This is a genomic window from Shewanella aegiceratis (genome assembly GCF_019457495.1).
In the GTDB taxonomy this organism is placed as follows: domain Bacteria; phylum Pseudomonadota; class Gammaproteobacteria; order Enterobacterales; family Shewanellaceae; genus Shewanella; species Shewanella loihica.
This window is the reverse complement of sequence record NZ_CP080416.1, coordinates 3803696-3861366: the sequence shown is the minus strand read 5'-3', so window position 1 is coordinate 3861366 and position 57671 is coordinate 3803696. Positions and strand designations below refer to the sequence as shown.

Genomic DNA, 57671 nt, shown 5'->3' with positions numbered 1-57671 from the left:
TTGTTCCTAGCCGTATCACTGGTACAAACGCTAAATACCAACGTCAACTGGCTCGCGCTATCAAGCGTGCTCGTTATCTTTCTCTACTGCCTTACACTGATCTACATCAGTAATAGCGCATCAATTTAGAGGAATTAATAATGAACGTTATTCTACTTGATAAAATCGCTAACCTAGGCAACCTGGGTGACCAAGTGTCAGTTAAAGCTGGTTATGCTCGTAACTTCCTTTTACCTCAAGGTAAAGCGGTAGTTGCTAACGCTGCTAACACTGAAGTATTCGAAGCACGTCGTGCTGAACTAGAAGCTAAGCTAGCTGCTGAACTAGCAACTGCTACTGAGCGCGCTGAGAAGCTGGCTGCTCTTGAAGCTGTTGTTATCGCTTCTAAAGCGGGCGACGAAGGCAAGCTGTTCGGTTCAATCGGTAACCGTGACATCGCTGATGCAGTAACTGCTGCTGGCGTTGAACTGGCTAAGAGCGAAGTTCGTCTTCCACTAGGTGCTATCCGCGCTACTGGTGAATTCGAAATCGACGTTCAGCTTCACGCTGAAGTTAAGGCTGTTGTTAAGCTTTCTGTTGTTGCAGAAGACTAATACACAGTTTTAAACGATTAAAAAAACACCGCGCTAATCTGATTAGTGCGGTGTTTTTTTATGTCTCGAATATGCCGCTAGGCGCTCTCGCCGCTATTCGGCTTGGTTTGATTTGTCCTGTGCAAATTGTGTGGCCATTAGCGTTAGTCGATAGTGAGGGTTGCCTGCAACCAGGCTGGTAACGGCTTCATTCAGGCTTAGATAGAGTTCTTGCGTGCCCACATGGCGAGGTTCATCTGCAGTGCATAGATAGATGTCACTCACTACTTTCAGCAGCCCCGTCGGGGTGAAGTTTGCACAAAGCCGGATAGTCACAGTTTCATTGGCAAGTTCACTCACGCCAGATTCTAGGGTGAGGCTCTGGGCGATAAGCGGTTGGTCGTCGCCTGTGAGGGTGAAGTTGAGGCGGCACTTAGGTGTGCTGCGCTGGCGCTGCAGGGCCTGCATTCTTCGTTGTTGGGCCGCGAGATAAAATCCGCCTAAGGGGCTGCTCATCCTATGCCTCATATTCATTGCCATTCTAATAACCTATGCCACTGACGAGTTAGCGACAAGTAAAAAAATACCCGGCGAGGCCGGGTATTTGTCGATTGGGTAAACGCTCTGACTTAAGACTAGTTTCTGACTAGTTTCTGACTAGTTTCTGACTAGGTCCAGCTCGCCCATCAGGTTGTCGGCGTGATCCACCTCATCCATCATCCACAGAATGTAGCGGAAATCCACATGCACCGCGCGGGTGATGGTCGGGTTGAAGAACCAGTCCTTGGTGATGGCTTCATAGGTAGAGTCGAAGTTTAGCCCCACCAGTTCGCCCTTGCCGTTAAACACAGGAGAGCCCGAGTTACCACCTGTAGTGTCGACACTTGAGAGGAAGTTCACCGGCACTGAGCCGAAGCTTTCCGGCTTATCCAGGCAAGAGAAGAGGCGGCACAGCCAAGAGGCTGGGTCTTGATAGACAGACTCGACCTTGTGGCTGCCGTAACGCTTGGCCTTGATGGCATCCAGCACCTTTTTAGGTGCATCGAACGGCTCGACGCCCGTGTGCTTGGCGACTATGCCTTCCAGGCGAGTGAAGGGCTGCTTGTAGAGGGCATCTTTCGACTGGTAACCATCTACCATGCCGTAGGTGATACGCAGGGTGCCGTTGGCATCCGGGTATACCGGCCAGTTGTTGGCCTTGTAGTAGGCGATAACGGCTTCCATGTAGCCAGGACGTGCCTTAGACAGCTTACCGGCCAGGGTCTTCTTGGCTTTTTCCTGGGCCAGGTTGGTGTCGTACAGGGCAACGGCGATGCGGATGAAAGGATCGGCGCTGGTTTCAAACGCCTTCACATCGGCGTCCATCCAGGCCAGACGCTCATCCTGATTGGTGAGGCCGGTTAGCGAGTAGAGGCCATCCAACTTATCGCTCAGGCTCACCTCTGCATCGTCCGATTTCAGCATGGCATCCAGCTCGGGTACGCGGTTGTCCTGTGCGAGATAGGCGTCGAGATCCTGTAGCCATAGGGTCTTGTCGACGCTGATGGCGAAGCTTGAGTCGATACGCTTGAGGCGCGCCTTGAACATCTTCATGTCGCGCTCCTGGTAGCCCTCTTCACGTTCGGCATCAGGCTTGGTCTTCTCCTTGGCCAGACGGTAGAGGCGGTTGGCCGCAGAGAGCAGGTCGCTCGATTGGGCGTTCTCGAAGAAGTAGCGGGTCTGCTGCGCCTGGCGCTGCTCAACTAACAGAGTCTCTAGCTGGTCGAACTTGGCCTGATAGCTCTGGTATTGAGTGTCAGTGGTGAGCCACTTGCGGAAGTCGTCTTCACGACCCTGCTTGATGCCAGCGATGTCGGTGGCCTTGAAGCCGTCGAGCAGACCGTTATATTTCTTCATGCGGTTGGCCATGGAGGCCAGTGTGCCTGCGTACTTGATCTTAACGCCTGCGTCCTGTGCGCCCATGGCTTCTATGGTGTCGATACGCTGCTGATAACGCTTGGCCAGGGTAGGGTAGAGCCAGTCGCTGGCAAACTTCAGCTCGCTGGTGAGGCGATAGCGGCTGGTCGAGCCCGGGTAACCGGCCACGAATACACCGTCGCCCGCCTTGACGCCATCGGCGTTGATCTTCAGGTAGCTCTTAGGCTTGAAGGGTACGTTGTCAGGCGAGTAGGCCGCCGGCTTGCCATCCTTGCCCACATAGGCGCGCAGGAAGGTGAAGTCGCCCGAGTGGCGTGGGTATTCGTAGTTGTCGATGTCGCCGCCGAAGGAGCCGACGCTCTTAGGTGGCGCGTACACCAAGCGCACGTCGCGAATGATCAGTTGCTTGATCAGGTAGTATTCCAGGCCGTTGTGGAAGCTGCGCACCGAGCAGCGGTAGTTGTCGTCGCTCTCACACTCTTTGATCAGTGCCTTACGGTTGGCCTGGATCTCTTCGTAGCGTTTCAGCGGGTCGTCGCTGAGCTCTTTGGTGACCTGGTCGCTCACGTTGGTGACCGCTTCTGTGATGTAGAGACGTTCGTTAGGGCCGGCAGAAGGTTCGTCCGCTTGTTTGCGCGCCAGGAAGCCATCGGCGATGTAGTTGTGCTCTTTCTTGCTGTTGTATTGAATCGCGCGGTAGGCGCAGTGGTGATTCGTCACAACTAACCCTTGGGGGGACACGAAACTGGCGGTACAATACCCCAGTCCGACAACTGCATTCATCGGATATTGGGTCAGATCGGCGAGTTGTTTTGCTGGAATTTGGATACCGCGTTCGCTCAGCTTGTCGGCGATCGAAGGCATTTGATACGGTTGCCATTGCCCTTCATCGGCAATCACTACGCCAGATGACAGCATTAAGGCTGCAACCAATGCTTTGCGCATGTTTATTCCTTAATTATTATGTGTAAGTTTGTAGGACGAACAGGTAAGAGGCCTGTTTCTGCTTGACCCGGGTTTTATATCATATTTTGCCTAATCGTTGGAAATTTGGAGAGTTAATGTCACAGCAAGGTGGATTTCAGGCTAAGAAAAAGCCTAGAGATATACAGATCGATGCATTGAAGATGCCGCCCCATTCGATTGAGGCCGAGCAGTCTGTGCTCGGTGGCTTGATGTTGGATTCAGATGCCTGGGATAAGGTGGCCGAGGCCGTGGTGAAGGATGACTTCTACTCCCGCTCCCACAAGATGATCTTTACCGCCATGGAGGCCCTGGTGGCCGCGGGTCAGCCCATAGATCTGATCACCGTCTCCGAACAGCTGGAGCTGGAAGATAACTTAGAAGATGCCGGTGGTTTCGCCTATTTGGGCGAGATCGCCAAGAACACCCCGAGCGCGGGTAACATTCTCTCCTACGCCGCCATCGTGCGTGAACGCGCCGTGGTGCGCGAGATGATCAAGGTCGCCAACGAGATCGCCGATGCCGGCTTTAACCCCGAGGGGCGTAACTCCAGCGAGCTTCTGGATCTGGCCGAGAGCAAGGTATTTAAGATCGCCGAGCAGCGCGCCAACGCCAACGAGGGCCCCGAGGGGATCAAGACCATCCTCGAGAAGACGGTAGACAAGATCGAGGAGCTGTACAACAACCCTCACAACGGTGTGACCGGGGTGTCCAGCGGCTTCAACGATCTCGACCGCATGACCGCGGGTTTCCAGTCGGGCGATTTGATCATCGTCGCGGCGCGTCCCTCTATGGGTAAGACCACCTTCGCCATGAACCTGTGTGAGCAGGCTGCGCTGCATGAAGACAAGCCTGTGCTCATCTTCAGCTTGGAGATGCCCTCTGAGCAGATCATGATGCGTATGCTGGCCTCTCTTGGCCGGGTGGATCAGACCAAGATACGTACGGGTCAGCTCGACGATGACGATTGGGCGCGCGTCTCCTCCACCATGGGGATCATGCTGGAGCAGGGCAAGATGTATATCGACGATGGCTCAGGCCTGACGCCGACCGAGGTGCGCAGCCGCGCCAGACGTATCGCCCGCGAATATGGCGGCCTGTCGATGATCATGATCGATTACCTTCAGCTGATGCAGGTGCCCGCACTGTCCGACAACCGTACCCTGGAGATCGCCGAGATCTCCCGCTCGCTCAAGGCGCTGGCTAAGGAACTCGAGATCCCTGTGATCGCCCTGTCGCAGCTTAACCGCTCTCTGGAGCAACGCGCCGACAAGCGCCCGGTAAACTCCGACTTGCGTGAATCAGGCTCTATTGAGCAGGATGCGGATTTGATCATGTTTATTTATCGTGATGAGGTGTATAACGACGACTCCGAAGATAAGGGCACCGCGGAGATCATCATAGGTAAGCAGCGTAACGGCCCCATCGGCCGGGTACGTTTGACCTTCCAGGGCCAGTTCTCCCGTTTCGATAACTACGCCGGTCCGCAGTTCGAAGAAGATTAATCCGACTAAGCTCATAGGGTGAGATTAAACTTGGTTTAATTAGCCCTATGGGTCGCTATTTTGCGTTACCCTCATCGAGTCTCGACGCCATTAACATTAAGGTTATTGTTTGAAACCCTTTCCCCGAGCAGAGATCAGCGGCGATGCGCTGAAAGCTAACCTAAAGCGATTACGCCAGCTGGCACCCCAGAGTAAGGTGATGGCCGTGGTGAAGGCCAACGGCTATGGTCACGGCTTATTAAATGTGGCCCACTGCCTGGCCAGTGCCGACGGTTTCGGCCTGGCGCGCCTCGAAGAGGCGCTGGAACTCAGAGCCGGAGGGGTGAGTGCCAAGCTGCTTCTGCTGGAAGGCTTCTTTCGCCCAAGCGATGTGGCAACCCTGGTCGAGCATGATATCGATACCGTGGTGCACCACGAGTCGCAGCTCGAGATGCTGGAGGCCGCCAGCCTGGCCAAGCCGGTGACCGTGTGGATGAAGATAGATACCGGCATGCATCGTCTGGGCTTTAACCTGGATCAGTTTGAGGCCATCTATCAGCGTCTGCAGGCCTGCCCCAACGTGGCCAAGCCCATCAATCTGATGACACATTTTGCCTGCGCCGATGAGCCGGATAATCCGGCGACCGCCGAGCAGGCGCGCCGCTTCGAGCAGATGACGGCAGACCTTCCTGGCGATCGCACCCTGGCCAACTCGGCCGCGACCCTCTACTGGCAGGCGACTCAGGCGGACTGGATCCGCCCGGGGATAGCGCTTTATGGCGTTTCGCCTGTGGTCGGTGACCTCGGTCGCAATCATGGTCTTGAGCCCGCCATGGAGCTGGTGTCTCAGCTGATTGCGGTGCGGGATCATAAGGCCGGCGATCCCGTCGGCTATGGCAGCTACTGGCGCGCCAAGCAAGATACCAAGCTAGGCGTGGTGGCCATAGGTTATGGCGATGGTTATCCCCGTAACGCCCCGGAAGGCACCCCTGTCTGGGTCAATGGCCGCCTGGTGCCCGTGGTGGGACGTGTCTCCATGGATATGCTGACGGTGGATCTCGGCCTGGACGCCACAGACAAGGTGGGCGATACCGCCGTGCTCTGGGGCAAGGCGCTGCCGGTCGAAGAGGTGGCCGAGCATATCGGCACTATCGCCTATGAGCTGGTGACTAAGCTGACTCCCCGCGTCGCCGTCTGCCTCGAATGATCAAATGACTAGTTTGTTGATGGCGAAAATATCTCTCACGCGGCTAGCTTCTCGGGCTAGCCGTCTGTTTTTTACAGGCTTGCTCGCCTTAGCTACCCAGCAGGCATTGGCCAGTGATGACCTGGCGCCTCAGGTTCAGATAAGCAGCGATGATGGCACCGAGGCTGAGTATGTGGCCGTGCCCTTCATCTTCGCCACCGAGAGCCTGAGTACCTCTGTAGGCGCCGCTGGTGTGGTCAAGCATGCGGGGCAGCGTCAGGCCTCCCTGTTTGCCCTGGGGCTGGGCACAGCCAACGACTCCTGGGTCACCTATCTTGGCGCCAACGACTATCAGCTGCCGGGGGTGGATAGCTGGTTGTTTTCCGGTGAGTATTACCGCGCCCGCTACACAGAAGGGATCTTCTACATTCCCGGGCAAGAGGTGGGACGCGCCGCCGATGCCCCCGAGCGTGTGGTGACTCAAGGAGATGAATCCTTTGCCAGGCTGCACCTTAAATATGTGCTGCCCTGGGGGCGAGGCGCCAAGGGCGCGGCCGCTAGTTTGCGCAGCGCACCCGTAGGCAGTCACGAATGGAACCCGCTCACCTCTGGGGTGAGCAGCATAGAGTTGACCCCTTTCTATACCGAGCAACGCCTGGAGGGATATGAGTCGCTGCCTCAATCGGCCCGCGGTTTGGAGCTAGAGCTTGCCTGGGATAACCGCGACGATCGCGAGAACAGCAAGCAGGGCGGGCGCACCAGCCTGACCCTAACCCGCGACTGGGGCAGCAGCCAGCGTCAGAGCTGGACCACCTGGGAGTTTGAGCAGAGCCTCTACTTCTCCCTTGGGCAGTCTGGCTGGTTCGACAGCCGGGTATTGGCCTTTAACTTTTATCTCGCAGACACCCCTACCTGGAACGACTATGACCCGAACAGTCAGACCAACGGGCGTCCGCCTGGATTTGCCGGGGTGGGCCTGGGGGGCTTTAAGCGCCTGCGTGGTTACAGCGGCGATCAGTTCACCGGCCGCAGCGCCTTGCTCTATGCCGCCGAATATCGGCTAGAGCCCAAGTGGCAGCCATTGCAGAGCCTGCCGGTGTTTCGCTGGTTCGATATTCCCTGGTGGCAATGGACGGCATTTGTCGAGGCGGGCAAGGTGAGCGATGCGTTTGCCTTAGATAGCCTGCACAGCCAGATGAAAACCAGCTTCGGCGCCGGTATTCGTTTCGAGGTGGAAGGTGTGGTGGTGCGTACCGATCTCGCCATCGGCGAGGAGGAAAGCCAGTTCTGGGTCATGGTGAACCAGCCTTTCTAATCATTACTTGAGGATTGCTGCGCTGGTTAGCCTTCGAAGCAGATCTCTATGTAGGCGGTACCGTAGATGCTGCTGAAGGGCATGATGATCTTCTGCCCGTCCGACTTATGGGCTATGGTGTGGTTCTTACCCGACACCACTATGGGGGTCGCCATATCGAACTCGTAGCCCTTATCGCTCAGCAGATTCTTGGCGCCGCCGGTCACCATGTTGGTCAGCTCACCCACCAGATCCGTCACCTCTTCGTCTATGCTCTCCGGCTTCTCTCCCAACATCTTGTTCATGATCTCTAAGATCAAGGTTTCTTCGAAGGTGATGGATAGCGAGCCCTTGGTCTGAGGGCCGACCATGCCGATCAGGCCAGATACATCGCCCTTGGCCAGGTTATCTTTTTTCAGGTTAGGTTTGCCGGGTTTGAGCTCCATGTTAGCCATGGTCTTGAGCACATTGAGCAGGGAATCGAGAAAAGGATTGATAAAGTCTACATTCATCGCAGGTGCAGCCCCTTCTGGTGATAACAGATCGCAGCATATCGGACTTTAAGCTTAGGTGATAAATGGGCGTAAAGCCTGCTGGCACTTTAACACCATAACATAAAGCTCTGGCGGGGCGACAAATCTTTTATATCTAACTTACTAATGGTAAAGATATTTGTGAGCTGCTGTTTGATTTTGTCGCCCAAGGCGCCTAAGGATGACGGCTAAGGCTTGCCCAATTCACCCATTTCGCGCTAGCCTCGACAGCATTAACGCCCGCTAATGTTAGGAGCCGCCATGTCAATGCTTCCCACACACTATACCCATGTGCAATTTAACGCCCCAGGAGGGCCCGAGGTGCTGGAGCTGGCGCAGAGTCCCTTGCCTGCCATAGCGCTGGATCAGTTGCTGATCAAGGTGGAATACGCCGGGGTGAATGGTCCGGATGTCGCCCAGCGCCGTGGCCTCTATCCACCGCCGCCCGGTGCCAGTGAGATCTTGGGGTTGGAGGTATCGGGCACAGTGGTTGCTATAGGCGAGCAGGTGACCGGCTGGCAGTTGGGGGACAGGGTGTGCGCCCTGGTGCCCGGCGGTGGCTATGGCGAGTATGTGGCGACCTGGGGCGTGCACTGCCTGCCTATTCCCACAGGAGTGACCATGGCCCAGGCGGCGGCCCTGCCCGAGACTTTCTTCACCGTGTGGGGACACATGTTCATGCGCGGCGGCCTCAAGGCGGGTGAGACTGTGCTTATTCATGGCGGCTCTGGCGGTATCGGCTCGGCGGCGGTCACCTTAGCGAAACAATTCGCTGTTAAGGTGCTGGTCACTTGCGGCAGTCAGGAGAAGATTGACTACTGCCTCGCCCTGGGGGCCGACCACGGCTTTAACTACCACGATGAGGATCTGCTGGCTCAGATAAAGGCGGTGGCGCCTCAAGGGGTGGATCTGGTGCTGGATATGGCCTCGGGTGACCTTATCGACCTTAACCTCAAGGCGCTGGCGATCGAGGGCCGCCTGGTCACCATAGCCCTGCAACGGGGCAGGCGCGCCGAGGTGGATGTGGCGCTCTTGATGGCTAAGCGTATCTGCTGGACGGGGGCGACCCTGAGGCCGCAATCGGTCGCGGCCAAGCAGGCGATCGCCGATGGCCTGCGTGAGCAGGTGTGGCCTAAGTTCGACACCCAGGAGGGCTTAGGCCTAGTGCCTCACCTGTATGCCGAGTTTGCGCTGGGTGATGCGGCCAAGGCCCACGCCCTGATGGAGTCGGGGCAACACAGAGGAAAGCTGGTGCTCAAGGTGGCGAATGACTAGCCGTCAACGGGTGTGACAAGCCGCGCGCTCATGGGGGCTGAGCGGTCTGTTAACTTTGGTATAAAGTAGGTTAGAAAAAACTTGAATAACTGATTTGATCGGCTAAATTCGTTACTAGTATCTACCGAGTGAACATTTTGATAGCAATTAAATAAAATAGATCCATTTGGCTATTGATTTCTGGCGGTATTTATTAAAAATGTGTGGGCTATTGTCCAGAGGCGTTTGTGGCGATGGCAGTGACTAAGCTAACTGTTGTCAGCTTTATAATTTTATATTGGTATGTGTTGATTTAAGGGTATTAGCATATATGTATGACACGTCTAAAGAACCTGTTTGGTATGGTGAACTTCGTACGGCTCGAGGTAATACTATCCTCATTCACGACAAAGAGTTTCCCGAAGCCACGGCGGGACGAGTTTATCTCTATAACACGGTAAGAGATGCCGTGATTGAATATGCCGAGGACATCGTTAAGGTGAACCTGCATGACCTTACGGAAGAGGAACTTAAGGCCGCTAAAGCTGAATATGACGCGAATTGGTTAGCGACCCGAGCCGCCTTCATGCAGCAGCATGCCGGTTGGGTTGAGGCGATTCATGCTAAACCTGCACCAGCGCCTAAGAAGGTGAAGGTGGATGCCGAAGAAGGCGCCAGCGATGACGACGATGATGATGTCGAACTCGAAGTCGATAGCCTGGACGACGGCTATGATGATTGGTCTGACGATGACGACCGCAACTAGGCAACCTGCCAGGACTCCTGCTTAGTTCGCCGCCATCCTTAGGTAAGAGGTTCCGGTCCCTCTGGAACCCCTACCTAAATCTTTTTTACTTCTCTTATCTTTTCCCGTTAGCATCTCATTTGATGAGATCGAACTGATAGCGACTCATGTGGTGATACACATCGCCCGGCATCAGCCAAGGCGTGCCCGCTAGGTGTGCCTGATTAGGGGCATCGGGCAGTTGCTGTGGCTCGATACATACCGCCTGATATGAGGCCAGTTTCTGCCCTTGCTTGCCAAGGGTGCCCTCGAGGAAGTTACTGCCGTAGATCTGCACACCTGGCTGATTGGTGTAGAGGGTCATGCGTCTGCCTGAGGCCGGGGCGCTGATGGTGCCGAAGCGGCTCAGGGCCTTGCCGTCATGGTTGGGCGTCAGGTAGCAGTGATCTATGCCCCCCGTCGGCTCGCTTTCCAGCGCCGTCTTCAGGCTCGCGAGGGACTGACCCTGGCTGAGATCCAGCGGCGTACCGGCTACCCGAGTCACATCTGTCGGGATCCCCTGCTCATCTGTGGTGAGGTAGTGCTGGCTGTCGCTCTGGATAATATGTCCCAGGCTGCTGCGCTCACCCGCACCTTCCAGGTTGAAGTAGCTGTGCTGGGTCAGGCTGATGGGGCAGGGTTTGTCTGTGCTGGCGAGGATCTCCACATAGAGGTTATTGCCCACCAGGCGGTAGTCGAGCTGGATATTGGCGTTACCGGGAAAGCCCATGTCGCCATCCGGGCTGAACAGGCTGAGGCGCACGCCATCGCTGAGTTGGCCGATATGCCACTGCTTACGATTGAAGCCCTCGCGGCCGCCATGCAAGCAGTTGTCCTGATGGTTGTTGTCCAGACTGAATTCTTGACCATCCCGGCTCAGGCGGGCACCGGCGATACGGTTGGCGTAGCGTCCGGCGATGGCGCCCAGATGGGCGTCTTGGGTCAGATAATCCTGGGCGCTGTCGCAGCCCAGCACGATATTGCCACGCTCGCCCTTGTTATCCGGCGCCCATAGGGAGCGGATTATGCCGCCGAGGCTGAGCACCTCGATGGCCAGGGTGCCGTTGTCTATGATGATGCGTTCAATCTGGCCACCACGGGGATCGTTCCAGGCATCGAGCGGGCGAAAACGTACCATGATAATCTTTTCCTTAAGCGATTAAAGTTGGGATCCTATTGTATTATCTCGCCCCTGGACGAGGGCATGAATACGTATTCTAAACAGCGATTTACGCTCGATGCCCCGCGATTAGTAGAGCTCCTCGTCCAACCTTGAGGCGCCTTGGCTGGCCGAGCAGAGGTAGACGCTGGGCTCCAGGCCTGTCGCCGCCTGATATTGGCGCTCGACCGCCTCGACCACGGCGTCAGTAAGGTCGTGATCTACCAGTGCCACGACGCAGCCGCCGAAGCCGCCACCCGTCATGCGCACGCCGCCGCGATCGCCGACCACGGCGTCGATGATCTCGACCAGCTTGTCTATCTCGGGCACGGTGATCTCAAAGTCGTCACGCATCGATTGGTGCGACTGGGCCATGAGCTCGCTCAGCTTGGCGATGTTACCCGCCTCCAGGGCGTGGGCGGCATTCTGGGTGCGGCGGTTTTCGCTCAGCACATGGCGCGCCCGGCGGTAACAGACCTCCGGCAGCTCATCCTTGGCCCCTTCCAGGGTACGCAGCTCCAGATGACGCAGGCTCTCGATGCCGAAATGCTCGGCGACCTGCTCGCACTGCTCACGGCGCAGGTTATATTCGCTGTCCACCAGTCCGCGGGGGACGTTGGAGTTGACTATGATCAGGCTCAGGCTTTCTGGGATGGGCACAGGCTCACAGTCGAGATCTTCACAGTCGATCAGTAGGGCATGCTCCTCTTGAGCCATGGCGCTGATCATCTGATCCATGATGCCGCAGGCGCAGCCGACATATTGGTTTTCGCCGCGCTGGGCCATCTGGGCCACCGCCAGCGGCGATAGCCTGAGCTGGCTGCAATCGTTGAGCGCGGTGCCGAAGGCGATCTCCAGGGCCGCCGACGAGGAGAGACCAGCCCCTAGGGGGACGCTACCCACGACCGCCAGATCCATCCCCTTGGCAGGCAGGCCGCTGGCCGATACCGCCGCGGTAAAGCCCTTTAAGTAATTGATCCAACTGTCGTTGGGGTCCATCTCACCCTCCTGGCCGAAGTGCCAGGTGTAGATCTTGCCGGGAAAGGCGTCGGATACGGCGCGGAACTTGTCGTCGTCGCGTTGTTTCACTGCGATAACGGTTCTAAAGTTGATGGCGGCGGGGAGGACGAACCCATCGTTGTAATCTGTATGTTCGCCGATCAGGTTAACCCGGCCCGGCGCCTGATACAGGTCATCGGCCGTGGTACCAAAGGTCTGCACAAAAAGTTTATTGGCGCGCTGTGCGGTATTCGACATTGGTGTTGAACTTCTCAGAAAAAGTTAGCGTTCTCTGCCCCTGTGGGCAGTCTTGTTCATGGTGGTAACAACCATGAGTCATCCTTGTCATTTTTATATCACGTCTCAGTCATTGATGTAACTGAGATTTGTCAGCTGGGATCGGGAAAATATCGCCGACTGGCTCTAGTGTTAACCAGATGTTTTATCTTGGCCAGTTGCCGAGCCATCATGGGCTCGGCAGGGAAAACCTGGAACGGGTCTGTTTGCTCTAGCCAAATGGCTTAGTCCAGGGTCGGCTCGGCGACGGGGGCGACGACAGACTGGGCAAACAGGCGACTCAAGACCAGAGTAACCAGTATGGTCGCCAGCAGGGTGATCGCCATCAGGTGAATGAAGTGTAGTGGGCTCCAGACGAAGGTGAACAGGGCATATAACAAGACCCCGAAGACCAGCCCCCATTTTATCGCCTTGGCGCTGACATTTTTGAAGACTAGCGCACAGATAAAGGCCGCCAGTACCGGCATCGAGTAGAGGCCGTTGAGCTGTTGCAGCAGGGCTATGATGCTCTCGGAGCGGGCGAACAGGGGCACCAGGGCTACCGAGATCAGGGTGAACAGCAGAGCGACCCGGGTGCCTATCTTGCGCACGTCGGCATCGGCATTGATGTAGTTTTGGTGAATGTCGCAGGTGTAGAGGGCGGCGGCCGAGTTGAGGCAGGAGTTGAAGGAGCTGAGCACGGCGCCGGCGATCACGGCGGCGAAGGCGCCAGAGAGCCAGCTTGGCAGTAGGTCGCCCACTAGTTTGCCGTAGGCCACGTCGCCCACATCGCCATAGAGCTTAAAGGCGACTATGCCCGGCAGCACCACGATCACCGGGATGATCAGCTTCATCACCACTGCGGCGTATAGACCCTTCTGCGCCTCCTTCACCGACTTGGCGGCGAGGGCGCGCTGGGTGATCACCATGTTGGTGCCCCAATAGAAGATCTGAATGAAGATCATCCCGGTGAGCAGGGTCGACCAAGGAATATCCGACTGGCTATCGCCGATCAGGGTCAGGCGTTCCAACGGGACGCCGGAGAGATCCCAATCCACGGCGTGCATTGCCAGGTAGGAGACCGCCAGCCCCATCAAGATTAGCCCCAGGCCATTGAGGGTATCTGAGATGGCGATGGCTCTCAGGCCACCGAAGATGGCGTAGATGGCGCCCACCACGGCGAAGATGATCGCCAGCACTGTGACCGAGATGGAAAGGCCGAACATGGACTTCATGAACAGCGAACCCGTGTAGAGCACCACGGGTAGCAGGATGAAGGCGTAGCCCAGCATGAAGAGCACAGAGACCATGGCGCGGATCCCCTTGTCCTGATACTTGCGCTCCAGCAGCTCAGTTGTGGTGGTGCAGTTGTAGCGGTAATAGATAGGGATCAGCCACTTGGCCAGGATGATCAGTCCGATTGCGGCGGCGATCTCCCACCAGGCGACCAGCAGGGTCTGGGCGCCATTCATGCCGACGATCTGCTCGGCGCTGATGTTGGTCATCATCAAGGAGCCGGCCACCACTATCCAGCTCAGGCCGCCGCCGGCGAGAAAGTAGTCGCGGCTGTCGTTGGCGTCGCGGGTCACCTTGCGACACTTGAGGTAGGTGATCAGGGCGACCAGCGTCGTGAGGGCGATGAAGATCGCCACCTGTATTGTCTGTTCCATCTGCTTGCTTCCTTATTGTTATTGTCTTGCCATGGTACGGATATCGTCATCGCTGCCCACTGGCATCAGGGTAAAGCCGAAGCGGATCGGCTCGGCCTTGATGCGGTAGGGCGTATGTACCGGACGACCCCAGGAGGTATCACCGCCGACGCCCATCTGGCGGTAATCGATATTCCAGGTGACGAACTCCCTAAGCGGGATCTCGGCGCCGTGGTTGCGGGTGACGGCCACCAGACCCGAGGCCGATTCCTGGGCATCGCCGCGGCGAAAATCTATGTCGGCTTGGGCGAACGGCCAGAGGCTGGTCTGTAGGGTGGCGACCTCATCTGCCTCCTTGCCGCCCAGATCTCCGGACAACTCTCCTGCCTTATTTCCGCTTTGGCCCAGGTTAGCGATCGCTAGCCATCCTTGACCCTGATGATCTGTCACCGCGGCGTAGCGCACCTGGGTGCGCTGCCCCGTCTCCTGGGGTCTTGGGTATCTGTGATAGGTTTGCTCTATCGGCAGGGCATACCAGCCCAGGGGATTGCCCGACTGGCGATCGGCATAGGTCTCCTCTGGGCCGCGGCCAAAGTAACTCAGGTATCTGTGCTCAAAGCCTAGCCTGGTGCTGAAGCCGAAGCGGGGCAGATCGGCAAGCGGCTTATCACCCGGGATAAACTGGCTGTCGACCATCAGGCGCCCTGCATTATCCAGGCTATAGCGGGTGCGCAGGCTAAAGCCCATCTTGGGATGGCTCTGGCTGATGGTCAGGCCGAGGGCGGAGTCGGCGTCGATTGCCGTGACTTCTAGCTCAGCCGCCGCGTCTTGCCAGGCCCCGGCCCACTCGGGCATCTGGTTACCCAGATCGTTGTCGGTTGGCGCGCGCCAGAAGTTGGCCATCAGTGGCCCCTTAAGCTGGGGCTCACCCTCTTGGTAGATCTGGGTCAGCCAGCCACTTCGTTTATCAAACTCATAGCTCAGCTCACCCGAGTTGAGGCGATAGCTGCCGCTTTCCTCGCTGATCTTGGCCTGGTTTTTCTTTACTTGATATGCGGCTTCAGCCCCGTAGCGTGGCAGGGCGAACTGCTCGAAGGCGATACGGTGATCGCTCGGCAGCAGGGGTCTAGGGGTATCGACCAGCACCTCGAGTAGCAGGTGATACTCGAAGGGGGCGCTTAAGCTTTGTTTGCTATGCAGCTTGAAGCTCACCCGGGCCTGCTCGCCGGGAGAGAGTGTCGGCATGGCCTGGCGCTTGCTGGCGATGATCTTGCCATCTCGCTGCAGCGTCCAGTTCAGGCTCAGGCCTGATGTGGAGGCGAAGTCGAAGCCATTGATGAGATTCACTGAGGCCTTATCACCCTCAATCTTAAAGTCTCTCAACTTGATGGGTTGATAGACCTTCTTCACCTCGCTCAGGTGGGGGTGGGGATTACGGTCGGGATCCACCAGGCCGTTGTTGAGGAAGTTGCCGTCTGTGGGCATATCGGGGTGATAGTCCTTGCCGTAGGCCCAGTACTTCTGACCTAAATCGTTGCTGAAGGCCAGCGCCTGATCCACCCAGTCCCAGATGAAGCCGCCCTGCAGTTGGGGATAGGCCTCGATCACATCCCAGTAGTCTTGCAGGTTGCCCACCGAGTTGCCCATGGCGTGGGCGTACTCGATCATGATCAGCGGTCGGTCGTTGGCACGCTCGGCGTATTCGCGTATCCGCTCGATGGAGGGATACATGGGGGCGACAATATCCGTGTAAGGCGCCTCGCCCGCCGGTTCATACTGCACCGGGCGGCTGGGATCCCGCTGTTTTATCCACTGATAGAGGCGCTCGAACAGCTTGCCTTCACCGGCCTCATTACCCAGAGACCAGATAATTACCGAGGGGTGGTTCTTGTCGCGCTCGACCATACGCTCGATACGTGCCTGATGGGCGGGTAGCCAGCTCATCTCGTTGCCCAGCTGGGTCTTGTCGTCTATCGCCAGCGGGTGGGACTCTATGTTGGCCTCATCGATCACATACAGGCCGTAGCGGTCGGCGAGGCTGAGCCAGTAGGGATGATTGGGGTAGTGGCTGGAGCGTACCGCATTGATGTTGTTCTGCTTCATCAGGCGGATATCCAGTTCCATGGTCTCACGGCTGACCACATGGCCGGTTTGGGGATCTGTCTCGTGACGATCCACGCCGCGTATGGTGATCGCCTTGTTGTTGACCTTAAGCTGACCCTTCTCGATGGCGATCTTGCGCACGCCTATCTGCTGACTGGCAACCTGAAGTGTCTCTCCCGCCTCTGTCTTGAGGGTCAGGATGAGCCGGTACAGATTTGGCATCTCGGCGTTCCACAGCTTGGGGGATTTTAGGGGCTGGCTAAAGTCGAGCTTGGCATCGCCTTTCAGGCTCAGGCGCTGGTTATCTTTCGCGACCTGCTTGCCCTGGGGATCCAACAGGCGCGCCTCCAATTCAAGGGCTCTTACCACTGGCTGGTGGCTGGCGAGATTTACCCTGATGGCAAGCTCGGCTTGGGTGAGATCCTCGTTTAAATGAGTGATAACCTGGATATCTTCTATGCGCTGCTTGGGGGTGGCATAGAGGTAGACCTCACGCTCTATCCCTGTCATGCGCAGCATATCCTGGCTTTCCAGGTAACTGGCATCGCTCCAGCGGATAAGCTGCATGGCGACAAGATTGTCGCCCGCTTGCAGGTAGGGGGTGATGTCGAACTCAGCCGGGGTCTTGGCGCCCTGGCTATAGCCGACCTCACGGCCATTGACGAACAGGGTGAGGGCCGAGCGCGCTGCGCCTATGTGGATGAACACCTGTTTCTGCTGCCAATGGGCGGGCAGGGTGAAGGTCTTGCGGTAGAGGCCTGTGGGGTTGTGATCATTTGGTGCATCGGGCCACTGAGTGTCGAAGGGATAGCGCTCGTCGAGGTAGATGGCGTGGCCGTAGCCCTGGGTCTCGAAATTGCCCGGCACCTGTATGCTACCCCAGTGACTGGCATCAAACTCGGGAGCGGCGAACTCTTTGGGTGTGGCGCCGGGATTCTTGGCCAGATGAAAGTGCCAGCGGCCGTTGAGATCCAGATAAAGCTGGCTGTGGCCCATCTCATCCAATAGCGCCAGAGACTCTGATTCATAGCCGAAGAAGCTGGCATGGGGCGCCAGCTTGTTGACCTCGAATAGGGTGTGATCCTGCCAGCGATCCCTTGCCAGCGCCGGGTGGGAGACTACTAGCCCAAAGACTAGAGAGAATGCAAGTGCATAGGAGAGTCTCTGTTGCAGAGGAAAGCGGTTGATCATTGTGGTGTGTCCTTACGTTGCCAGGTGATGGCAATAAAATCCAAAGTGGGGCTGATGGCGATCCGAGAGGGGCTGTGATGGTGCGGCGTCGGCGGGATAAGCTTAGTTACCGCCTGCCAACCGGGCAGCTCTTGCTGCGGCGTCCTGATAATTCTTTCATGAGTGCCAGCCAACGGCGGGTAGGGCCAGCTGCGAAGCACAGTGCCCTCAAGGTTAAACAGCCTGCCATCGCTGCTCCAGGCATAGTCTTCACTACCCTGGCCTAGATCGATAAGTGGCGTGTGGCTGCCAGATTCTGGGTCGAACAGGGTGACGACTCGCTCGCCGTCCATGCGTTTCTTAAGGTAGCTGAATTGCTTGATACTCGGCAGGGCGTGCAGGCTGCGCCCGACATCGCTCACCACGAAGTGGCGCTCGTCGGCGCTTTCGCCGACTGGCTCATAGTAGAGGTTATAGCCATATCTGGCCCAGATCAGGGTGCCGATACCCTCTAGCCTGGCATAGTAACCTGCTGGGATCAGGCTGTTTACCGCGCGCTGGGGAGCCTTATTATCAATCAGCGACTGTAGCCAGATGCTCTGGTGGGGCACGCCCTGCTCGGCCACATAGGTAAGGCCCTGAGAGATCAGACCCTGTGAGGTTAACTGAGGCGAGTATTCGCTGATCTCAGGCGTGTGGGTCAGAGCGGTTATCTCGCCCGTGTCGATGTCGAATCGATAGATGTCGCTATGAACACCTGCGCGATCGGAGGCGAACACCAGCTGCTTGCCCTTGGGGCCAAATGCCGCTTGATTGTCGTAACCCGGGCGGTCGCTGACACTGATAGGCTCGCCGAGTCGCCAGTGGGGGGCCTCGGCCTGTTTGGCTAAGGGATAGAGCCAGATGTCATAGCCCGCGGCGCTGACCTGAGCGGTCGCGCCGGCTAGCAGGCAGAGACTGGTCTTGAGTATGTTTCCGAAAGTATTGGATTTATTAGTTTTTTGTTTTTTTGTCGGCACAGTATTGTACTTCCCATCTTATCGCAGGATGGCAAGTACAATACAAGATATTTAGAATAATGTATACAATCTATGGTTTGAGCGCAGTTAGGGTTAGCCTGTGGTCTCCTGAGGCTCGACGGCGATATCGGCCTCGTGCTGTTTGCCGGACTTGAGCTCGCAAACCACATGCTCGACAAAACCGGCGCCGGCGGCCTCGTAGAGGTTGAACACGCTGTGCACCCCGGCGGCCTTGAGGGATTGGGCATCCTCGCTGTATTGCACGATCGCGCTCAGCTTGCCCTGATAATCCAGACGTTTTAGTTGCTCCACCGCAAACTGGTTACCCGCGTGGTGAGGCATGGCCAGCAGCACCAGCTCGAGATTCGGCGCCCTGTCCAGCTTCTCCCAGAAGTCGGTATCCGAGGCATCGCCCTGTACTACGTTGCGTCCCTGTTGGCGATGGAAGTCCACCAGATCTTGCTTGTGTTCTATCCCCAGGATCTCACCGTCAAATTGGTTGGCCAGCTCGTCGTAGGCACCGCTACCGATACGCCCCATCCCTAGGATGAGGAAGCGGGGGTTGCCCACGGGGATCTGTCTATCTTCGGGGTGTAGCGGGTGTCTTTCCAGCTTCTGCAAGCGACTCTGAAACTTCTGGTACAGGCGGGCCGAGGCGGCGTTAAGCGGCGCGGCAAACAAAAAGCTGAGGCTGAGGGCTACGGCCAGGATCACCAACCATTGCCCGGGTAGCCAGCCCTTGCTGGTGGCCACGGCGGCGACGATCAGGCCAAACTCGCTGTAGTTGCCCAGGTTGAAGGAGGTCATCAAGGAGGTGCGCGAACGCAGCCTGAAGTGGGTCAGCAGATAGAGGAAGAGCACTATCTTCACCGGCACGATAAGCACTAAGAGGGCCGCCAGGCCGATGTCGGCGAAGCTTGGCAGGCCGTTGAGGCCGACCGTGAGGAAGAAGGCCACCAGAAACAGCTCTTTGAAGTAGAAGAGCGACTTGGCCAGCTCTGACGACTTGGCGTGACCCGCCAGCAATATGCCTATGATAAGCGCGCCCAGATCCGGCTTGAGACCGACCAGTTCGAACAGGCCGGCACCCACCACCAGGGCCATCACCAGGCCGAAGAGCACCAAGAGTTCGCCGTGACCGACCTTGTCGAACGCCTTGTAGATGAGCGGTTTGGCAAAGGGAAGCAGGAGTAATCCCAGGGCCCAGATGGAGGGGATATCCCCCTTGGAGATGGTGAGGAAGGCGACGGCGAAGATATCCTGCATGATCAGAATACCGATAGCGACACGGCCATAGAGTGACTGCATGTCGCCCTTATCTTCGAGCACCTTGACGGCGAAGATGGTGCTGGAGAAGCTTAGCGCGAAGGCCAGCAGGGTCAGCTGATTGAAGGCCAAGCCACTCAACTGTTCCAGCCCCAGCAGGCCGAGCAGCTTAAGCAGGGGTACCAGGAAGATGATGGATCCCATCAGATGCAGGCTGGATCCCGCCCACACCTCGGCCTTAAACAGGCTACGAATATCCAGCTTGAGGCCGATGGCAAACAGCAGCAGGGTTACACCCAGCTCCGCCAGCTGTTCAAGCAACGGCAGGCTGCTCTCGTCGATGCCGAAGAGGAATAACACGAACCCCGCGACAAGATAACCTATGAGTGGCGGTAAACCGATACGACTGACAAGCATGCCACAGGCTAAGGTGATGATGAGGATGGCGGGTTCCATGTTGCTCCTAGAGGTCCGTGAGGTATACCCCTGATTGTATAGGAATTGGGTTAACTATAAATGAAAACTTTGATGAGAGAGCTACCTTTTAGCCTTAATAAAAAACCTCCCGTAGGAGGTTTTTAGGTAGCTTAAGGCCGACAGAGCTTACTTGGCTAGCAGGTGATCCAGATGGGCGGCAAATTCGGCAGGCTTCATGAAGCCTGTGACGCGCAGCTCGTCGCGGATCTCGCCCTTGGCATCGAACATCAAGAGGGTAGGTAGCCCCAGCACCTCGTAGTGCTCAAGTAGCTCGATATCGATGGCATCGTTTTTGGTCACGTCGGCCTGGAGGAACACCATCTGCGACAGACGAGCCTGCACCTCTGGGTCGACGAAGGTGATCTTCTCAAACTCCTTACAGGCGACACACCAGTCGGCGTAGAGATCCAGCATCACAGGCTTACCCTGGGCACTGGCGGCGGCCACCTCGGCCTGAAGATCTTCAAGGCTCTTGATGGTCTTGTGGCTCACCTTATGACTGACGGCCCCCGTATGGGACTGGTAGCCCAGGCTGGCCATGACGGCCTGGAAGCCATAGGAGAAGCTACCCAGCAGTGCCAGTAACAAGAGAACAGAACGTACCGTCTGCTTCCAGTTAAACTCGGTGAGTTTGTTCTGATGCATCAGGTAGGCGGTCAGACTGACGCCCCACAGGGCCCAGAGCAGATCCGACACCAGTCCGGTCCAGATACGGCCTATCATCAGGATAGAGACGGCGATCAGCAGGAAGCCGAACACTGTCTTGATCACATCCATCCAGGCGCCGGCGCGTGGCAGCAGCTTACCGCCCGATGAGCCGATGATCAGCAGTGGCAGACCCATGCCCATGCTAAGCACATAGAGGGCCAGGAAGCCTTGCATCAGGTCGCCCGTTTGCGCCACATAGACCAGAGCGCCCGACAGCGGCGCCGTGGTGCAAGGGGACGCCACCAGACCCGAGATGATCCCCATGACAAACACGCCCAGGACGTTGCCGCCCTTCTGGTTGTTAGAGAAGCGGTTCATCTTCTCCTGCCAGCTAGATGGCAGGCGTAGCTCGTACAGGCCGAACATTGAGAGGCTGAGCAGCAAGAAGAGGATCGCCAGCACCACCAATACCGCTGGGTGTTGCAGGGCAGCCTGATACTTCATGCCCGCCGAGGCGACGATAAGCCCCAGCAGCGAATAGGTGATCGCCATCCCTTGCACATAGACCATGGAGAGACTGAAGGCCTTGCCGGTAGAGAGCTTCTCGCCCTGGCCGACGATGATGCCAGACAGGATTGGGTACATGGGAAAGACGCAGGGGGTCAGCGCCAGTCCTATGCCCAGGCCGAAGAAGATAACCAGGGTCCACAGCAGGTTGTCGCCAGATAACATCTGGCTGAGAGAATCCTGTTGGGTGATGGGCGCCTGATTGCTAGCGGTTTCAATCGCAACTGGTGTCGCCTTCATCGCCTCTGGCAGCAGACCTGCATTGGCGGCGACCTGAGTCAGGGGCGCGCTACGCGTCGTGGGCGGGAAGCAGAGCTTACCCTCGGCGCAGCCCATGAAGGTTACGCTGATGTTGGCCTGTTCAGCGGCTTCCTTGAGAGCCACAGGCACCTCGACGTAAGAGTAGTAGACCTCCTGCTCGCCGAAATACTCATCGCTGTGCGCCTTGCCCTTAGGCAGTTGGATCTCACCCAGGGTCGCGCCGTCGGCGGCGAACTTGAGCTTGTCGCGATACAGGTAGTAACCGTCGGCGATCACCCAGCTGATCTTGACCAGGTTGCCCTCTTGTTGGGCATCGAAGACGAAGGCCTGATCCACAGGCATCAGCTGAGGTTCATCTTTAAGAAAATCAAACTTACTGTTGCTGAACAGGCTTTCACTTTGCGCCCCGGGGGCGATCAACAGCAGGGTCGAGAGGAAGAGGAACAGTATTTTCTTCATGATAGTGAGGTTTCTTTTATCCATGCTAAGTAAGCCGCCGAACCTGTGTGGATCTCTGTGGCGATCAGCTCGGGAACTTGGTAGGGGTGCAGCGACAGGAGGCGTTGCTCCAACTTGTCGTAATGACGGGCGAGACATTTTATCTGCAGGCACACCTCTGTCTCCTGACACACTTCACCCTCCCAGGTGTAGAGTGAGGTGACAGGGGAAGAGATCTGAATACAGGCCGCCAGTTTGGCCTCCACTAGGGCGCGGGCCAGGGTGCTGGCCGTCTCATTGTCCGGGCAGCTGGTGGTGACGAGTAGACATTTTTCCTGCATCTGTTGCTATTACCCTGTATGGTCATTAATTGGGTGTTAAGGTAACCGGGTTATACTGGCTCACAAGGGTATCGTGAGCGTTAGCTACTTTACGTGTTTTGTCGGCGACTTGCATTAAGCTATTGCTAAAATAGTGAGCTTATCCCAAGTTTGTCACTGGGATAAATTCGCTAAAAAAGCCGTCCGACTTGAAAGTAGACCCGTTCGCCCTCATTTAGTTTTCAATCAATTAGAAATTTCGTCAGTTTGTGAGGTCAGCGTGTTTTTCATCCTATTGATTATCTTTGTTCTCATTCCCGTTATTGAGCTCAATGTGCTGATCCGCGTTGGCGAAACCTTAGGCAGCTGGACTACCGTGGGCCTGGTGATCTTCACCGCCGTGGTGGGGGTCTCTCTGGTGCGTAGTCAGGGGATACACACCCTGATGCAGGTGCAGCAGAAGCTGGCGCGCGGCGAGGCGCCGGGTCAGGAGATCGTCGAGGGGATGATGCTGGCTATGGCCGGTCTATTGCTGCTGATCCCTGGCTTCGTGACCGACTTTATCGGTTTATTGCTATTAACCCCGCTCACCCGAGCGCCCATCGCCGCCTTCCTCTACAAGCGGATGCAGGTCAAGGTGAGTCAACAGGGGGGCTTTCATGGCCAGTTTGGGCAGGGGCCATTTGGGTCAAATGGTTCGGCCGGTGGCCGTTCGCCCTTCGACCGCTCTCCCTTCGATGAGCAGGGTAACACCTTCGACGGCGACTATGAGCGCAAGCCAGATCCTTCCGATAAGCTCGATGAAGAGCGTCAGTTAGGCGACAAGCCTGATGGCGATAAGGCGAGCGACGAGGACAAGCGCGAGCCGAAGTAAATCGGCTTAGCCATTAGCCTTCTTGTTGAGCCATTACTCATCCAGTTGGGCCATCGCTTCCTTGGGGTTCCTGGGGTAGAAGTGGTCCGCCTTCCTGTCGATATGTTGAAAACGGCGGGTGTTCTTGTAGGGCAGTTTCATGAAGCCCGAGACGCCTTTTCCCTGAATCTTATCCACATGGCTGAGGATCCTGTCCAGGCTCGCCCTGAAGGCCGCCTGCTTTCGGGGGTTTAATAGACGCAGATAGCTGTGGATCTTCATATGGTTAGGTAACACCTCGAAGATGATGCAGCCGGTGTGGTGGATCTGGTTGATCCAGCCCAGCTCTGTCATGATCTCCTTGGGCAGCTCCAGATTTTCATCCGGGTCGCGGCCATCCTCGAAGTAGGAGTGCAGCCGGGACTTATCTTCCAGCGAGGGCACATCGCCCACCTCGAAGGGCAGCTGCTGATCCGGGCTTGGCCTGAAGGGCTGGCTGGTGTCGTCACGCTCCAGATGCAGGGTGTCGCGGGCGTTGAAGAAGCAGGCCTTAAACACCCCGATACGGCGAATGCCCCGCGCCAGGGTCACCATGTTGTTCACCGCCAGGATGAGCGCCGCCTTCTCCTCGGCGTTATAGGTGGCCAGGTTGGAGTCGATAAACACCCCGGACTCCTGCCAGTGGATCGCCAGTCCGCCTACCAGGGAATATTGGCCCACCCGGCTGACCGCGGCGATAAAGCCTTTCTCGGTATCTCCCATGCCCGCCATGAAGTTGCGGTAGTACTTCTCCAGCTGGAGATCGTCCATCTTCTCTATCGGCTCATCCTCGTTGTGCTCCCGCAGGAAGGATTTGCGCGAACTGTAGGTGACCGTCTCCACATCTTTGGCCTGCTTGAGGGTCCATACCGGGATCTCAGGCTGCAGTGGCGCCATGGGCAGATCCGGCAGATGCAGACGATGGCTATGGGCCATGCTCTTGAGAAAGTAATCCCCGGCCCGGTTGCGGGTGACGGGATCCTCGCTGAGCATGCCATCAAGGGTGCGGGCCAGTTCTATGGGAAGGCCTATGCTGCTGGCGGGGATCACCTTGCTGCCGAAACGGCTGGCCTGACCCGAGGCCAGGGCATAGAGAGTCGCAGCCACCCCTTGCTCGTCGAACCTGGGGCTGGAGAGGGCGCCGCTGAGTTGCTCCTCGCCGATGAAATAGACATCCCCCATGCGGGCGTTGGTGTGTTGCTGGTCACTGGAGAGCAGATCCATTACGTTGCCGTTGACCGGATTGCCCTCGCCATCGCGCTGGGCAAATACCGCCGAGCCCCAGTCGATCAGCGAGAGATGATCCCGCTCCATGTCGTACACCAGGTTAGAGGGCTTGATGTCGCCGTGTACTAGGGGGCGGCCGTTGTGCAGATAGTTGAGGATCTGCGCCAGCTGGCGGGCGATACTGACTATGATGCGCGCCGGCAGGGCGCCATGCCTGAGGCAGAGCTTGTCGAGATCTTCCCCCGGCGCCCTGGCCATCACCAGGATCCCCTGCTTGCCCACATGTTCAAACTTGATCACCGGCGGCACATTGGGGTGGATCACCTGGGAGAGCATGTAAGCCTCCTCCTCCAGCCTGTCCTGGATCTGCTGGGGCAGGGTGATTCGGGAGAACTTGAACACGTGTGCCTTGCCATGGCCATTGATGCCGGCGAACACGAAGCCGTAGGCGCCCTTGCCCACTAGCTCGATATCTGAGTAGCCCAGCTTGCTCAGCTGCTGTTTACAGAGCCTAATCCACGCCCTGTGTTTACGGGCGTCATCGGCCTTGAGCAGGTAGATAGACTGCTCTTCGGAGATATAAAAGTGTTGTAGCTCAGGGCTGGGGGCTTGGCTGTTGGGCATGGGTCATTTCACTGAATATCGATATGTTTTTATAGCAAGAAGCGGCGGCCAGGCACAATAGCTAGATTTTTCAGCAGTGCGATGCCTAACCGATATTTTCGGATGAGATGTTGACCTATATCAATTCTGTTACATACACATACAGGTAACCTGAAGCTAATATAAAACTAAGCTTCATTTTTGAGCGACTTTGATGAGTGAGGAGGGCGAAATGACGGAACTAAACAAAGCCCTATTGATTGAATTATTAGAATATCCGAGGAAGCGCATCGTGCAGTCGATGGAGCTAAAGTTTTGTCCTCACGCGGGTTTTTTCAATAGCACAGATCCCCAGTGCATCCACTGCTATCAGGGGATGGAGTGCGTCTGGATGAACCATAACGATGAGCTGGTGGCCGTCGAACGCAAGTCGGTTGCCGAGCTGAAACAGCAGCTGCTGATCGCGGTCGATTTTATCGATTCTAGCCTCACCCCCCATCACCTGTCGCGCCGTAACTGCGAATGTGAAAACTGTGTCTGGCTCAGACGGGTACAAAAAGTCCTGGATATTCAATAACGACCAAGAGAAAAGCTTGCCGAAATAGTCGGTAAGCTGGCATCTTGGCCGACGAGAGATTAGAGTAGCCTGCATAATGAAACACTTGCTTATGCGGAGCTAACGATGCAACCCAGTTTTTGGCACGACAAATGGGCCTCACAGCAGATAGGTTTTCATCTCGACGAGGTCAACGCCCTTCTTATCGACTATTGGCCGCAGCTCGAGTTGGCTGCCGGCAGCCAGGTCTTCGTTCCCCTGTGTGGTAAAACCTTAGATCTCTGTTATCTGGCCGAGCAGGGGCTGGAGGTGATCGGCTGTGAACTGAATCAGAGCGCGGTAGAGCAGTTCTTCAGTGACAACGAGCTGCCGGTCGAGCGTCAATCGAGCGGCGAGCATGAGTGTTACCGCACCGAGCAGGTGAGCATATACCAGGGGGATCTGTTCCGTCTGCCAAAGGAACCTCTCGAGGCGGTGAGTGGCTTCTATGACAGGGCGGCGCTGATCGCCTGGCCGCCTGAGATGCGCCAGCAGTATGTGGAGTGCCTGGCCGGTTTATTGCCGCCTAAGAGCATAGGCTTGCTGATCACCTTAGACTATCCACAGGAAGCGCTAAACGGCCCGCCATTTGCGGTATCCGATGCCTGGATCCAGGAGCATATGAGCCCCTATTTCGAGATCGAGTGCCTCAGCACCCAGGATGTGCTGGCCGAGAATCCAAGGTTCGTGAAGAAGCAGGTGCCCTGGCTGACCGAGTCTGTCTATCGTCTGGTGAGACGTTAAACTACAAAAACTTAAGCTAAAGAAACTTAAGCTATAAAAAATTAAGCGTTAGAAAGCAAAAAGGCGACCAGAGGTCGCCTTTTTCATCAGAGCCTGGGGCTCATCGAATTAGAAGTCGTAACGAACACCAACGGTGAAGATGTTGTCGTCTTCTAGGTCAACTTTAACGCCAGCAACTTTGTGGTCGCCTTCGTACATTGCATAGTGACCGTAGATCAGAGTTGATTTAGCTACGCGGTAGTCAGCACCCACAGTGATGTTAGTCACGTTGATGTCAGTACCAGCTACACCAGAGATGTTTTTGTAGTACTTACCGAAACCAGCTTCGTCTTTACCGTACTCAGCTTTCAGGTTAACGCCGTTCAGGTTGTAGGCAACGTTTACGAAGTAAGTGTTGTTGTCTGTAGAACCGTCTTTAACGCTTTCAGAGTTTTGGAATAGACCGCCAACTTTGAAGTCGCCTAGCTTAACTTGAGCAACACCACGGTATGCGTCGATACCAGAGATGCCTTTGTTGTAAGCTACTGCAACATAGTAGTTTTGTGCCTTGAACTTCTTGTCACCCAGAGTCGCGCTTAGAGCGTACTGGTCATCAGCATTTTCAACGCCAGCCTGGTTGTTGTCAGTCATCAGGTAAGTCGCGTTCAGAGTGATCAGGTCAGCGATCTTTGGAGAGTAGTACCAGATACCGTCAGCGCTACGAGTTTGCGCGCCTACCAGACGGTCGATATCGGCGTTTGAGTTACCAAATAGGTCGATGCCACCTTCAGATTGCTTGAATACTGTGTCGTTACGACCAACAAGCAGGGTACCGGCTGCGCTCTTAAGACCTAGGAATGTGTTACGAGCCTTGAATACGTCACCTTTAGAAGAAGTATTCTCAACTTGGAATTCCATTTGGTAGATAACATCGATACCGTCAGAAATCTTTTCAGAACCTTTCACACCTAGGTGTGAGAAGTTGTTCTCAAGAATAGTACCATCTTTACCTTCTTGAGTAGTTGAACCCTTGTCAGAGTTAGTTAGGGTTAGGTCTAAACGACCGTAGAAGTTAGGGCCATCGGCTAGCGCGCCGAATGAGGTCAGTGCAATAACAGATGCTACTGATGCAGAGATTAGAGATTTTTTCATGTATTGTGCTCCCAAGAACTGAGTTCTTTTCCATTTTTTAATGGTTATTAACATAGTTTCCATAATTTGCTCCGAGGGTCCGTTCTCGTAACAAAGTTGGCCAGAAGTTTACAGTTTTATGGCAGTAAGAGTGTGGCGCAGATCAAATTTCTGCTTATCAAGGTTAGCTTTACGAGGAATTTGTGACAGATCTGTCTCATCCGTTTAAAAAACAGCCAATCCTTGTAAATTTAACGTATTACGCCTACTCCCAAAGGGGTATGCACTCTGCTGTTGATGTAAACAAACTGTAACTTATTAAGAAGTTGCTAAAATTGTAGGCGTTTTGCTTGAGAAAGCATAAATATGTTTAAAAAGTGTGCGCTTACGCACAATTATTGCCTGTTATTTAGCTGAAAGGGGCGAACAGGGAAGCAAGCAGGGGCAGCCAGATAAAGCCACGCGGCGAGTAAAGCGGCTAGAAGAAAAGCAAAAAGGCGGCTCTTGGCCGCCTTTATTTAAGCTGGGGACAACTTAGAAGTCGAAGCGCATACCTATGGTGACTATGTCATCACCCAGATCTTGCTTCATGCCAGCCAGTTTCAGGTCGCCATCATATTTAGTGTAGTGGCCATAAAACAGTGTGCTCTTACTGATACGGTAGTCGGCACCTATGCTGAACTGTTGTAGATCTACGTCAGACACGGTTTCCATGCCCGCGCCATCGCTACCACCCACATAACGCTTCACATACTTGCCCAGACCCGAATCGTCCTTACCGTACATCGCCTTAAGCTTCAGATTACCCATCACATAGGCGGCATTGATAAAGTAGGTATCGCCTTCTAGGTTGGCGTACTTGCTGTCCACATGTTCACTGTTCTGATACAGGGCGCCTAAGATCACCTGCCCCAGCTTCACCTGTGCCACACCGCGATAGGCTTTTACGTCGTCGATGTTGTCGTTGTAGGCCGCGGCAACATAGTAGTTCTGCGCCTTGAGTGCCTTATCACCTAAGGTGGCGCTGAGGGCGTACATGTTATCTGGCGCCACGCGCTCGTTGCCGTCATAGGTCACATAGTTGTCTTCCATCAGGTAGGTGGCATTTAATGTGATGAGATCGGCGATCTTAGGCGAGTAGTAGGTGATACCGTCTGCGGTACGCGATTGACCGGCGACCAGCAGATCGATATCTGAGTTGGTGTTACCGAAGAGGTCGAAGCCACCTTCGGATGCCTTAAATACGGTGTCGTTACGACCCACAAGGGCGGTACCTATGACGCTTCTAAGCCCCAGGTAGGTGTTACGTGCGGCAAAGGTGTTGCCTGAGTTGTCATAGTTGCTGACACCAAACTCCATCTGATAGATCACCTCTAGGCCGTCGGCGACTTTTTCGCTGCCCTTCACCCCTAACCAAGAGAAGTTGTTCTCTATGATGGTGCCATCTTTCTGGTTTTGGGTGGCGATGCCATTATCCGAGTGAGTGAAGGCAAGATCGGCACGGCCATAGAACTGAGGACCGTCGGCGAGCGCGGTGAATGAGGTGGCTGCGAGGGTGGCGAAAATGCTTGCCGATAGAACAGATTTTTTCATTGTCATCTTCCTGTAGCGATTATGGCCATCTCAAAGAGGGCCTTTGATTTTTTTAGCTAACGAGAGTCATGGGCCCAGAGGGAGCTTTCTTGGCCGCTTATGCTGTGTCGCGGCGTCAGTGTGCCCAGAAGTGCAATGTTGAGATGTGATCCGTGTCGCAAATCATTGGTTTTACGTGAGTTTTATCATGTTATTTTACATTTAAAAACAGTGGGTTAATTTGCTCTTTACCCTGTGTCACCCTCTGCTTGCCAGGTTGCTGCAATCGCCCCATAGGCTTAACACTTGTCACCGTTTTTCTTTTTGGGATTTTGCCTGGGATTGCGGTAAAATCGGCGGGTTTTTAGTTATATTACCGGAGCCCACCTTGAGCCAACCTGAACTCTCTGACGCCTATCTCAATCGCTTTGCCGGCATTGGCCGCCTGTATGGCGCCAAGGCACTGACCCGATTTGCGCAGTCCCATGTGGCTGTGGTCGGCATAGGCGGGGTTGGTACCTGGGTGGCCGAGGCGTTGGCCCGTAGCGGCATTGGCGAGATCACCCTGATCGATCTCGACGATATCTGTGTCACCAACACCAACCGCCAGCTGCACGCCCTCAAGGAGACGATAGGCGAGTCTAAGGTGGCTGTGATGGCCGAGCGTATCATGCAGATCAACCCAGAGTGCCGGGTCAATCAGGTGGAAGATTTCATCACCACAGATAACCTGAATGACTATTTTACCGGTCGCAAGCAGGACGGTAGCCTGGACTATGTGGTCGACTGTATCGATGCGGTCAAACCTAAGGCGGCGCTGATCGCCCACTGTAAGCGCCAGAAACTGCCGATAGTGACGGTAGGCGGCGCCGGCGGTCAGACAGATCCTACTCAGATCCAGGTGGCGGATCTGGCCAAGACCTATCAGGATCCTCTGCTGGCCAAGGTGCGTAACCTGCTGCGCCGCGAATACAACTTCCCTAAGAATGTGCAGCGCCGTTTCAGTATAGAGGCCGTGTTCTCTACCGAGCAGCTAGTCTATCCCCAGGCCGATGGTAGCGTCTGCAACGTCAAGGCCACGGCCGAGGGCAGCATGCGTATGGATTGTGCCTCTGGTTTTGGCGCCGTCACAGTGGTGACGGGTAGCTTCGGCTTTACCGCCGTGAGCCGGGTGCTGACCAAGCTTGCCGCCAAGGCATAGCCGATATCGCCTGCTGGCCTGAGGCGTAAATCACCAAAAACTTGATTTAAGTCTAAAGTCACCCTTTGGTCACTTGTTAGACTCAGTCGACATTTTTTGCTGGTGATTGATTATGAAACAGGCCCTGTTAAATCGATTCTTACGCTATGTGCAATTTGATACTCAGTCTGACGGGCGCCAAAGCTGCTGCCCCAGTACCCAGGGGCAGATGGCGTTGGCCGATCAACTCAGAGAGGAGCTGATCAAGTTAGGCTTCAGTCAGGTGGCGCTTTCCGCGACTGGCTATCTGACGGCTCTGGTGCCCGCGACAGTTGAAGGGGTTCCGGCCATCGGCTTTATCGCCCACCTGGACACGGCGCCCGATTTTAGCGGCGCCAATGTTCGTCCTCAGCTGATCGAGAACTATGATGGCGGCGATATCCCTCTCGGCGCGCAGCATAGACTCTCTCCCGAAGAGTTTCCCGAGTTAGATCACTACCTGGGGCAGACGCTGATCACCACAGATGGCAGCAGCCTGCTGGGCGCCGACGACAAGGCGGGGATCGCCGAGATCATCACAGCGCTATCGACTCTTCTTCAAGATCCCGACAGTCGCCATGGCGATATCTATCTCTGTTTCACGCCGGATGAGGAGATAGGGCGCGGCGCCGACAAGTTTGACTTCGAGGCCTTCAAGGCCGAGTGGGCCTACACGGTAGATGGCGGCGAGCTAGGTGGGCTGGAGTTCGAGAACTTCAACGGCGCCACGGCCGTGGTGACCGCCAAGGGCAACAACTGCCATCCGGGCTCGGCCTATGGCGTCATGGTCAACGCCCAGACCATGGCGGCGCGCTTTCATGCCAAGATGCCCCTCGGCGATACCCCGGAGAACAGCCTGGACTATGCCGGCTTCTTCCATCTGATTGAGATGAAGGGGGTGACCGAAGAGGCGCAGCTCACCTATTTGATCCGCGACTTCGACCTGGATCAGTTTGAGCAGCGCAAGCGTTGGCTCACCGAGCGGGTCGAGGCCTGCGACGCCCAGCTGCAGCAGGGCTCATTAAGCGTCAGCATCACAGACAGCTACTACAACATGCGCGATCAGCTGATCCCCCATCCCCATATCGTAGAGATCGCCAAGCAGGCGATGACTGACCTTGGCATCACTCCCAAGGTCAAACCTATCCGCGGCGGCACGGATGGCAGTCGTCTCTCCTATATGGGGCTGCCTTGCCCTAACCTGTTTACCGGTGGCCATAATTTCCATGGCAAGCATGAATTTATCTGTCTGGAATCTATGGTGAAGGCGACCGAGGTGATCATGGCGATCTGTCAGCTGACGGCCAAGCAGCTGAAAGCCTGATTAGCGCTTAAAAGCCTGATGGGTTGGAGAGGTTGAGCTCGACGGCCTGATTGTCCAGTACCTCCACCGGGAAGCTCACCTCGAAACAGGCCCCGTCCAGCTCGCCGTCGTCGCGATAGCGAATATTGCCCTGGAGCAGGGTGACGGCGTTGAAGGCGGCGGAGAGGCCTAGGCCGGTGCCGCCCTCTGAGCGCGTGGTGGTATAGAAGGGCTCGAAAATATGGCCGGTGGCCTCGCTGTCAATCCCCGGTCCATCGTCCTGAATACAGATCTTGAGCATTCCCGCGTTCACCTCGGCATCTATCCTGATCTTTCCTTGGCTGCGGCCCTTGAAGCCGTGGGCATAGGCGTTGGAGAAGAGGTTAGTGACTATCTGCTTAAACAGGCTCAGGTTGGTGAGTATGTTGAGGTCGGGATCGACCCGATATTCCACCTCGGCCAGCTTATCGCCGTAGATAAATCGCATCGACTCGTGGTGCTCCTCTAGTCCCTGTTTGAGATTGATGCTGCGTTTATCTTCTAGGCTCTGCTCGGCCGCTATGGTCTTGAACTTCTGGATCAGGCTGCTGGCACGGGTGATGTTGCTGATGATCAGCTCGCAGCTTTGCTGGTACTCTTCCAAGATGGCGTTGATCTCCTCCAGGGTCGCGTTCTCACTGTGGATCAGCTTGATCAACTCCTCGACATGGATCAGCTGAGTGCTGGCGGCGGTGAGACAGATGCCTATGGGGGTGTTGATCTCGTGGGCCACGCCAGAGACCAGGCCACCGAGGGCCGCCATCTTCTCCTGCTCGACCAACACCTGCTGGGCACGCTTGAGCACCAAGAGAGACTGTTCCAGCTCCTGGGTGCGTTCCTTCACCTGGCGAGCCAGCTCATCCTTGTAGCTACGTTCCAGCTCCAGTAGGCGCTCGCGATCCGCCAGGGCTTCCTGTAGCTCCAGCTTGGAGGCCTTAATGTCGTCGAAGGAGCGTCTGAGTTGCTGCTGCATCTTGTTTATCGCCTCGGCAACCAGCCAGAACTCGTCATTCTTATGACTGTCCTTGACGAACACCAGGGGCTCGAATTCACCTTCCAGGTTGATGTTTTGGCTATAGTCGCTGAGCTTATGCAGGTGGCGGGTCACCAGATACCAGACCAGGAAGAGGATGAAGCCGGCGACGATGAAGGTCTTGATGGCGTTGGAGAGCAGTATGACGATGGCGCGGTCCAGCAGTTTCTCATACACCACCCTAAGGTCTGCCTGCACCAGCAGGGTACCCACGTCGATATTCTCGTTGCCCGAGCTGTAGACCAACTTGAAGCTGCGCTCTATGGTGTTCTCCGGCGTGGCGGTGCCCGCCTGCCAGTGTTGGCCGCTGTCGTCGTCTATCTCTATATAGGTGATGTCCGGCAGTTGGATCAGGCCATCTATCTGGGTGTTGATTAGCCGCTCATCGATCACCCAGATGCTGGCCGCCAGCACGTCGAGATTGACCTTCTCTATGCTGTCGAATTGGCGGGTGATGCGGTTGACGTCGCTACGATAGTCGTTGATCAGCTGAAAGCCCGTGGTGAGCAGGGTGATCAAGGAACTAAAGAGGATGATCGACAGGGTGAGCTTTCTGCCGATGGGACTCTTGAGTAGCTGCGCTGTGTGGTTTGCCATTTATGGGTTCGCTTATCCTAAGCACCATAAGAACGGCCGACAATTGACGCTAGGTGCAGTGTCCAGATCACATTGCTTTAAGCATAGCCTGATTATTATCTTCTGCTCGTGCAAAGGGATAAAAATGTCGCCAAGATGATGTTTGTAAAGTCTTTATGTGGCGCTGCGTGTTGGCATTTTACTTGCAGTTACTCTGCTTACTGCAGGTTTTTTGACACTAGGTATCAAGATGGAAAAAGTAAATCTGATGCTGTTTAAACAGACGAGTCCCAAGCAAGTGATCTTTAATTTGATGTTGTGGCTGACCCTGATCAGCGCCGCCTTACTCTTTGCGCCCACCTCCTTGATGCAGACCCTAAGGTTAGAGCTGCTGGTCAACCAGTATGCCCACTTCATCGGCCTAGGGCTGATTGTCGGCGCCGCCTATCTGCTGACCCAGGTGACTAACTATTTTCTCGACGAGGCGATCAAGCACCTCAAGGGCAAGCGCACCAAGGAGACGATTGAGAAGAAGGTGAGGCTGCTGGATCCCACTGAGCGCGCCTTGCTGCGGGAATTCTTCCTGCAAGGGGAGACGGTGCTGACCCTGCCGGAAAATGAGGCCGCGGTGCAGAGCCTGCTGCAGGCCAACATCTTGCAATATCTGGGCAACAAGCAGCAGTACGCCATCCACGGGCCGACGGCAGACTTTAAGATCGCCATGGAGGCGAGATCCCATCTCAATCGCCAGGTGTTGCGTCTGCCACAGGGCGAGCCTAATCAAGAGCAGTTACAGCTGCTGATCAAGGCCAGACCTCACTTTATTCACAGTGTGGTGCCGAGCCGCAAGCACGCCGCCTAATCTCATTTTGGGGATTTGGTAGAAACAGCCCAGGAAGTTGGGTGTGAAAACACCGAGCGCTAGATAAAAAAGTGGGGGCATAAGCCCCCATTTGCATTAGAAATATGATTTTCTGGACTTCTAAGTCCTATCTATTCTGGTTTCGACTTCGAGATAAACAACCACATGATGTATGACATTATGCCAATGGTGGTGAAGATCACTATCATAGATAGCAGGCCAATGGGGTTACCGAACATTAAATCTAACCAAAATGCCATGTGAGAAATCCTCTTTCGCAGCTGTTTATATCGTTGTCTGAAGCTAAATTAGCGCGAATGGATATGAGAAATGCTGATCTCGATCAATGAATGCTGTCAATTTGATAGCGCCCTATCATCGTTTTGCTGAATTTTGTGAGCCTGGTGGCAAATTTATCCCCTGCGAACAGGGCGATTGTGACGAGTTTTAACCGCTTAGGATGAAAAATCGGCAGTCGGTAATAAAGGTGCCGCAAAAGGCTTGCCATTAGTAAAAGCAAAGGTATAATTCCGTTCACTTACTCGAGACAGAGAGTAAGGTCTGATTGATGAGCCGGAGTGGTGGAATTGGTAGACACGACGGATTCAAAATCCGTTTCCTTCGGGAGTGACGGTTCAAGTCCGTCCTTCGGTACCATTATCAGTTGCTCTCCTCGAGAGAATAGCGGTAAGATCAGACAAACAAGATGCAGATGTGGTGGAATTGGTAGACACGCTAGCTTCAGGTGCTAGTGGCTTAACGGCCGTGCGAGTTCAAGTCTCGCCATCTGTACCAACTTGTTGATGCACTCCTCTCTAGAAGAGATAAGAACCTGCTTAATTGCAGGTTTTTTTATGCCTAAAATTTGTCTTTGTTTGAAATCTCGGCAGCCGCCATTTCTCTGTAGTTTTTTTTTACCCCGCTTGTAGCCTCTGCACTCGCCACAATCTATGCTCGCACCCTAGGCACTCCATCTTACTATTTTGCGCCTTGCGTGAATCAGCCTTTACCGTAAGGAATAGGGGAGCGCTTGTCTGGTTAGACAATGTTCTAGTACTTAGGGGAACTGATGGGTCCTGAGGAGGAAGTAACCAAGACTAAAAAAAGAAGCATCCATGCTTTGGGAGTATAGCTAAGGTTAAAAGAGGTGGGTGCCCGTCTCTTGACGCCGACCTCAGGGGTTAACTCTGCTTACTGAAATTGATAGCTCAGGGTAATGCCAAACTGCCTGCCCCGAGCCAGGGTCGCCAACTCGTCGCTGCTATAGAAGTAGCTCTCGTTGGTGAGGTTTTCGCTCCACACCTTGGCCGACAGGTTCGGCGTGATCTGATAGCGCATGGCGGCCTCGACCAGGTTGGCGGCCTCGCGGGTCAGCTCGCCCGAGGCGGGCTCCTTCACCGGCGCCAGGTAGCGATAGCCTGTGCTGAAACTAAAGTCAGACCATCTGTATTCCATGTTGACACCAAGCTCGTTGCGACCGGCATCGGCCAGGCGATCGCCCTCGTCGCTGACGGCGTCTATCCACTGGCCCGTGCTGCCCAGGGTAAACTGCTCGCTGGGGCGCCAGTCGATGCGATATTCCAGCCCCTTGATGCTGCCGCTGTCGACGTTGCGATAGCTGAGCGTCTCCTCGGCGATGCTGACGCGCTCGATATAGTCGCTGACGCGGGAGTAGTAGGCTGCCAGCTGCCAGGCGAAGTCGCCATAGACATCGGTCAGGGTCAGCTCGGCCGTGGTGGATTTTTCTGGCACCAGATCGCTGTTGGCCACTATGGTGCCGCGCCCCGTGCTGCCGCTGTAGTAGTGTTCGGTCAGCGAGGGGAAGCGGTAGGCGTTGCCTAAGTTAATCTTCCACTCCTGCTGCTCGCCGCGGGTATAGACGGCGCCGATAAATCCGGTGACGGCGGTATCTGAGTGATCCTCAGCCCCCTCGCCGGACTGTTGATAACGCGCCGCGCGCATGCCCGCCACCAGTTGCCAGCTATCCAGCTGGGTGCTGGCGTCGGCAAACAGGGCGTATTCATCCTGGCTGGCATCGATATTCTGCTGCAGACTGGTGCTGTCATTTTTCAGCGAGCGCTCGAACTCCGAAGCCTTGACGCCGCGACGTGCGATATAATCGGCGCCCCAGCGGCCATTGAAGTCGCCGCCTTGCCACTCCTTGACCCAGTGACCACCAAGATCCAGAGACTCGTTACTGACAGTGTTGACCCGTTTTGCCGGGCGTATGGTCTCAGTCTCCAGGCTCTGGTCGTGGGCGAACAGGCTCAGGCTCCAGTCGTGGGGGCGTGTCAGGCGCCATTGCAGCAGGTGGTGCTGCTCGTCCGGGTAGGAGACGATCTTCTTGTTGGGATAGTCCTTGCTGGACTTACCTATGTCGTCGCCATTGCTGTAGAGGTAGAAGGTGTCGCTCTCCAGGCCATTGTCGAATGCCCAGTGGTGATCGATCAGCGCAGATTGCTGGTCGAAATGATCATAAAGGGTGTTGCCCTGCACATCTTCGCTGTTGCCGGCGTGTTGTCTCGACAACGCCACGGACCACTGCTCGTTACCGGCTTCCAGGGTCTGCTGATCATACTTGGCATCGGTCAGGGTCAGGCTGGCCGCCACATTGTGGGCGTGCTTGGGGTTGAGCTGCACCAGACCACCCAGGGCGCCAGAGCCATAGTAGGTGGAGGAGGGTCCCTTGATCACATTGACCGACTCGAGAAATTGCGGCGGTATAAATGAAGCTGTCGTTCCGGCCCGGCGTTCTGTGTAGAGCGGAATGTCACCGATAAAGGTTGGCACTCGCCAACGGGACATCCCCCTGAGTCCGACGGTTTGAAAAAGCCCTCCCTGGCCGACAAAACTAATTCCGGGAACGGAATGCAACAAACGTGCTAGGTTAGTCGGGGTCGAATCGCTGTCGTCCGGATTAAGGGTATTGACGTTCGCCGTCGTGGCAACAGGACTCTGAGTGGCATTCCTGTTGCCATTGATGGTGATACGTTCAATCGACTGCGCGGCCAACCCCGATGAAGAGGTCAACACGAGGAGCGATGTGAGTATCGATGAAGTGATTCTGTTCAAAGATAAAGACATGCGGCTTACTCCAGTGTGCTTAGGGGCATACCTTAGCAAGGCGCTGGCCCGGCAAACTGACAAAGATCAGTTGGCCAAAACTATTTTTCCTAGGCAAGTAAAAGAGCCTGAGAGGCGAGGCGACGGATGAGCGGGAAAATTAGATTGAATTCACCTGGTTCGATGCAATACCCTAGATAGATAACAAAACGAGACCCTATGAGCCGATGGCGCAACAAATAGAGCAAACCGTATATATTGTCGATAACGACGAGGCGATCCGCGAGGCGATGGCCTTCCTGATGGAGTCCGTCGGCCTACCCTGCAAGCTGTACTGCTCGGCGCAGGAGTTTCTCGACGACTATTCGCCGCAGATGAGCGGCTGTCTGGTGCTGGACGTGCGCATGCCCAAGATGAGCGGCATGGAGCTGCAGCAGAAGCTAAACGAGCGTCAGGTATCCCTACCTATCATCTTCATCAGCGGTCATGGCGATGTGCCCATGGCGGTCAAGGCGATGCGCCAAGGCGCCTTCGACTTCATCCCCAAACCGTTTCGCGATCAGGAGCTGCTGGATCGCATCAATCTGGCGCTGGAGCAGGAGGCGCAGCTGCGTCTGGTGCATCAGCAGCTGAGTCAGATAAAAGAACGCCTGGCTACCCTCACCGGACGTGAGCGGGAGATCCTCGACAATATCGTCATGGGGAAATCCAACAAGCTGATTGCCATCGAGCTGGAACTTAGTCAGCGCACGGTGGAGATCCACCGCGCCAGGGTGATGGAGAAGATGGCCTGCGACTCCCTGGCCGAACTGGTACATGACATCACGCTGATCAAGTCCGCAGACGCCTGACCCTAGGTCGTCCGATTCACCACACATTCATTCGCTAACTGTCTTGGCTTTTAAGCTAAGACAGTTTTTGTTACACCGAATTCTTCATCTCAAACTTCCATCTCAATCTTCTGTCTCGATCTTCTCGCTCATTTTTTTTTCCTGCTCGGTTAGCCGCTAATTCAAGCCAATCGGCTCTGGCGGCGCTGTTCCTGCGTGCGAAGCCGAGTGAGCTGGCGCTTTTTTTCGCCAAACTGATCTTTGTCAGTTGGTTATTTATTTCTGCCTGTAGTGTGAAACAGCTTGTGTATACGAACCAACCACACTCAAACGACAAAAATTCGCATCGATGCTAAGTGGGTAACACGGACTTAAGGTGCAATTTTGGTAGTAATAAAATAACTAGGAGGCTTTTGACTATGTTCAAAAAGTCAACATTATACAACAGCCTGTGTCTCGGCTTTGTCAGCCTGATGGCGGTGAATCACGCCCAGGCTGCTGCGTCAGCACCTGTGGTTAGTAAGTCTGTTAATAACGTCACTATCCCTGCGCTGCGCGATATTGCGCTCAACTTGAGCAAAGATACCAAGGCACGTCTTGTGCGCGGTAAGATGGATTCGGCGTCCGGTGAAACCACCCGTAAGACCAGCGAAATCATCCAAAACTTCGAACTCCCCTTCGTTGGTGGCATGGGTAAGAGCGCCTCTGGCCTGAGCAAATCCAGTAAGACGATGGGCGTCTTGGCCCTGGACGCAGCCGATCCCGTGCAGCGTGACTTCCTCGGCGACAGCATGCCATCGCCGCTGATGAGCTTCGACGGCATCGACAATATCAACCGTGTTGCCCCGCCCGATACCACAGGCGATGTCGGCCCGAATCACTATGTGCAGATGGTTAACGTCTCTTTCGCCATCTGGGACAAGCAGGGCAATCAGCTGATCCCGCCAACGCCGACCAATGCGATTTGGAAGAGCCTGGGGGGCATCTGTGCCCAGAACAACGACGGTGACCCTATCGTGCTCTACGATCCGCTGGCGGATCGCTGGATGATGAGCCAGTTCGCCATCAACCAGTCTGACTACCACGAGTGTGTCGCCGTGTCTAAGACGCCGGATCCTACCGGTGAATGGCACCTGTATGACTTTAAGATCAGCGACATCAAGATGAACGACTACCCGCACTTCGGTGTGTGGCCAGACGGTTACTATATGTCGGTGAACCAATTCTACCTCGATGGTCGTGAAGATCAGTGGGGCGGCGCCGGCGCCGTGGTGTTCGAGCGTGAGAAGATGCTGCGCGGCGAACCAGCCCGCATGGTCTACTTCGACGATCCTGCACCAGAGCTGGGCGGTATGCTACCGGCCGACCTCGATGGTCTGACGCCGCCACCGGAAGGTGCGCCAAACTACTTCGTGCAACCTATCGATGACAGCCAGGGGCCTGCCACCGATGAGCTGCATATCTGGGCCTTCAAGACAGATTGGCAAAACCCAGAGCAATCTACCTTCGAGCAGATCGCCATGTTGCCGGTTACCGGCATGGAGTTCAGCGGCTGTAAGGGCGGCTGTATTCCTCAGCCTGACGTGAGCAGCGAAGACTATCTGGACCGTATTCCTTATCGTCTCATGTTCCGTCTCGCCTATCGTAACTTTGGCGATCACGAGGCCATGGTGCTCAACCACACAGTGTTTACCGGCGACGCCGATACCAATCGCTGGAGCCCACGTTGGTACGAGATCCGCAACCCAAGCACCACGCCGACGGTTCACCAGCAGAGCAGCTACGCGCCTGATGGCGATACCCGCTGGATGGGCAGTGTGGCTATGGACGCCGTGGGCAACATCGCCCTGGGTTACACAGTCTCTGGCCCTAACACCTATCCGTCGGTACGTTATACCGGCCGTCTGGCATCGGATCCCCTAAATACCATGCCACAGGGTGAAAACGAGCTGGTGGCCGGTGGTAGTTCACAGCGCGGCGCCAACGGTCGCTGGGGTGACTACAGCACCATGAGCGTGGATCCTGTGGACGATTGTACCTTCTGGTATACCCAGGAATACTATGGCGACTTGAACGCCGGCGACATCGACTGGATGACTCGCATCGGCTCCTTCAAGTTCCCTAACTGTACTACGGGTCCTCAGGGTACCCTGGTCGGCACAGTGACCGGCGTCGAAGGCAAGCCACTGGCTAACGCCATGGTGAAAGCCGGCGCAGTAACCGCCTTTACCGACGAGAACGGCCACTATGAAGTGACCATGCCTGTGGGCAGCTATGACGTGAGCGTTCGCGCCTACGGTTACCAAGAAGCCAAGCACGCGGATCTCGCGATTGCCGAAGATAGCGAGCAGACGCTGAGCGATTCACTGTCGCCGCTACCTCTGGTCACCCTAACCGGTAAGGTAGTGGATAACAGTGGTCACGGCTGGCCATTGGCGGCCAAGCTGGCCCTTGCTGGCGAACTGGCACCAAACCTTGAGCTGATGAACGACCCGGCAACCGGTGAGTTCAGCGTCGAGGTGTATCAGGGCTGGGGCTATAAGATCACCGCTTCTACTGCGCTGAACGGCTACAACGAGAAGTGGCTGGACTTCGTGGCGAGCGATACTCAGATCGCCAACGGCGTCACCTTAGCGCTGGATGTAAACAACAGCGTCTGTAGCGCACCGGGTTACAAGGCCTACGGTATTGTCGAAGACTTCGACGGCGAAACCTTTCCACCTGCGGGCTGGACAGTGGTTAATGATGCAACTGGTGATGATATCGAGTGGCGTACTAATACCGCTTGGGATCGCCCTAACTTTACCGGTGGTAGCGGCAAGTCGGCGGCAGTAGATAACGACCGTTACGGCTGGGGTAAGTATGACACCAGTCTGGTCTCGCCAAGCATTCAGGTCAGTGCCCTGGAAGATAGCACCGCGCTGCAGTTCAAGCTGGACTTCGTCGGCGGCATCTTCGGCGGCTCTATGGTTGATCTCGACATCAGTGTCGACGGTGGCGCCTGGAAGACGCTACTGAGCTATCCAGATACGACTCGTGAGCGTCTGGTGGACTACGATCTGGCCGCTGAAGTGGCCGGTGCGACCGAGTTCCGCCTGCGTTGGCACTATCACCACATCTATGGCGATACCAAGCAGTGGGATAACTGGGCTCAGGTGGACGATATCTCAATCGCCCGCGGTTGTAGCTCGGTAGAGGGTGGCCTGGTGGCCGGTACCATTACCGACTTCAACACTCAGCTGCCTGTGGCTAACGTCGAGATCGTCGACGGTCTGGGCAACAAGGCGGTGAGCGATCATCAGGGTCAGTATGTGATCTTCTCGGCCGAGGGTGAACAGCAGATTAACCTGCATCAGGCAGGCTACGCCGACGTCAATGAAAATGTCAGCGTGACTGCCGATGACGTGACTGCCAAGGACTTTAGCGTCAAGGCGGGTCGTCTCAGCTCTGAAACTGAAACCATCGAGCTGGCGGTGACCAGTGGTCGTAACCTGAGCGAAACCTTTGAGATCCAAAACTCGGGCAGCAATGATCTGACCTTCAAGCTAGGCGAGATCAACGCGCCACTGGCCGCGCCTGTCGAAGGGCCTAAGCTGGCTATCGGTGGTCGTAAGTTTGGACCTAAGAACCTGTGGGATCTGACGACACGTAAGATCCGCGTGCCTTACATTCTGCCACAAGCGGATCTCGAAGAGAGCCAGGTGGTACAGAGCTGGGCGGTCGATCTGGTGGCCTCTAACGGCGTGGTCTTCGACCAGTCGACAGGCGATCTCTGGATCAACAACCTGGGTGTGTTTGGTGGTGACGATAAGGTCTATCGCTTCAAGCAAGATGGTACCAAGACAGAAGACAAGATCGATCTGCATCCGTTGATGACGACCCGTGGTGCCCACGCCGGTATGACCTACAACAGCCGCACCGGCAAGTTGTGGCAGATCATGGTGGGCGGTGAGCGTTGTATCTACGAGCTGGATCCGGTTGAGAAGCAGGCCACTGGCAAGCGTCTCTGTCCTGATGTGACTACCTCGCAGCGCGGCCTGGCCTATGACGCGGTGAACGACCAGTTCTTCTCGGGTTCATTCATTGACGGCCTGATCCATCGCTTTGGCAGCGACGGTACTCTGCTTGAGTCGACCGATGTGGGTCTGCCTATCGCAGGCTTAGCCTTCAACCCAACATCACAGCACCTGTTTGTGGCGACCAACAGCTTCAAGCCTATGGATATCGATATCTACATCCTGGATGTGGCCAACGATTACCAGGTGATCGGCGGTTACGCTATCGACGGCCGTGCCGACGGTGGTGGATCGGGTCTGACGATTGACTGTCAGGGCCATCTGTGGGCACTGGATATCGAGGCGCAGCAACTGTTCGAGGTTGACTCTGGCGAGACCGGCGTGTGTGACTTCCAGGATGTGAACTGGTTGTCGCTACAGCCTAACGTCGGTGACCTGAGCGTCGCGGGTAACCAGCAGGTGACCCTGGATGTGGACGCCGCCAACATGGCGCCGGGCGAGTATGAGGTTCAGGTGCTGCTCAACAGCAACAGCCCATATAAGATGCAGTCTATTCCGGTGAAACTGACCGTGAATGAACGTGTTCCAGGTGTACTAGGCTTTGCCGTGACTCACTATGAGGCTAACGAGGCCGATGGCACCGTGACCCTGACAGTTTCACGTCAAGGTGGCAGCGACAATGCCCTGACCCTGGAGTACCGCACTCTGGATGCAACGGCCAAGGCGGGTGAAGACTTCGAAGCCGCCTGGGGCGTCATCAAGTGGGACGACATGGACATGGCCGACAAGACCATCAGCATCAAGTTGCTAAGCGATGATGTCGAGGAGTCTATGGAGTCCTTCAGTGTCGCCCTGTCACAACCTACGGGTGGTGCGACCCTGAACTCGGCAACCATTGCCACGGTTGAGCTGGAAGACAAGAAGTCCAGCGGCGGTAGCTTAGGCCCAGTCCTGCTTCTGCTACTGGGTGTCGGTTCACTGTTTAGCCGTCGCCAAGCGCGTCGTTCATAAGTGTGATTAAGCCAGCGCGAAGCCTCGCGCTGGCTTTTTACCTCTAGCATTCACATTGGAGAATTCGATATGTCACGTTTCCTCTCTACTTTAGCCATCTCTATCGCCCTGCTGGCGAGCGGCGCCCAAGCCGAAACTCAAACCGAAGCTCACGCCCAAACCGAAACCCAAACGGTAGGCTGGCGCGATCTGGCCCATGCCCGCGAGGTGGCCAGCGATCCCTATCATCAACTCAATCAAGATCAATCACAGCTGATGCTGGATTTCATGGCCATCTCGGCCCATTTCGCCAAGGAGCAGCGCGACAACTACCTGCCGGCGCTTAACACCCTATCGCCGCTCAGCTCGGTGGATTTCAGCCAGGGCAGCTATCCCTACGCCGAACAGCTGAACGCCTATCTGGCGCAGGCGAACGAGGTCAACGCCAAGCTGGATGTGGCCATCGAAGCCGAGCAAGACCCGGCCAAGCTAGCCCAGGTGATTCAGGCGACCAATAAGTCACTGGACGCCATGGCGGCGCTGTCACCGCGTCTCGAGCAGTTCAAGCATGGCAGCGACAAGTATCTGGACAAGAAAGAGCGTATCAAGCAGCCCAAGTATGCCGCCGCCTTCACCGTGGGCAGCACGTTGGTTGATGCCGTGCCTGCCTATCAGGCCCAGCAACAGGCGTTACTGGCCAAGGCCAAGCAGCTTAAGGCGCAGTTAGCGCACAATCTTTGAGCCCAACTGATCTTTGTCAGTTGGCCGCGCGCAATAACGGGTAGTTTGTATCACTGGTATACACACAAGCATCGAATAACGGCAAATCACGTCAACTTTAGCGGCGACTATAGATAAGAGTGTGTCTTAGGGCGCCCAATGACGACGTGAGCCAAGGTAAACCTATAATAAGGAGACTTTTGATGGGTATCAAAAAGTCAACATGGCAAGGCTGCAGCTCTGTGGGGCTAGCGGGATTATTGGCGACGGTCAGCGCCTTTTCTTGTGCAGCCAGCTCTCCGGTCGTCGGGGAGTCATTGAACCAAGCGTCGTCGACACCTTTGGTGAAACTCGCCAACAAGATGCTGGTGAGTAATAAACTAAAATTCCAACCGACAGCTCAGACCAAGCTGGCCAAACCTAGCATCTCGGCGTCGAACCAGGCGCTGATGGAAGCCCAATATCAGGAGCAGATGGCTTCGGCCGTGGCACTGGAACAGTACAGTGACACCGCAGTGCAAGCCGAGCCTGGCACGGGCGCCATGCCGGCCCCAGCGCTGAACTTCGATGGCCTGACCCGTAGCGGTTTCGATGAGGCACCAATGCCTGATGCGGCGGGCGATGTCGGCCGCGACCACTATGTTCAGGTGGTTAACATGGCGTTTGCCGTGTGGGACAAAGAGGGTAATCTGCTGGTTGACCGCACTCCGATGACAGAGTTCTGGAAGCGTCTGGGCGGTGTCTGTGGCGACCCTAATGCCAACCCGGCTCCCGCTAAACCTTGGGAGAGCCCGACCACTGAGCGTGAGCCTATCGTGCTTTACGATCAGCTCGCCGACCGCTGGGTCGTGACCCAAAACGCCTATGTCTCGGGTAAAGAGAGCCGTCAGTGTTTCGCCGTCTCTAAGACCAGCGATCCTACCGGCGACTGGCATCTGTATGAATTTGAATTAAACGGCGACAAGTGGCACAACGGTGCCCAGCTCGGCGTATGGAGCGACGGTTACTATCTGTCGGCCAATCAACACAACAAGAGCGACAACAGCAAAGCCGGCACCGCCGCCGTGGTGTTTGAGCGTGACAAGATGCTCTACGGCGTACCCGCACGTTCTATCTATTTCGATGCGCCGCTGACAGCTAACCTGCTGCCGGTGGACCTCGACGGTAAGCGCGCCCCTGCCGCCGGTACCCCTAACTATTTCCTCAGCCTGCAGGACGATAAGGTCCATGGCAGCGCCCAGGATGAGATCCAGGTATGGGCCTTCAAGGCCGACTGGAACAACCCGCAGAACAGTCAGTTCAGCCAGGTTGCCGTGCTGGCGACCGAGCCATTTGATATCAATGAGGCCTGTGGCAATACCTGTATCGAGCAGGATTCCTGGGGTGGCGATTCTTACAACGCCCTGAAAGCCTACCAGGATAAGCTGATGTACCGCGCCGCCTTCAGACAGTTTGGCGATCACCAGAGCCTGGTGGTTAACCATACGGTTGACGTGGGCGAGCAACACTTCGGCGTACGTTGGTATGAGATCCGCAACCTGGGTGCAGGTGCCGAGATCTTCCAGCAGGGCAGCTATGCCCCTGATGTTAACCACCGCTGGCTGGCGAGTATGGCGATGGATGCCTCGGGCAACATAGGCATGGGCTTTGCCATCTCGGGTGAAGAGATGCTGCCTTCTGTACGCTATACCGGTCGCCTGAATGGCGATCCTCTGGGTCAGATCTCATTGGCTGAGCAGGTGCTGGTGGACGCCGAGGCGGCCCAGGTGAACTCCTTCGATGGTCACTATGGTAAGCGCAGCATGATGACAATCGATCCGACGGACGATTGTAGCTTCTGGTATACCCAGGAATATGGCGCCGACCATGACTTCGAGTCTATGTGGGCTACCCGTATCGGCAAGTTCAGCTTCCCTAACTGTGTGGCCGATCCTACCGGTATGCTTCACGGTGTGGTGACCGACAGCGTCACTGGCCTGCCACTGGCGAACGCCGAAGTGGTTGCCGGCCCTTACAGCACTGTGGCCGATGAGGAAGGTAAGTATCAGCTGCAACTGCCTGTGGGTGATTATCAGGTGTCGGCCCGTGCCTACGGTCATACCAAGGCGAGTCAGGGCAGTGTCTCTGTGGCCAAGGATGCCGATCTTGAGCGCAACGTGGTCTTGACCGAGATGCCTCAGGTAACGATTTCGGGCAAGATCAGCGATGGTTCAGGCCACGGCTGGGGCGTACCCGGTGCGATCAGCCAAAACGGTGAGCTGATCCCGACTACGCCTATTGCTACCGATGCGATCGATGGCAGCTTCAGCGTCGTAGGCTACGAAGGCTGGCCAGTGGCGATCACCGCCCGTGCACCTGGCTATCAGCCAGAGACCATGGATCTGGTGCCAGGCAGCGATGGCGTGAGTGGTCTTGCCTTTAACCTGGCGGTAGACAAGCAGATCTGTAGCGCCCTGGGTTATCGCAAGATAGATACCAACACCTCATCACTGGTGAACTTCGAATCGCCAGACTTCCCACCTCAGGGCTGGACAGTGGTCGATGCCGCGGGTACAGGTATTGTCTGGAAGACCAACGAGCAGTGGGAACGTCCTAACAACACCACGGGTCAGGGGCTTGCGGCCTCGATCGACAGTGATAAGGGCGGCCGTAAGGCATACGACTCATCACTGTTAACGCCTATCATGTCGGTTGCCGAGCTGGGCGGCTTCACCACGGTGCGTTTCAAGGAGGGCTTCCGCCCATCCGGCGACTCGGCCCTGGACATGGACATCAGCGTCGATGGCGGCGAGTGGCAGACCCTGCACTCGGCAAATGCCAGCGAACAAGGCACTGTGGTTAACGTCGATATCGGCGAAGCCTTGGTGGGCGGCAGCAACTTCCGTCTGCGTTGGCGCTACCATAATGCCAACGAATTCGCCTGGGATTGGTGGGCGCAGATCGACGATGTCGAGTTTGGTCTGGGCTGCTCCATGGAGCAGGGTGGTCTGGCTGTGGGTAACATCACAGACGCCAACACCCAAGAGGCGATCGCACAGGCCAAGGTATGGCTAGGCGATACTCAGGTAGCGACCAACACCGAAGGGCAATATCGACTGTTTGAAAGCGCTGGTAATCAGGTGATCTCGGCAACCCAGAGTGGCTATGGCGTGAGCAACAGCCAGTTGACGGTTACTGACAACAAGATTGCCGTACAGCACCTGAGCCTTAAGGCGGGTATGTTGGAAGTGGACAAGCCAGAGCTTGCGACAACCGTGCGTAGCGGTAAGCAGAGCGAACTGAGCCTGACGGTGAAGAACGTGGGTAGCCGAGGAGTGAACTACCGACTGGGTGAACTGGCCGCGACCGTCGAGGGCGAGCTGGAAAACCCTGTGCTGGAAGCAGAGCTTGGCTTTGGCGAGTCTATCGAGAAGTCCAGCCTGGGACTGGCGGTACCTTACAGCGCGACTATCGACCGTAACACGGGTGACCTCTGGGTTAACAACGTTAAGTTGTTTGGTGGCGACAACAAGCTGTATCGCTACAGCGCCGAGGGTAAGCTAATAGGTGAAGTGATCGACTTCAGCGCCATGCTACCAGAAAACGCTCTGGTGACCGATCTGGCCTTCAACAGCCGCACCGGCATGTTGTGGCAGGCGGCGCTGTTTGCCGACAACTGTATCCATGAGATCGATCCTAATAAGCTGATGGTGACAGGTAAGCGAATCTGTCCTGGCGTGGGTGGCATCTCGGGTCTGGCCTATGATCCTGTGTCGGGTGACTTCATCGCTGGTGTCTCTAACAAGATGAGCATTAGTTACTTCAACGAAGATGGCGAAGTACATCTGACCAAGGACGTCGGCATTGCACCTGCGGGTCTGGCCTATAACTCGGCCACGGGTCACTTGTTTATCAGTACCAATGGTCCTGCAGATCCTGGTTCTGAGAAGGTGGATCAGGCGCTGGATATCTACACTGTGGATAGCCATGACGACTTCCGCATGATCGGCGCGCTCGATGTTCCTGGCATGAGCAACTATGGTCAGACGGGTCTGGATATCGACTGTGATGGTAACCTGCGTCTGGTCGATATTGAAGGCAGCAAGATGTTCACCGTCTCCTCTGGCGAGACCGGCGTGTGTGACCATAAGGATGTGACCTGGCTTGACGTGTCTCACACCAGCGGCCAGCTGAGTGTGGCCGGTGAGCAAGAGGTGACCTTCGATGTCGATACCAGCGACCTGGCGCCTGGCGTGCATCAGGTACAGTTGCTGCTGCAAAGCGATACTCCATATGGTACTCAGGCGATTCCGCTGTCACTGACGGTAGAAGCCAAGGTGGCGGGCGCCGTGGGCTTTAAGGCCACAAGCTATGAGGTGAACGAGGCCGATGGCAGCGTGACCCTGATGGTTGAGCGTGTCGGTGGTGTCGATGGTGAGGTGAGCGTTAACTACCGCGCCGTCGATGGCACTGCCACTGTCGGTGAAGACTTCACCCTGGCGGAAGGTACGCTGACCTGGGCCGACCAAGACGCTGCGGCCAAGGAGATAGTGGTTGCCATCAGCGCGGACGACAAGGAGGAGGCGACCGAGTCCTTCAGCCTGATCCTGTCGAGCGATGATGAGCAAGTAGCCGTCTCAGACAACAGCATTGCCAACGTCAACATTGTCGATAACACCAGCTCGTCGAAAGGGGGCGCGGGTCTACAGCTACTGCTGGGTGCCTTGCTCGCCTTCGGATGGCGTAGAAGAGTGAATCGTTAAACGATAAAAGGTGCCTTCGGGCACCTTTTTTACCTGTAGAGAGGTAACAGACAATGAGTAATCACAATCTGGCAATTATCTTACTGACACTCCCCCTGCTAGGAGGCGCGATGGCCTGCGAACCCAACAGCGATGCCGAGAAGGCCAAGAACAAGCCTAAGGTGCAGCAGAGTGCGGCCCAGAGCAGCTCGCAAGCGGTCAGCGACATGGTGCCCGCCAATAATGACAACAAGCCCGCCGACAAGTCAAAAGGGGATCGCACCGTGCCTAACCACAGGCTGCCGTTCGAGCAGCAGCTCGACGAGCAGGCCGATAAGAGCAAGAGCGGAAAAGAAGCACAAGCCCAGCCAGGACAAGAAAGCGTTCCCTGCCAGGCGGAACCCACAGAGCAGACAAATCAGAGTACACCTCAGGCAAAGAATGAAAAGCTAAAACCGGGTGAATCTAATCCCGAGTGCGACAAACCGCGACAAGAATAAGCTCATGAAAAAAGAGGATGCCTGATAAGAGATAGATAGGGCAGTTTGATTAAGCCTTGTGGCGAGAGCGAGGCCCTGTGCCTATGGCCAATGGGCGCTGGCGGCGATGCTGGAGAAGTGTGCCCCAATATGACACTATGGGAAGTGATCACAGATTATGATAAGCAAATTCAATTTGGGCGCATTTACCGGTAGAACCGCTAAGCGGTTAATCTTATACATTATTCTATTCAGTGTGCTGATCACTATCCTGTCGTCGGCGCTGCAACTCTATGTGGAATACCAAGACGAGGTGGCCCAGATAGAGCTGCAGATCGAGCAGGTGCAAAATTCCCACCTCGACGGCATCGCCCACTACCTGGAGCAGAATAATCCCGCCCAGCTACAGTTGTTGATCGACGGCCTGGTCAAGTTGCCGGATATCGAGCGCATCAGCATCATAGCGCGGGATCGCGTGTTACAGCGCACCGGTGAGGTGATGTCCGATAGGGTGATAGATACCAAGTTCCTGCTCTATCCCACGAAAAGTGCGAACGCCAAGGAGCCGCTGGGCACATTGCATCTGGTGGCAGGGCTAGATCCTCTCTATGAGCGCCTCAAACAGAAGATCTGGTTTATCCTGGTTGCCACCGCGGTGAAGACCTTTCTTATCGCCGCCTTTATCCTGCTGCTGTTCCAGTACTTGGTAACCCGTCATCTGAATAAGATTAGCCAGTACGCCCACAACTTAACCCTTAACGGCCATGCGCCGGCCCTGACCCTGGACAGAATGCCTGCGCGCCGAGGCGAGGTGGATGAGTTAGATACTGTGGTAACGGCGCTCAACGAGATGCAGACCAGGCTGGCGCAGGAGCTAAGGCTTAGGGAAGAGGCGGAATTTGACAGCCGCAGCAGCCGTGAGCAGCTGGCCCACATGGATAGGGTCACCAGCATGGAGGAGATCGCCAGCAGCATCGCCCACGAGATCAACCAGCCGCTGACGGCCATCGCCACCTATGCCCAGGCCGCGCTGCGCAGTAACAAGGGCGATGAGCGTGTGCCTGAGGCACTGATCAAGGCGCTGGAGAAGATCACCGAACAGGCGCTGCGGGCCGGCGAGGTGATCCGCACCATACGTCAGTTCATCAGCAAGCAGGCCAGCAGTCGCAGCAAGATTGGGGTCAAGGCGCTGCTGACCAGCACCAGCCATCTGCTGGAGACTCTTGAGTCGCAATATAAGGTGAGCCTAGTGCAAGGGCTCGCCGACGAGCGGCTCACGGTTATCGGCGATCTGGTGCAGTTACAGCAGGTGCTGTTTAACCTGCTGCGTAACGCCATGGAGGCCAGCCCACCCGAGAGCATTATCGAGATCTGGGTCGAGGTGTGTGGCGATAAGGTAAGCATACGCATTCGCGATAGAGGCTGCGGTATAGACGCCGAGGCGGCCAAGGAGATCTTTACCCCCTTCTTTACCACTAAGCAGGAGGGGATGGGCATGGGTCTGGCCATCTGTAAGACCATCATCGATGCCCACAACGGCGAATTGCTCTTTAGCATCAATGAGTTTGGCGGCTGCGACTTTACCATGCTGCTACCCCAGGGGGACAAGCTGGTCGCTGAGTCTGAATCACAATCGGAAAACAAGCCGCAGAGCGAACAGGGGCCGGTATCATGAAGCATGCGCCTCTGCTCAAACTCGCCGGCGCCCTGTCTCTGATCCTTATCGGCTTCATCGGCATCACCCTGTGGCAGCATGAGCCGCTGGATTCGGGGGCCGGTAAGGGGGATCCTCTGCTCAAGGTGGTGGAGGTCAACATCTATGGCCACTCATCCTTGATGTCTTTCGAAGAGCAGAATCAAGAAGTTATCGATACCTTCAGCTCCGTGTGGACAGGCACTCTGGTGGGCGGTAAGCGGGTACCCGGCATCAAGGGGCAGGGGATAGATTTCTCCGCCAATGAGCAGGCCTATGTGGCGTTCGACATCTGTTGTAAGAGCGATGAGATGAAGCGGGCCAGAGGGCGGGAGATCACCTTCGACTTTGGCGGTATCAGCATGGGGATGTGGATTAAACCTTTAGCGATCAACGAACAGGATATCTATCCTCTGCTCGGCGGCTGGTATGGCGATGTGCAGAGCAACAAGCTGAGGATCAATCAGGGGCATCTTGAGCTGCTTATCTATGACGCCTCAGGCTTCTCCCCCGAGGTGGCGGTGCGCTCCCGCACTGTGCTCAGCAACGATCGCTGGTATCACATCGCCCTGGTACACGACGGTCATCAGGCCAACCTCTATATCGACGGTGAGCTGGATGCCAGCGATACCCTGGATCGCAAGGTAGGCTCCATCATGAATGACTTCTTTATCGGCGGGATCCCCAGCGGCTATCCCAACTTCGGTCAGGCGCGTTTCCCCGGGATCATCGATGAGTTTGTGATGTCTGAGCGGATCTTCTCCGCCAAGGATGTCAGAGCTATCTATGGCCTAGTGCCGAAAGGCACTCTAAATTAGCGCCGAAAGGCGTTTTAAATTAGCCCCGAAAGGCAATTTAAATTAACTAAAATGAAGCATCGAAAGGCACCCAGATGGGTGCCTTAGTTTTTGATGAATGATTGCTTAGTAGCAATCTCCGCCCGCCGCCAGCTGCAGCTGGGGAAGATCGTTAATCACGATATGCTTACGGTTGACCGATAGCAGCCCCTGCTTCTGCAGGCGGGTGAACTCGCGGCAGACGGTCTCCGAGGCAACTCCCAACAGGTTGGCGATATCCACCCGGCTCATGGGCAGGGTGATCTGGGTCGCCGTCAGGCGGTTGGCGATGTTGAGGATCAGCGAGGCGATCGCCGCCTTGACCTGCTTGAGCTGGATCAGTCTCAGGCTCTGATCCGCCTGCATCTCCTGGCTGAGTAGCTTGAGCATCAGCTGCTGCACTATCGGCTCCATGGCAGATTGTTGCAACAACTTGGCGAAGGGGATCTCATACAGGCTCGAAGGTTCAAGCGCCACCACAGAGTAGAAGTGTTTGTGGTTACCCAGGCCGCCGGCGCCTATGACGTCGCCTTCCATATAGAAGCCAGTCACTATCTCCTCGCCTTCCGGGGTCAGGCGATAGCTCTTGAGGGCGCCCTTCTTGACCACAAACAGCGAGTCAAACTGGTCCTGTTGGCGCAGCAGATATTGCTCCGCCTTGAGGTGGCGAAAACGCTTGGTGACGCTGGTGAGTTGCTGCAGCAAACTGCTTGAACATCCACTTTCTGCAATGCTGAGTACATCGGAGAATGGGCTTGAGGTGCCGGGTTCAGCCAGTAACGCAGCGCCGAACATCTGTTTTTCAACCGGGCTGAAATTACCCTGCTGTGTTCTACCTGTCGATATGGACTTAATCATGTTACACCTCAAAAAAACTATCTGTTTTTAAATAAAATTTTATCTATTTGCTCTTGGTCATCCTCTGATGATGTATCGATTTTAACGTTATTGTAACTTTTAAAAATATCCGCAAATGTCCCTAGACGGGGATCGGAAAATACCTATGTTTGCTGTTTTTTTGACTAAAAAAGGTCAATTAACGGCTAGTTTTTGTTTGTTTATTTATCTGTTTTATTTGAATAAATATTTTTATCGTCTGCTTGGCGATGAGTTGGCGAAAAAATGTGAAAAAAATTTACCTTTTGTTCACCTTGTTTGGGATGGGACTGTAGAGAGAGAAGGACTGGCTTTTTTAGGAAGGCTGCTTCGAGGAGCCCCGCCCTTCAAGGAGGGCGAGGCGATAGAGGGGGAGCTTCGTAGATGACTTAGCTCTGCAGTATCTTGAGCGGCAGCCCAAGCATGTCATCGCCGCTACCGGCCAGGTACCAGATGATGGCGACCAGGGCGCCGACGGTCAGCAGATACCAGATGGTAGAGAAGATCTGTCCGTATCTGTCCAGCGGCAGTAGATGGCTCTGGTGACGGCTCTTCCACTCGAAGACGATCTCCAGGCTGCCGATCAGCAGCAGGAAGCCCAGCAACGCCAGCCCCAGGCTATAGCTGATGAAGACGCCGATGGCGGCGCCGGCCACACAGGCGACCAGCCCCATCAGGCTGTTCATGGAGAAGCTGATGCTCTTGAGGATATGACCGCCATCCAGCGGTAATATGGGCAGCAGGTTGAACAGGTTCAGCAGGGCGTTGAAGGCGGCAAGCCCGGCAAACAGCGGGTTATCTGTGATCCAGTAGGCGATCAGGGCCGCTATCGACATCAGGAGGCCGAAGGTAGGCCCCATGATGGAGATCACCACATCCTGCCAGCGGGTGTTGATCTTCTCATCGCTGAGCGCCAGGCCACCCATGAAGGGGATGAGGTAGATCCCCTTGGTCTTCATGCCGAAATATTTCATGGCGCGAATATGGCCATACTCGTGGAACATGAGACAGGCGATCAGCGCCAGGGCAAACTGGAAGGAGAAGAGCCAGGAGTAGGCGGCCACGCTGGCACCGGCCAGCACCACCTTGATCACCTTGGCGCTCTTGAGCAGCTTAAAGCCTAAGGAGGCCAGGCCCACCAGGCTCAGTTTCTGTGGTGCCTTTACCGGGGTGACCGGTGTCTGACGCTCGATATCCTTGGCGTTGCGGCAGCCTTCGCTTAGCACCGCGTCTTCGCTCAGCAGGCGATAGTTGAGCGTGAAGGGTTGCCAGATGAGGTCCACCTCCAGGGTGAGGGGGATCTTCTGCACCGTCTCTTGCTGCGGGTCGTGGCGGCTTAACTCAAACTCGTGGTTTCTCAGCCCTTGGTTCTCGGCACTGGCCTCCTTGACCGACACCAGCTGATTGTCCCAGAAGAGTTGTTGCCAACCGGCCAGCGAGCCTTCGAGGCGCAACTCTTTGCCTAAACAGTCTATTCTCAGTAGTTCCACGTGTTTTCCGTTATCCGTTACCGCTATCTGGCGGGGATTATGCCTGTAAAGCCATGGCAAAGAAAAGAGGCCCGACAATTTTGCCGGGCCTCGTTAGTCGTCTAATCAATTGAGATCACTTACGATTGCTATAGTCGAAGCTGATCTCCTGGCCTTCGTTGACCACTATGCAGGGGCCGTGTTCGCGCTGGGTGCGGTTAAAGGCCGGGCCGATATGTAGCTCGACGTTGGCGAAGATATGCTTGCAGGCCTCGATGCGGTACTCCTGATAATAGTTTTCCACTTCCTGCTTGATGGCGTTGAACTCCTGCTCCTCCCGGGACCACTCCTCGGTGATGCGGCGCTTCTCTTCCAGCATCCCCTTGACCTGCTCCACCATCAGGGCGTCGTCCTGCCATTCGGCCTTGGGGGGCAGCTTGTTGAGGCTGGCCTCGATATTGAGCTTGGCCACCACCATATGTTTTATCCCGTGATCCAGCTGCTTGAGCTCCTCTTTCAGCTCGCCGCACTTCATGGCGCAGAACACCTCGGTGCGGGTACCGGCCGTGGCGCCTATGATCACCGCCTTAACTCCCTTATCGGCCTGGGCCACGCCGCCCACCAGGTCGCCACGGCGGCCGTTGGCGTCACTGACGATCAGTTTTCCCGCCGTCTGGGTGTGGCTGTGTAGCAGCTGCTTGGTGACTAGGATGTCGCCCTCGGCCTGCAGCTCAGAGTATTGTACGAATTGGGCGGAGATCTGCCCCTTGGCCGACAGCTTGGTGGAGAGTTGATCTTCCTTGAGCTGGCGGCCGATCACCCCCTTGCTGACGGTAATATCGCCATCGGCGATCAGCTGGGCCGAGTCGACGAAGCCCATCACGGTAATATCACCGGTGGACTTGACCACCATGCCTTCATGCACGTCGCCGGTAACCAGGACACTGCCCTTGAAGTCGACGTTGCCGTAGCCGATATCCACGTCCTTAATCTGCAGCACGTCATCGACCTGCATGCCTGTCTTGGTCTCTACCGGCTGGCCGGCAACCGTGGCGACTAACACATTGGGGTCGGACTCCAGCAGCTCGGCACCCGTGCCCGCGGTGAGTTTAAGATCTTTGCCTGCGATCGGCAGCAGCGGCTCACCCTGAACGTTGTAGCCCTTAGTGCCTTCGGTGGCGGGGACCTTAACCATCAACTTGTCTTTGGGTTTGACCATGATGATCTCGCCCAGGTTGCGCATGTCCACCGTGCCGTCTGCGCGCTCCTGGGGCTGCAACAGACGCTCCCTCGCCAGCGGCACCTTACGCTCGACGATGGCATTGGTGCCATTGATGGCGGGCTTGCCGTGGGCGAAAACCTCGCTGCAACTCTCGCCGGGCGCCAGAGTAGGCAGCTTGGCCAGCAGAGCCTCTATCTTGACCTTGCTCAGCCCCATGCTTATCTGCTCGGCCTTGAGGGCCCTTAAGATATCTTGCAACGTCAGTGACTTGCCACCCCAGGGGGCGGTGAGCGTCATCTCGGCGCTCATCTTGTCGTCGCTGAGGGTAATGGCTATCTCGGCGTCGCGGCGCTCGGCGATCTCGAAGAAGAGTTCATACTGACCATCGTCCTGACCTATGACCTTGTTGACCTGGGCGACGGCCTTTTCGATAACATTCTTACGGGGGAAAAGCTGGCAAAATTCGGGGAGGGTGAGCAGTTCGAGAATGGCATCCACCGTCAGTGGGCCATGGGTATTGGGAATGACTTTTAATTCGGCTAAGTTTCCGTCACTACTCAGTTCTATCAGTCCAGGATCCAGCATAGAGATTTCCGCAGGTTAATTATTATTTTAGTTAGTATTCTCCCGAGTATAACAGCATAAAGTTTGACCTATGAAGCCCTATTTTATGATGTAGATGAAGCGCATGATTGAAATGAGATCTCGTGCGAAAAAAGCCGGGTGAACCCGGCGTTAAACAACAGATTAAACAGTGTTTTTTTAGCGAGTTATGCCTTGCGGTTGGCGTAGATCTTGTATTTGTTGTTCTCGGCAGCCACATTCACGGTTTTGAAGAATTTGGCTATGGTGTCACTGTAGGGCAGGTGGCGGTTGGCCACTATCTGAAAAATACCGCCAGACTTAAGCTGGGCCTCGCTCTCCTGCACGAAGCGGGTCGCTATCTCTGTGGTGCTGTCCAGGCCATCGTGAAACGGTGGGTTGGAGATGATGGCGTCGAACATGCCCTGGGTCTGTGTCAGGCCGTCCGAGGCATAGACCTTGGCCTGCATGCCGTTAGCCGCCAGGGTCAGCTCGCAGGAGGCCAGCGCCATGGCGTTGATGTCGACGCACTCGAGTTCGAGATCTGGGTTGGCCTTGAGCAGGGCGGCGGTGATCACCCCGGCGCCGCAGCCAAAGTCGAGCACGCGCCCCTTAAGTGTGGGCAGGTGCTCAAGCAGCAGCTCTGTGCCCTCGTCGAGTCGTTTCTCGCTAAAGACGCCCACCAGGTTGCAGATGGTCAGCTCCCCCTGCGGCGTGCTCAGCACGTAGTCTTTGACCCAGTCGCTGAGTTTGATCTCTGGCGCCTCGCTCTGCAGACTGCTGCTGTAGAGCATGCAGTGACGGGCGTTGTCTAGCTTGATGCCGCCATCGAAGTAGTCAGGCAGCTGCTTGGTGATAGAGCGGATGCCGCCCTTTTTCTCACCGACGATCACCAGCTCGCCACCCGGGATCAGATGACGCCCGGCCAGGTTGATCAGGTAGGGTGCCAGGCTCTTAGACTTAGGGTAGAAGAGCACCACGGCATCGAACGTTTGCGTCGATGGCAGCTGATGACCGAAATGGCACTGCAGACGGGCATTTTCATGACTTTTGATGCGCTGAAAATGGTTGAAATCCAGGGCCAGAGTCGTGACTTTTGCGGCATCTTCCAACAGGGCCGTCGCCAGAAGATCGCACTCATGATTGATGAGCAAAACATTCTTTGATTCAAACAGTTCGATATTTCTTAGGACGACTTGAGAAGGATTAGATAACACGCGCAACCACAGGCCAAAGGGGAATTTGCGGCAATTATAGCCCAAGCCACTATATTATCAGTAACATTTATTATGCCAGTTTGCCGATTCTTGCCTAAGCTATATCTCATTAGAGGATAAATATCCTTTGTTATGTGAGATTTGGCGCATAACTGAGGTCTATAGGAGATAGAGGAGCGAGGATGCGGCGATTGTCGACATGGATGTGCCTACTGGGCCTTTGTTGCGCTAACGTTTTCGCCGCTCAGGTGATCGTCAACTCCTCTGTGGAGATCGCCGACATCACTCCGAAAGATCTCAAGCTGATCTTCGCCATGCAGAAGCTCTATTGGTCCGACGGACAGAAGATCCAGGTCTTCGTCCTCCCCAGCAACTCCCCCATACATGAAGAATTTTGCTATCAACAGCTGGAAATGATGCCTTATGTGTTGCGTCATCGCTGGGACCGCCTGGTGTTTTCCGGCGTCGGCGAGCGGCCGGTCACCCTGGATTCCGAGGCGCAGATGCGCGAGAAGGTGGCCAGCACGCCCGGGGCAATAGGCTATGTGTCTGGCGGTGGCGGCGAGCTGGCCGTCGAGGTAGGTATCGAGCGTCAAGGAGGACAAGATGAAGCCGAGCACTAGTCGCTTAATCCTTTTGGCAGGCATCTTAGGTTTGCCACTGGCCCTCTGTCTGCCGCTTACCGCACAGGCTCAAAGCAATCAATGGCAGGTCAATGGCTTTATCGGTCAGGGCTATATTTCAGCCGATGGCAGCGAGTTTATCGTCGGCGAGTCGGGAGACACTTTCGATGTCACCGAGGCGGCGCTGCACCTCTCCTGGATGCCGGATGAGCACTTCCGT

At 55.8% G+C, this 57671-nt stretch carries 44 protein-coding genes and 2 tRNA genes (2 of these 46 running past the window's edge); 25 read left to right on the top strand and 21 right to left on the bottom strand.

Annotation, left to right across the window (positions count from 1 at the left end; all coding sequences use genetic code 11):
* Positions 1-113 carry the final stretch of a 30S ribosomal protein S18 gene (gene rpsR / locus K0H80_RS16735; RefSeq protein ID WP_011867078.1) on the top strand. It extends 115 nt beyond the left edge of the window, so 113 of the gene's 228 nt are visible here — the last part of the coding sequence; its start codon lies off the left edge, out of view; its stop codon occupies positions 111-113.
* 27 nt (positions 114-140) lie between these two features.
* Entirely contained in the window at positions 141-593 is a 453-nt protein-coding gene (gene rplI / locus K0H80_RS16730; RefSeq protein WP_011867077.1) for a 50S ribosomal protein L9, read from the top strand.
* A gap of 93 nt (positions 594-686) precedes the next feature.
* On the opposite strand, the gene K0H80_RS16725 is transcribed toward rplI, so the two are convergent.
* Positions 687-1088, bottom strand: coding sequence for a hypothetical protein (locus tag K0H80_RS16725; RefSeq protein ID WP_220072332.1), 402 nt, complete (start codon positions 1086-1088; stop codon positions 687-689).
* Positions 1089-1229: 141 nt separating this feature from the next.
* On the bottom strand, positions 1230-3434 hold the full coding sequence (locus K0H80_RS16720) for a S46 family peptidase (RefSeq protein ID WP_220072331.1): 2205 nt from the start codon (positions 3432-3434) through the stop codon (positions 1230-1232).
* A 116-nt stretch (positions 3435-3550) separates the two neighbouring features.
* Here K0H80_RS16720 and dnaB point away from each other — a divergent pair, with 116 nt between their 5' ends.
* The 3 genes from dnaB (at position 3551) to K0H80_RS16705 (ending at position 7437) form a co-directional block, all read left to right on the top strand.
* Positions 3551-4957, top strand: coding sequence for a replicative DNA helicase (gene dnaB / locus K0H80_RS16715; RefSeq protein ID WP_011867074.1), 1407 nt, complete (start codon positions 3551-3553; stop codon positions 4955-4957).
* A gap of 109 nt (positions 4958-5066) precedes the next feature.
* A complete protein-coding gene (alr, locus tag K0H80_RS16710; protein WP_220072330.1) occupies positions 5067-6143 on the top strand; it encodes an alanine racemase in 1077 nt (358 codons plus the stop codon).
* A gap of 19 nt (positions 6144-6162) precedes the next feature.
* Positions 6163-7437 carry a BamA/TamA family outer membrane protein gene (locus K0H80_RS16705; RefSeq protein ID WP_258406128.1) on the top strand — a complete coding sequence of 425 codons (1275 nt, stop codon included), beginning with the start codon at positions 6163-6165 and terminating at the stop codon, positions 7435-7437.
* 26 nt (positions 7438-7463) lie between these two features.
* On the opposite strand, the gene K0H80_RS16700 is transcribed toward K0H80_RS16705, so the two are convergent.
* On the bottom strand, positions 7464-7928 hold the full coding sequence (locus tag K0H80_RS16700; protein WP_011867071.1) for a chemotaxis protein CheX: 465 nt from the start codon (positions 7926-7928) through the stop codon (positions 7464-7466).
* A gap of 282 nt (positions 7929-8210) precedes the next feature.
* On the opposite strand from K0H80_RS16700, the gene K0H80_RS16695 reads away from it, so the two are divergent.
* Both K0H80_RS16695 and K0H80_RS16690 read left to right on the top strand, forming a co-directional pair.
* Entirely contained in the window at positions 8211-9224 is a 1014-nt protein-coding gene (locus tag K0H80_RS16695) for an NAD(P)H-quinone oxidoreductase (protein ID WP_220072328.1), read from the top strand.
* Positions 9225-9534: 310 nt separating this feature from the next.
* A complete protein-coding gene (locus K0H80_RS16690; RefSeq protein ID WP_011867069.1) occupies positions 9535-9969 on the top strand; it encodes a hypothetical protein in 435 nt (144 codons plus the stop codon).
* Between the two features lie 115 nt (positions 9970-10084).
* Here K0H80_RS16690 and K0H80_RS16685 read toward each other — a convergent pair whose 3' ends face one another.
* The 8 genes from K0H80_RS16685 to cutA all read right to left on the bottom strand — a co-directional run bounded on the left by K0H80_RS16685 (position 10085) and on the right by cutA (position 22360).
* Positions 10085-11125, bottom strand: coding sequence for an aldose epimerase family protein (locus K0H80_RS16685; RefSeq protein ID WP_220072327.1), 1041 nt, complete (start codon positions 11123-11125; stop codon positions 10085-10087).
* Positions 11126-11236: 111 nt separating this feature from the next.
* Positions 11237-12403: a galactokinase gene (gene galK, locus K0H80_RS16680; RefSeq protein WP_220072326.1), complete on the bottom strand. Its 1167-nt coding sequence runs from the start codon at positions 12401-12403 to the stop codon at positions 11237-11239.
* A gap of 263 nt (positions 12404-12666) precedes the next feature.
* Complete coding sequence (locus tag K0H80_RS16675; protein ID WP_220072325.1) at positions 12667-14091, bottom strand: solute:sodium symporter family transporter; 1425 nt, start codon at positions 14089-14091, stop codon at positions 12667-12669.
* Positions 14092-14109: 18 nt separating this feature from the next.
* The gene (locus tag K0H80_RS16670; protein WP_220072324.1) at positions 14110-17364 is read right to left on the bottom strand and encodes a glycoside hydrolase family 2 TIM barrel-domain containing protein; all 3255 of its coding nucleotides are present in this window, start codon (positions 17362-17364) and stop codon (positions 14110-14112) included.
* Positions 17361-18362, bottom strand: coding sequence for a TolB family protein (locus K0H80_RS16665; protein WP_220072323.1), 1002 nt, complete (start codon positions 18360-18362; stop codon positions 17361-17363). The genes K0H80_RS16670 and K0H80_RS16665 overlap by 4 nt, the downstream gene beginning before the upstream one ends.
* A 93-nt stretch (positions 18363-18455) precedes the next feature.
* The gene (locus K0H80_RS16660) at positions 18456-20084 is read right to left on the bottom strand and encodes a cation:proton antiporter family protein (RefSeq protein ID WP_220043386.1); all 1629 of its coding nucleotides are present in this window, start codon (positions 20082-20084) and stop codon (positions 18456-18458) included.
* Positions 20085-20231: 147 nt separating this feature from the next.
* Entirely contained in the window at positions 20232-22040 is a 1809-nt protein-coding gene (locus tag K0H80_RS16655) for a protein-disulfide reductase DsbD (protein WP_220072322.1), read from the bottom strand.
* On the bottom strand, positions 22037-22360 hold the full coding sequence (cutA, locus tag K0H80_RS16650) for a divalent-cation tolerance protein CutA (protein ID WP_220072321.1): 324 nt from the start codon (positions 22358-22360) through the stop codon (positions 22037-22039). Before cutA ends, K0H80_RS16655 begins: the two co-directional genes overlap by 4 nt.
* Positions 22361-22619: 259 nt before the next feature.
* On the opposite strand from cutA, the gene K0H80_RS16645 reads away from it, so the two are divergent.
* The gene (locus K0H80_RS16645; RefSeq protein WP_220072320.1) at positions 22620-23213 is read left to right on the top strand and encodes an FxsA family protein; all 594 of its coding nucleotides are present in this window, start codon (positions 22620-22622) and stop codon (positions 23211-23213) included.
* Between the two features lie 33 nt (positions 23214-23246).
* Here the strand turns inward: K0H80_RS16645 and K0H80_RS16640 are convergent, their stop codons facing one another.
* Positions 23247-25082 (bottom strand): protein kinase domain-containing protein, encoded by a 1836-nt coding sequence (locus tag K0H80_RS16640; RefSeq protein WP_220072319.1) that lies wholly within the window; start codon positions 25080-25082, stop codon positions 23247-23249.
* 211 nt (positions 25083-25293) lie between these two features.
* On the opposite strand from K0H80_RS16640, the gene K0H80_RS16635 reads away from it, so the two are divergent.
* Positions 25294-25638, top strand: coding sequence for a hypothetical protein (locus tag K0H80_RS16635; RefSeq protein ID WP_011867058.1), 345 nt, complete (start codon positions 25294-25296; stop codon positions 25636-25638).
* 105 nt (positions 25639-25743) lie between these two features.
* Positions 25744-26400, top strand: coding sequence for a thiopurine S-methyltransferase (locus K0H80_RS16630; protein ID WP_011867057.1), 657 nt, complete (start codon positions 25744-25746; stop codon positions 26398-26400).
* Positions 26401-26508: 108 nt separating this feature from the next.
* On the opposite strand, the gene K0H80_RS16625 is transcribed toward K0H80_RS16630, so the two are convergent.
* A complete protein-coding gene (locus tag K0H80_RS16625) occupies positions 26509-27531 on the bottom strand; it encodes a porin (RefSeq protein ID WP_220045344.1) in 1023 nt (340 codons plus the stop codon).
* Between the two features lie 513 nt (positions 27532-28044).
* Positions 28045-29103: a porin gene (locus K0H80_RS16620; protein ID WP_220072318.1), complete on the bottom strand. Its 1059-nt coding sequence runs from the start codon at positions 29101-29103 to the stop codon at positions 28045-28047.
* A 367-nt stretch (positions 29104-29470) separates the two neighbouring features.
* Between K0H80_RS16620 and tcdA the strand changes: the two genes are divergently transcribed.
* Together tcdA and pepT are read left to right on the top strand one after the other, a co-directional pair.
* Complete coding sequence (gene tcdA, locus K0H80_RS16615; protein WP_220072317.1) at positions 29471-30283, top strand: tRNA cyclic N6-threonylcarbamoyladenosine(37) synthase TcdA; 813 nt, start codon at positions 29471-29473, stop codon at positions 30281-30283.
* Positions 30284-30395: 112 nt separating this feature from the next.
* The gene (gene pepT, locus K0H80_RS16610; protein WP_220072316.1) at positions 30396-31625 is read left to right on the top strand and encodes a peptidase T; all 1230 of its coding nucleotides are present in this window, start codon (positions 30396-30398) and stop codon (positions 31623-31625) included.
* Between the two features lie 7 nt (positions 31626-31632).
* Here pepT and K0H80_RS16605 read toward each other — a convergent pair whose 3' ends face one another.
* The gene (locus tag K0H80_RS16605; RefSeq protein WP_220072315.1) at positions 31633-33273 is read right to left on the bottom strand and encodes a sensor histidine kinase; all 1641 of its coding nucleotides are present in this window, start codon (positions 33271-33273) and stop codon (positions 31633-31635) included.
* Positions 33274-33502: 229 nt separating this feature from the next.
* Between K0H80_RS16605 and K0H80_RS16600 the strand changes: the two genes are divergently transcribed.
* The gene (locus K0H80_RS16600; RefSeq protein ID WP_011867044.1) at positions 33503-34114 is read left to right on the top strand and encodes a superinfection exclusion B family protein; all 612 of its coding nucleotides are present in this window, start codon (positions 33503-33505) and stop codon (positions 34112-34114) included.
* Between the two features lie 131 nt (positions 34115-34245).
* Here K0H80_RS16600 and K0H80_RS16595 read toward each other — a convergent pair whose 3' ends face one another.
* Positions 34246-34374 carry a DUF3149 domain-containing protein gene (locus K0H80_RS16595; protein WP_011867043.1) on the bottom strand — a complete coding sequence of 43 codons (129 nt, stop codon included), beginning with the start codon at positions 34372-34374 and terminating at the stop codon, positions 34246-34248.
* A gap of 312 nt (positions 34375-34686) precedes the next feature.
* Between K0H80_RS16595 and K0H80_RS16590 the strand changes: the two genes are divergently transcribed.
* Both K0H80_RS16590 and K0H80_RS16585 read left to right on the top strand, forming a co-directional pair.
* Positions 34687-34771 (top strand) — tRNA-Leu (locus K0H80_RS16590).
* A gap of 51 nt (positions 34772-34822) precedes the next feature.
* A tRNA-Leu gene (locus K0H80_RS16585) sits at positions 34823-34909 on the top strand.
* Positions 34910-35305: 396 nt separating this feature from the next.
* Here K0H80_RS16585 and K0H80_RS16580 read toward each other — a convergent pair.
* On the bottom strand, positions 35306-37198 hold the full coding sequence (locus tag K0H80_RS16580) for a TonB-dependent receptor plug domain-containing protein (protein ID WP_258406127.1): 1893 nt from the start codon (positions 37196-37198) through the stop codon (positions 35306-35308).
* Positions 37199-37404: 206 nt separating this feature from the next.
* Here K0H80_RS16580 and K0H80_RS16575 point away from each other — a divergent pair, with 206 nt between their 5' ends.
* The 7 genes from K0H80_RS16575 to K0H80_RS16545 all read left to right on the top strand — a co-directional run bounded on the left by K0H80_RS16575 (position 37405) and on the right by K0H80_RS16545 (position 51444).
* Complete coding sequence (locus tag K0H80_RS16575; protein WP_220043370.1) at positions 37405-38028, top strand: response regulator transcription factor; 624 nt, start codon at positions 37405-37407, stop codon at positions 38026-38028.
* Between the two features lie 398 nt (positions 38029-38426).
* Complete coding sequence (locus K0H80_RS16570; protein WP_220072313.1) at positions 38427-43034, top strand: Calx-beta domain-containing protein; 4608 nt, start codon at positions 38427-38429, stop codon at positions 43032-43034.
* A gap of 69 nt (positions 43035-43103) precedes the next feature.
* Complete coding sequence (locus tag K0H80_RS16565; protein WP_220072312.1) at positions 43104-43754, top strand: hypothetical protein; 651 nt, start codon at positions 43104-43106, stop codon at positions 43752-43754.
* A 182-nt stretch (positions 43755-43936) separates the two neighbouring features.
* Positions 43937-48475, top strand: a complete 4539-nt coding sequence (locus K0H80_RS16560; protein ID WP_220072311.1) for a Calx-beta domain-containing protein — start codon at positions 43937-43939, stop codon at positions 48473-48475.
* 53 nt (positions 48476-48528) lie between these two features.
* Entirely contained in the window at positions 48529-48954 is a 426-nt protein-coding gene (locus K0H80_RS16555; RefSeq protein ID WP_220072310.1) for a hypothetical protein, read from the top strand.
* Between the two features lie 235 nt (positions 48955-49189).
* On the top strand, positions 49190-50608 hold the full coding sequence (locus K0H80_RS16550; RefSeq protein ID WP_220072309.1) for a sensor histidine kinase: 1419 nt from the start codon (positions 49190-49192) through the stop codon (positions 50606-50608).
* Positions 50605-51444 (top strand): LamG domain-containing protein, encoded by an 840-nt coding sequence (locus tag K0H80_RS16545; RefSeq protein ID WP_220072308.1) that lies wholly within the window; start codon positions 50605-50607, stop codon positions 51442-51444. The genes K0H80_RS16550 and K0H80_RS16545 overlap by 4 nt, the downstream gene beginning before the upstream one ends.
* A 105-nt stretch (positions 51445-51549) precedes the next feature.
* Here K0H80_RS16545 and K0H80_RS16540 read toward each other — a convergent pair whose 3' ends face one another.
* Positions 51550-52320 carry a Crp/Fnr family transcriptional regulator gene (locus K0H80_RS16540; protein WP_220072307.1) on the bottom strand — a complete coding sequence of 257 codons (771 nt, stop codon included), beginning with the start codon at positions 52318-52320 and terminating at the stop codon, positions 51550-51552.
* A 145-nt stretch (positions 52321-52465) separates the two neighbouring features.
* Between K0H80_RS16540 and K0H80_RS16535 the strand changes: the two genes are divergently transcribed.
* Complete coding sequence (locus tag K0H80_RS16535; protein WP_220072306.1) at positions 52466-52726, top strand: hypothetical protein; 261 nt, start codon at positions 52466-52468, stop codon at positions 52724-52726.
* A 1-nt stretch (position 52727) separates the two neighbouring features.
* Here K0H80_RS16535 and K0H80_RS16530 read toward each other — a convergent pair whose 3' ends face one another.
* From K0H80_RS16530 to K0H80_RS16520, 3 genes are all read right to left on the bottom strand, one after another.
* Positions 52728-53828, bottom strand: a complete 1101-nt coding sequence (locus tag K0H80_RS16530) for a site-2 protease family protein (protein WP_220072305.1) — start codon at positions 53826-53828, stop codon at positions 52728-52730.
* Between the two features lie 115 nt (positions 53829-53943).
* Positions 53944-55614, bottom strand: coding sequence for a flagellar assembly protein A (locus K0H80_RS16525; RefSeq protein WP_220072304.1), 1671 nt, complete (start codon positions 55612-55614; stop codon positions 53944-53946).
* A 185-nt stretch (positions 55615-55799) separates the two neighbouring features.
* The gene (locus K0H80_RS16520; protein WP_220072303.1) at positions 55800-56828 is read right to left on the bottom strand and encodes a methyltransferase; all 1029 of its coding nucleotides are present in this window, start codon (positions 56826-56828) and stop codon (positions 55800-55802) included.
* 182 nt (positions 56829-57010) lie between these two features.
* On the opposite strand from K0H80_RS16520, the gene K0H80_RS16515 reads away from it, so the two are divergent.
* Together K0H80_RS16515 and K0H80_RS16510 are read left to right on the top strand one after the other, a co-directional pair.
* On the top strand, positions 57011-57451 hold the full coding sequence (locus K0H80_RS16515; protein WP_220072302.1) for a type 2 periplasmic-binding domain-containing protein: 441 nt from the start codon (positions 57011-57013) through the stop codon (positions 57449-57451).
* Positions 57435-57671: the 5' end (the start) of a hypothetical protein gene (locus K0H80_RS16510; protein WP_220072301.1), read on the top strand. The gene runs 960 nt beyond the window's last position; the window shows 237 of its 1197 coding nt (coding positions 1-237); its start codon is at positions 57435-57437; its stop codon lies beyond the right edge, outside the window. The genes K0H80_RS16515 and K0H80_RS16510 overlap by 17 nt, the downstream gene beginning before the upstream one ends.

What these genes read in the sequence shown, in the direction of transcription:
- rplI (WP_011867077.1), top strand. Translation starts at nt 141, where the DNA reads ATGAACGTTATTCTACTTGATAAAATCGCTAACCTAGGCAACCTGGGT.
- K0H80_RS16725 (WP_220072332.1), bottom strand. Translation starts at nt 1,088, where the DNA reads ATGAGCAGCCCCTTAGGCGGATTTTATCTCGCGGCCCAACAACGAAGA.
- K0H80_RS16720 (WP_220072331.1), bottom strand. Translation starts at nt 3,434, where the DNA reads ATGCGCAAAGCATTGGTTGCAGCCTTAATGCTGTCATCTGGCGTAGTG.
- dnaB (WP_011867074.1), top strand. Translation starts at nt 3,551, where the DNA reads ATGTCACAGCAAGGTGGATTTCAGGCTAAGAAAAAGCCTAGAGATATA.
- K0H80_RS16705 (WP_258406128.1), top strand. Translation starts at nt 6,163, where the DNA reads ATGGCGAAAATATCTCTCACGCGGCTAGCTTCTCGGGCTAGCCGTCTG.
- K0H80_RS16700 (WP_011867071.1), bottom strand. Translation starts at nt 7,928, where the DNA reads ATGAATGTAGACTTTATCAATCCTTTTCTCGATTCCCTGCTCAATGTG.
- K0H80_RS16695 (WP_220072328.1), top strand. Translation starts at nt 8,211, where the DNA reads ATGTCAATGCTTCCCACACACTATACCCATGTGCAATTTAACGCCCCA.
- K0H80_RS16690 (WP_011867069.1), top strand. Translation starts at nt 9,535, where the DNA reads ATGTATGACACGTCTAAAGAACCTGTTTGGTATGGTGAACTTCGTACG.
- K0H80_RS16685 (WP_220072327.1), bottom strand. Translation starts at nt 11,125, where the DNA reads ATGGTACGTTTTCGCCCGCTCGATGCCTGGAACGATCCCCGTGGTGGC.
- galK (WP_220072326.1), bottom strand. Translation starts at nt 12,403, where the DNA reads ATGTCGAATACCGCACAGCGCGCCAATAAACTTTTTGTGCAGACCTTT.
- K0H80_RS16675 (WP_220072325.1), bottom strand. Translation starts at nt 14,091, where the DNA reads ATGGAACAGACAATACAGGTGGCGATCTTCATCGCCCTCACGACGCTG.
- K0H80_RS16670 (WP_220072324.1), bottom strand. Translation starts at nt 17,364, where the DNA reads ATGATCAACCGCTTTCCTCTGCAACAGAGACTCTCCTATGCACTTGCA.
- K0H80_RS16660 (WP_220043386.1), bottom strand. Translation starts at nt 20,084, where the DNA reads ATGGAACCCGCCATCCTCATCATCACCTTAGCCTGTGGCATGCTTGTC.
- K0H80_RS16655 (WP_220072322.1), bottom strand. Translation starts at nt 22,040, where the DNA reads ATGAAGAAAATACTGTTCCTCTTCCTCTCGACCCTGCTGTTGATCGCC.
- cutA (WP_220072321.1), bottom strand. Translation starts at nt 22,360, where the DNA reads ATGCAGGAAAAATGTCTACTCGTCACCACCAGCTGCCCGGACAATGAG.
- K0H80_RS16640 (WP_220072319.1), bottom strand. Translation starts at nt 25,082, where the DNA reads ATGCCCAACAGCCAAGCCCCCAGCCCTGAGCTACAACACTTTTATATC.
- K0H80_RS16635 (WP_011867058.1), top strand. Translation starts at nt 25,294, where the DNA reads ATGACGGAACTAAACAAAGCCCTATTGATTGAATTATTAGAATATCCG.
- K0H80_RS16630 (WP_011867057.1), top strand. Translation starts at nt 25,744, where the DNA reads ATGCAACCCAGTTTTTGGCACGACAAATGGGCCTCACAGCAGATAGGT.
- K0H80_RS16625 (WP_220045344.1), bottom strand. Translation starts at nt 27,531, where the DNA reads ATGAAAAAATCTCTAATCTCTGCATCAGTAGCATCTGTTATTGCACTG.
- K0H80_RS16620 (WP_220072318.1), bottom strand. Translation starts at nt 29,103, where the DNA reads ATGAAAAAATCTGTTCTATCGGCAAGCATTTTCGCCACCCTCGCAGCC.
- pepT (WP_220072316.1), top strand. Translation starts at nt 30,396, where the DNA reads ATGAAACAGGCCCTGTTAAATCGATTCTTACGCTATGTGCAATTTGAT.
- K0H80_RS16605 (WP_220072315.1), bottom strand. Translation starts at nt 33,273, where the DNA reads ATGGCAAACCACACAGCGCAGCTACTCAAGAGTCCCATCGGCAGAAAG.
- K0H80_RS16600 (WP_011867044.1), top strand. Translation starts at nt 33,503, where the DNA reads ATGGAAAAAGTAAATCTGATGCTGTTTAAACAGACGAGTCCCAAGCAA.
- K0H80_RS16595 (WP_011867043.1), bottom strand. Translation starts at nt 34,374, where the DNA reads ATGGCATTTTGGTTAGATTTAATGTTCGGTAACCCCATTGGCCTGCTA.
- K0H80_RS16580 (WP_258406127.1), bottom strand. Translation starts at nt 37,198, where the DNA reads ATGTCTTTATCTTTGAACAGAATCACTTCATCGATACTCACATCGCTC.
- K0H80_RS16575 (WP_220043370.1), top strand. Translation starts at nt 37,405, where the DNA reads ATGGCGCAACAAATAGAGCAAACCGTATATATTGTCGATAACGACGAG.
- K0H80_RS16570 (WP_220072313.1), top strand. Translation starts at nt 38,427, where the DNA reads ATGTTCAAAAAGTCAACATTATACAACAGCCTGTGTCTCGGCTTTGTC.
- K0H80_RS16565 (WP_220072312.1), top strand. Translation starts at nt 43,104, where the DNA reads ATGTCACGTTTCCTCTCTACTTTAGCCATCTCTATCGCCCTGCTGGCG.
- K0H80_RS16560 (WP_220072311.1), top strand. Translation starts at nt 43,937, where the DNA reads ATGGGTATCAAAAAGTCAACATGGCAAGGCTGCAGCTCTGTGGGGCTA.
- K0H80_RS16555 (WP_220072310.1), top strand. Translation starts at nt 48,529, where the DNA reads ATGAGTAATCACAATCTGGCAATTATCTTACTGACACTCCCCCTGCTA.
- K0H80_RS16545 (WP_220072308.1), top strand. Translation starts at nt 50,605, where the DNA reads ATGAAGCATGCGCCTCTGCTCAAACTCGCCGGCGCCCTGTCTCTGATC.
- K0H80_RS16540 (WP_220072307.1), bottom strand. Translation starts at nt 52,320, where the DNA reads ATGATTAAGTCCATATCGACAGGTAGAACACAGCAGGGTAATTTCAGC.
- K0H80_RS16535 (WP_220072306.1), top strand. Translation starts at nt 52,466, where the DNA reads ATGTTTGCTGTTTTTTTGACTAAAAAAGGTCAATTAACGGCTAGTTTT.
- K0H80_RS16525 (WP_220072304.1), bottom strand. Translation starts at nt 55,614, where the DNA reads ATGCTGGATCCTGGACTGATAGAACTGAGTAGTGACGGAAACTTAGCC.
- K0H80_RS16515 (WP_220072302.1), top strand. Translation starts at nt 57,011, where the DNA reads ATGCGGCGATTGTCGACATGGATGTGCCTACTGGGCCTTTGTTGCGCT.